Below are 46668 nucleotides of genomic sequence, written 5' to 3' on the forward strand. Positions count from 1 at the left end.
TATTGCCGCCGACTGGTGATAGCGTGCTGGAGTTTTTGCATTTGCAGCCCTCTCAAGCGGTGATGGTGGTGTTGAAGTACAAGGCGAAACTGATTGCATCTGGATTGCGGGAGGCGACAATCAATCGGCGGTTGGCGGCAATTAAGTCGTTGGCCAAGATGGGGCGGAAGTTGGGGGTGTGCAACTATTCCTTGGAGGATGTGTCGGGGGAGAAGGTTAAGGCTTATCGGGATACGCGGGGTGTTGATAGCAAAGCGATCGCTGTTGTGATTCAGCAGTTTGATAGAGAAACGTTAATTGGCAAGCGGAACTATGCAATTTTTTTTGTGCTGTGGGGTTTAGCGTTGCGTCGCCAGGAGATATGTCAGTTAGATGTGGGGGATTTTGATTTTTATGGACGCAAGTTGAGGGTTTTGGGTAAGGGTAAGGGAACGAATGAAGAATATTTGGATATGTCCAAGGATGTGGCGGCTGCTCTTGCTGATTGGTTAATTGCTAGGGGGGATTTGAATGGCAATTTACCGATTTTTACGGCGTTAGATTTCCACAATGAAGGGCATAGATTGACTACGGATGCCATCTATAAAATTGTATCTGCTAGTTTTAAGGCAGTGGGAGTCAAGAAACCAATGTCACCGCACAGGGTCAGGCATTCGGCAATTACAGCAGCGCTTGATGCCACTGATGGGAATATCAGAAAGGTGCAGAAATTGAGCCGTCATGCTGACCCGCGAACGCTGATGATTTATGACGATAACCGGAATAAAGACCTGTGGGAGATGTCAGAATTGTTAACGGGTATGACTATTTATCCAAAACCTTTGCAGAAATCGATTTCAGTATATGTAGCAACTAGCGATGATGACACGCTTAAGTTTAGTGCTGTCAAATCTCTTGGCTTAATGGGAGGAACACAGTTTTCTTTAAATACTCTCAAAAGCAATGTTACGAAATATCGTGCTATTAATTCCAGTGGTTCCGATCGATTGATGCTAGCACGGTTCTTTTTTGTTGCTCGTACAAATGAAGAAGCAGTGAGTGAAGCGTTGCCTTTTCTTCGCATTTTTAGCCAGAGAATGAAAGCTGTTAAAAACAAAGTTCAAAGTGACGATAATCACAGCCAACATCTGATGCCAATTAGTGGGCAAAAAGCGTCTTTTAATGAAGATGATTTACTGGAAAACTCAATTATTGGTGATGTAACTACCTGTCGTGACAAAATCAAACGATTTCAAGATGAACTGAATTTAGGCACTCTCGCACTCAATCCCTGCTCATTAGACCTGCAAAAAAAACTCGAAAGTTTGGCACTTTATAACCAAGAGGTGCGGAATTACGTCTGAAGAAGCTGCGATCACTTAATAGTTATCAGATATCTTACCCACTGGCTAAACCCAACTGAGCATTAAGGATTCGTTTACCATACACTATTGACAGATTTTTTTGAATACAATTAGTGGTTGGTAGAATTGTACTAACAATAGTCCATTATTTCCTGAACACTATCGCTTGGAGGAACAGTGCATTAAGTCAATCACTTCCAAATAATATCTGCATTTTGGAATAGTGGCAATTGAACCACTTGAGTCTGTTTGGCATTATCCAGATTAGACAACGAAATCCCCAGCAATCTAATACTGCGATTCTCCAAGTCAATCGACTCAAACAGTGCTTTGGCTAATTCAAAAATCGTATCGAGTTCACTGATTGGAAGCAACGTTGTCTTACTGCGGGTTATCTGATGATAGTCAGAAAACTTGACTTTCAGGGTTAATGTGCGCCCCCGTGTTTCATGCTGCTCTAACCGTTGCCCACAAGAAAGGGCAATTTGTTCAATTTCCTGCAACATCTCGCTACGATCGCTTAAATCGAGAGCAAAAGAAGTTTCTGCACCGATGGACTTACGAACCCGATTCGCCTCAACTGGACGGTCATCTTCTGCCCTGGCAATTTTGTAGTAATAATTACCTGCTTTCCCAAACTGGTGTGTTAGCTCCAAAAGAGATCGCTGCTTCAAATCTGCCCCAGTATGAATACCGAGTGAATGCATCTTCGCCGCCGTCACTTCTCCAATCCCGTGGAACTTCTCAATCGCTAGCTGCTCTACAAAGGCGATCGCTTGCTCTGGCAAAATCACCGTTAGTCCATTCGGCTTATTTTGGCCTGATGCCATTTTTGCAAGAAACTTGTTAATTGACACCCCCGCTGTTGCCGTCAACTGAGTTTCCTGGACAATTGCAGTTTTGATATGTCTTGCGATCGTAGAGGCATAGTTGATGTTTTGTTTATTCTCAGTGACATCCAGGTATGCTTCATCCAAAGCGACCCCTTCGACTAAATCAGTATAGCGTTTAAAGATAGCGTGGATTGAAGTGGAAATGTCTCGATAAACATCGAATCTCGGCCTGACAAAGATTAGTCCGGGGCATTTGGCAAAAGCAGTTACGGATGGCATCGCGGAGTGAATACCAAACTTTCTCGCTTCATAGCTGGCTGCTGCAACTACACCGCGCTGATTGGGACTGCCACCGACTACTAACGGTTTGCCTCGGTAGCCAGGATTATCTCGCTGCTCTACTGATGCGTAGAAGGCATCCATGTCTACGTGAATAATCTTTCTCACTTGGAAGCAGAGTGAAGCATTAGAAAGTTAGGCTAACTGGTGCTTAGTTAAAATACTATATTACCAGTTTTATAGTACACTAGCACTACTTTTTCTCTCCCCGTTCCCTTACTTCCACAGAGGAATTTTCTTAACTGAACCACATTGAGCCAATTGTGATCGCTGTTGCATTGGTTAATATACAGTCAAAACAATTCACGCATGATCAATTTCATGAAATGGTCAAGGGAATCCCGTTATCTTTGGGTTGTAACTTGAGAATAAATGGAACAGCTTTCAATACCCAATCGGACACTGGTGTATGATTAGCAGCTTCTTCTCCAAAACTAATAGAGAGCATATCAGTATGAATAATCCCCGGATTGAGGGGTATAGCTGCCATCCCACTCGGCAATTCTTGTGCCAAAGAACGAGTTAATCCTTCTATTGCCCACTTAGAAGCACAGTATGGTGCAACTTGGGCTGAAGTAGAACGTCCCCAGCCAGAACTAAAGTTAACAATAATACCCCGTTTCTTTTTCACCATTGCTGGTACGAAATGGCGAATTATATTCACGACTCCTTTGATATTGATATCTATTAGCTCAGAAAATTCTTCAGATGGTATTTCCCACAAAGGTGCTGGATAATTAGTAATTGCCGCATTATTAATCACTATATCTGGTGGTTCATACTTGTTCAGTACATGTTCTGCCCATTTTTCTACAAGCTTTTCATTTGCCACGTCTACAGATATGAAATCGTTGGGCGCACCATATTTATGCCGTATTTTATCGATAGCATCTGATGAACGAGCGCAACCAATAACAGTATGTCCCTCTTGAATAAAACCCTCTGCCATCGCATAACCTAGACCTTTACTTATGCCTGTAATTAAGATCAGCTTAGTCATATTTTTTTACTATTATTAGACTTCAGTTTTTTTCCGGTTGGTTTCGTGGGGGTACGGTTCGTCCATCATAAAACTGAATAACTAACTTACTTAGTCCCATCCATGCTAGTGCAAATATTAAGGGAACTACTGTTTCAATCACAACTACTACAACTGATGTTGTCTGAAAAAATAAAATTTGCATTGGAGTCCAAGCCAAAGTAAGTACTGTTGCAACTCCACTCCCAAATCTCAATCGCTCAATAATAGAAAGCGCCGAGCTACAACTGGCACATTTTTCTGTATGAGAATGATACCTCTCCAGCAGCACGGATTTCGCCAACGGGGGAGAAAAAGTCTCTTTGCCAAACGGTTCAGCGTTATATTGGTTTACCCACTGACGCAACTCAAATACAAAACTATCTGCTTTGGTTGGAAGGTAAAAGGCTTTAGTAAAGTTAGGGCTACCTCCTTTAGCTTCAAGATACCTTTCCTGATAGTGGAGAAAAGTTTGATCGTCTTCTAAAACACCATTTTGTCCAATGTGGTAATACCAACGCGGTCTGAGCTTAATAAACCAACCTGGAAGTTTATCAGGAAACTTAAAAGGAAAACGTGCAAATACACGACATTCTCCTTTACGTATGGGTGTAGCATAAACAACGGTTAGAATTCTGCCGCGCTGGGAGTTGATGTCATGCCACATTAAACTTGGAGCAACGAAGGTTGTAGATAACTCTCCTGATTGCCCTGGTTTCAAACCTTGTTTCCAAATCCCTTTGAATCCATGTTTCCCAGATTCAATGACTTCAAGTTCCAAAGGTGCTGCATTTGCCCTATTTCCTACCGTTTTATGGTGTGTAAAGGATATGTGGCTAGGATCAAGTATATTTTCTAACAGTGTTAATGCATCATAAGGCACATCCCTAAATGTATTAATTACAACCCATCCTTCGGGAGATTCTTCTAATGGTTCAATGATTGGCACTTCGGTTTTGGCAGCATTTTCATATTCACCAACGTATACAAACAACAGCCCTTGTTTTTCAATAGTTGCTAATGATGCCACACAAGCTCGTAAAGACGTCTCTGCTGTTCCACCTTTAACTTGCTGAGGAATCTTTTGACAATTTCCATCTCCAGAAAAAGCCCAACCGTGATAGGGACATTCCAACAGCCCTTCATCACTAATCCTGCCTTCAGACAACGGTGCTAAACGATGAGGACACTGGTCTTCAAAGCTTCTCCAAGATTGGGCAAGTTTATCCCACCAAATTACAATATCTCTTCCCAACACTGTAAAAGGGGTTGGTTTTGATTTGTCTAAGTCTTCTAGGTAATGGATGGGATACCATGTCTCTTTACAATCAAAACTATTCGGATCGCTGCCGCCTCCAGGCTGTTTTGAGTGAAAACTATCTTTGATATTAACTTCTTTCTCAAGCATTTTTGATGTTTATTAATTTTTATTGCCCACTCTGAGATTTATTTTAGCTAGTATGAACATTGGCTGTATGGCGATCGCAATTACATTATTTATTTGATGAATAGCCACTGATCCGGCAAATAATATATTATTAGTAAACACTGACAAGTTTCTCAATCCTCCCCTACGCTGAGAACTCTTACCCCATTATCAGACTGGAATGATGGCTAAAACAAAAACCGCCTTCAAATACTTGAAACTTGCCCACACCGGGGTAATCCACACCTGGGTAATGTTGAACTATATTTCAAACACGGCTACCATGATTTCAATTATCGCATTGGCAGTTTAACTAAATACTTCAAAATTTAATGCCTCGGATGCTAACATTGCGCTGCATGAGTTAGAGCGCAATGTTAGCGAAAGTACTTTCTTCGCCCGAAATAAACATTTTTCATCAGAATATTGGCTGATCTCAAGTTGCTCTTTAACAGGATTCAGTAGAGGGCGAATCTCAAAGCCTGCACAAAAGATGACCATTTGGCTTTCGCTGCCATTATCTGCCGATATCAATATGGAATTAGACACCATAACTATAGTTAATACGATTGTACTTTGCACAGTGCCATCATGCGATTGCCAAAGCTTCACTCTGCTACCTATTAGACTTTTTGTGAAGAGTAGGGTCAACTAGCCTATATGATTGGTCAGGTTCACTCGTTGGAGGAAACGGATGCCCACTAATTGATGTTACCTCTAACCCTGTACCTTCTCCATCAGAATTTATTAGTTCGTACTGTCCGCTTATGGGAGTGCGTTCGCCTGGCCTATGCAATGAAGATTGAGCCTCCAATGTTTCCTCATCTGACTGGCTTAACTGTGTAGTACCAGCATTGTAGATTAGTGTAAACTGCCTCGTAACCTCAAAACCTGGAAGATAGCCACCGTGGAACGGTATTTCTGACATCTGACTGAGCGCCCCTTTAATTTCTGAGATTGGTTTAAGCAATTTATCGTTGTCTTGGCTCCATCTAATAATTTGTGCATCTAGCAATTCTTGAAACTCAAGAGCGTGAAATATCGATCGTAAAATTATGCAAAAGCCGGCGCAAAAATATGTAAATTTTATTACTTGCTATACTGCACTTCTGGGGATACAGTCTGTTTTTGGTTGCAGAACGCCCTTATGTTTGCAGGTATGCTCTTCAGTAAGCGCATAAATTTACGCATCAAAATCAATCGGCTTACCGTTGAAATGGTTGTAAATGGACTCTGGGTTAAACCAGCTTGGCAGTGTGCGCTCTGCCTCTTTTAATTCCTCGCCGTTGTCATCAAGCAATCCGCGAACGATTTTGACCCTAGAAAGGGGTGTTTTACCGTTAGCTGAGAATTTTTGAATAAGGATTGTACCCGCCTCCCTCATGGCTTGCGTACCTTCTGGATAGCTCGAATTCGTGTCATTGTGGGTGATACCAGTAACATGAACTTTTGCTTTTCTAGTATCTGTCAGATGCAGTTTGTAAAACTTTTCTGCGGGTTCAGAAATTAATGATTTCAGGTTGGTGTACTCATCAATAAGCACTTGTTCGGGCGTTATAGTCGCGGGTTGCTCTAAGTCATTTTTACCTTTAATTCTTAATAGCCAATGCTCACAGAGACTATCAAGCGCAGTACCTATATCTAACTCTGACTCGGCAATATTTTGAGTATTAAGATATCGCCATGCTTTGGAGTTGTCCCCTGTCGCGTGACGGTCAATCAAGTAGTAGATGGGAATTCCTAAGCAATGCTTCCTAACAAGCGCTATAGCCGCGCTCGTGTAAGTTTTACCTGACCCCTGGCGACCGATTAACCACAGTGGGGTTAGGTTGTCGATAATCTTCCACAACCAGCCAGACTCATGAGTTTTGAGCGCTTCTATAAGCTCAGTTGCTCGTTGCTGGTCAATTGATTGCTGATTGTCATTTTCTGCTTGAGCGCTCTTGGTTTTACCCTCAATCTTGCCGCGTTCCTGATCCGCTTTCGCCCTGTCTCGAAGATTCTCAGAGATGGTTTTATCCATCACAGAATGATTAACGGCACGGGCTTTCATAAAGTCCTCTAGCTGAATTCGAGCCTTAGCACGTTCGTTTTCCTCATCTGTCAGTCCTAATGCTTTGCGTTCTTCTGTGTCCAGTCCTGACAGCCCATCTTTTAAGCGTTCAGTATAAAGCTGGGTTGAATGCTGCTTAATCTCACGTCTGTACTTATTATGCTGCCAAATTGCATAGTCGCCAGTCTTTTCCAGTTCCCCCAATTCATAATCTGTGCGCTTGAGGCGTTGCGAACGCACGAGCAAACAACCCACGACACCCCATAGCCCAATAACTGCAATCCCGTATCCTCGCAACTGATTAGGGTTATCTGTGGGCAAATCACGCACCCATTGAATGGCATCGCCCTTGTAGGGAATGATGCTGCCATACAATCCGTAGCGCTGCCATTCTTCAGTAAGGACAAAACGCGGCTGGTTACAAAAACGCTTATCTAGTGCTACTTGACTTTGTACACCATTTATTGACCTTGGGCAAAATTGAATCTGTGTCAAATCATAAGGCTGACGTGTTTGCGATGTTGCAAGCCCGATGACTGCGGCTACACCACACACACCAGCCAGTGCTAACTCGAAAACACCTTGTTTCATTCCCGCCCCTTAAAAATAATTGCAATAGAGCCAATGAATAAAGCCAACGCGACTGCAATACTTACCCAAGGGTCTGATTGTGGATTCTGTTTTTCAATGGTTTGGATGTCTTGGCTAATCTGCGTGACTGAATATTTAGTCAAATTCTCAAAATATTGATGGTCTTTGACTGCTAACCAAGTTGTGACACCTGCAAATACCAAGCCCCCAGCAGTTTTTAAAACATTTTGCATATTATCTACCTCTAATCCATCACTGTTGTAATTAACTCTCAAGCCCGTTAGCCCAGCGAGAGAACCAACGCTGCATATAGAAAATGAGAGCGAAATTGCCAGCCAGAGATTAACGCTACCGCCAGTTATTAATAGATATTTAGCTATCAAGAATCCTGTAGAATTTAGCGACCAGCCGACAAAGAAAAGCGTCAATTTTTCAGTTGTATGGATAACATCTTTGCGGTGCTGCTTGCGGGACTCCAGGTGTTCTATTAAGTCTTTTGGTAACGGCGTATCTGGGGCGATTTCGCTTACTACTACTTCTTGTGACTCTTCAATGTCGTATGTCATATCTGTATCAGAGGACTTCTCGAACCCGTGAGCGAACGGCTTAAGTTACTGACGGGTTTAGTTATTAGAAACCTAGTAGGGCATCCTTGATTTTTTGTACAATTGAGCTAAGAGCATATTGTTTTTTCGGCTTGAAATCATCACGAGCGTTATCACCCATTTCTAAGTAATACTTGCCCAGTTCTCTATCATGTTGTAGGTCAATTGTTTGTTGTCTAATGTCTGTCTGCAATTCTGTCTGCAACATCTTGTATTCGCCATCAACTTGCATCATGTGTTTATCCACCCATGCTTTCAGCAATAGATGGTCTGTTGCTTGTTGATGGCGTAGCGCTTCTTTCTCTTTGGATGAAGCGAAATCAAGCTTCATCTCTTCTAGGATGTTAGCTAGATGAGTATCAGCTAAAATCGCTGACTGTACTGCTCTTTCAATTTTTTCGCCGCTAACACCAGCTTGTTTGTAGATGTCGCTAAGGACTACATTTAAGTCCTCAGTCCCTTTGATAGCAGCTAGCATTTGCTCTCTAACCTGTGGGGCGAATTCGCTAATCTTTGCCCCGTCATTACCCATTTGCCCTATCAGCTTCAGGGCTGATTTATCACCTGTTAGCGCTCTGACTACTAAGTTGCTAGATGCATTGAACTTAGTTTTTAATTGGCGCTCTAGGTGGCGTGATTTGGAAGTTACCAGATTCTTTAGCTTGATTGAACTTTTCACAGCGATACTCCTTTGATGGGGTAAATATTTTGTTGCAGTGATACTCCATTCGCCTGACATACTGCTCAATAGTTGACTTTCGTTTGAGATATTGCTGATAGTTTGATTGCTCTAGCATTGGCAGATATACCCAATTGTGCAGGGGTAAAATCACAGCAATGAGCGCACACAAACTAATAGCAACTCTTGAGAAAGTTCAGGGTCAGGCTGTTCGGATTCTACTTGTGAGAGAAATTTTTCTTCAACGGGTTCATCAATTACAGATAATTGGCAAGTCGTTTTTCCTTTGAGATAGTCAACGGCTTGACTCAATTGGTCTTTGGTGGGATTGTCAAGGTCATCGCACTCAACAGCGATCGCCGCTGTTGTGTAATCGTCCTTGGTAAATCCTTGATAACCCTGTTTGTACAAACGAGCGCGGACATTGTTAGTAAACTTGTCAGACATGATGCTTACTCCTTAGAGGGCTAGTGTTAAAACTTCGATGGTTGCGGATTTCATCGGTTGCGATAGCGAAGCGCTGCCGCCTACGGCAGATCGTCTGTTGATTGCCCATTTAGCAGCAACAAACGCAACAAGGGCTAAATCTTTGCTGTGGTAAGTATTTTCAGCGCTGAAAGATAGTCCGGCTTTCTCAAACCAGTAGTAACGAGTGCTGCGTGGTACATCGTCAAGGTTGATTTTTAAATAGTCTGCCAGCGCAACTAAAAAGCTCTTGCCGTTGTAACTAGCGTCTAACTCATAGAAGTGCTTGAAAACTTGCCAGCGCTCATTAAATCCCTTGCTTGCAGGGGTTAGCGCACCGTAACGCCGCCTAATTCCTGCAAATGTCTCAACTATTTTTTGGGCGTTCGCTGACTCCACATCTAAGCTAAAACGCTGTTTGAGAAAAGCTACTACTCGATACCAAGTGATATCTGAAATTTCTTTACCCATCTCGCGCTGATAAATCTGTTTCAGGTGGCGATACTTAGCTGAATACACTTTTATTGTCACATTACCTCCGTATTATTACTTAAGTTTGTCAAAAATTAACTAGATATCCGGGTATGCCAAGGTATTTGATATAGCCCTGAGTCTGATTCGAGGTATTTGATATAGTCCTGAGTCTGACGACTATCAATAACCTTGGATCTTGGACTTTGGACGGGCTTTCCAAGCTAATATTTGTCGGCTATAACCACGTAATAACAAGGTTTCTCAGCTTTTAAGACATACTGACACTTTCTCGTTTACCCCCACGAATACGCCTCATAGGGCCTAGTTAGATCAGTCATGGCGCTTTGCTTTCTGGTCAAGATTTCTCGCTCGGACTTAGAACAAACTCAACTGTATTGAGTTCTTAGCTATCTCTGCTGTGTGCTGTTTATATAAGCCCGGCACTTCGTAGCAGCGTCTTAGCACCTTATCCCGATTCAGCTTTAAGTCAGCAGTCTTAGACTGACGCGGTAAAGGGCGGAAATAATACTGTGTGTGTCTGATACTGTCATTGCTATAGAGATAGCGATAGAGAGCGCCATCGATACTGTAGGTTTTGGACTTGCTTAGGAGGGTTACACATCCTACAAGCTCTTTATCAATCATCTTTCTTGTCGAGAGCAACACACGCGCCCGTCAAGCTTGCACCCAGGAAGACCGCAATTGATGCGAGCGCGCTTCCTTCAAAAATTTTGGCGTTGTAAATCCATGTGGGTTGATATTTCTCACCTCTGCTTTCTTCAATCCGGTCAAAGCCGTGACAAAAGATAGAACCAACTACCATAAAACTAGTAGTTACCAAGCTCACAATTGCTACTTCTGAGGCTGCATTAAGTATGAATGAGTTAATCTTTTCACGCCAAGTCTTCACACGACGAATGTGCATTACTGGCTTTTGTTCTAGATATGAATGCCACTCTGAATTAGTAAAATTTGTGGGCTTGTAATCATAGGGTTCGTGTTCGTCAAGTAGTTCGCCCACTGCTTGTATTGCGTCCCCTAGCATCACATCTGGAGAGTATTCTAGTTGTTTGAATTCCGAGGAATCTCGAATTTCTCTGAGCCAGCGATCTATTGCTTCTAACCTTCGTAATTGATTTTGATTAAGCATTGTTCTCTCAAGAGGTAGTTCGTTGATTGCTTATAAATTGCGTAAATTGATATACATCGTTTAAGCCTTTTTAGTCTGTGTCTGTACGGGTTCGCTCGTGGCGTTGTTTGACATAATTTGCAAGAGCAAATAGTTAACCACTTCACCAGCATCATCAACACCCAATTCTTTAGCCTTTGCATTAATAAATGGCTGCAATGGCTGTCTAATACTGACTCGCATTGATAAATAACTCCTGATGAATGCAGGCATCAAGTTTAGTGAGCGGAATGACTACCGCTTTATGTAGTTATTAAAGTTTTGAAAATATTTGCCGTGCAAGACTTTTGGATACTTGCGGTCATTAAGCCGTTGTGGGTGAAACCTTTGTCAGCCCTTGACTGTTTTGACTGCCCTTGTCTTTTAAGCCTTACAATGGCTATACTAATACAAGATAGCTATTAATAGCAAGCTAATTTTAATTAAATAAAGCTGTGTATAACAACATTCCTTATAAGATGCTTTAATAGGAGTCTGTTATTACCAGACGAGTTTCTATGCCAGTTCGCAACACGATAAGGAGGTTTATTGACGAAAAGCTCAAAATTACGCGCTATGAGTTCAGTGAGCGCACAGGGTTAAGCAAAACGACTGTTTACAACTTATATGACAATCCTGAGCAAATACCTAATGGATTAGCGCTTAACAAAATCTGTGACTGCTATAAAATCCAGCCCTGTGAGTTGTTGGAATGGAGGGAAGATTAAGCGATCGCGTAAAAAAAATTTTGTATTTAGGAAAACTGCAATGCAAAAGTCTTTCAAAACAAATCCTAGCCCCAATTCCAGAGGGAAGCGGCGATATAGAATCGGCAGCCCTGGAGAGGGCAAATGGGAAACGAGAGGGCGCAGACAATTTAGCACCTCTCCTCAAAACGGATATCCCCACTAGCAGAAACTAGAGGGGATGCGTACCAGCGGAGGCTGGATTTTTATTGATTTAAACACGCCGGGTAACTCCTAGTGCAATAAGAGGCTGGACACTTCTTGGTACTGGGTACACCGCGCTCGCTATAACCATAATAACTTAAATAACTTAGCGGCGCGAGTTTGCAAGATGAGGAGTTACCCGAAATCTAGAAGATTTCAAGGTAATACAAATGAATGCTACACAGGGAACTACAACACTGACCGCAGCAGGCCCGATTACAGCTTATCGACTTACTCACGGCTATGAACCTGCATATACTAAGCTCTATTGGAGCGTAGCAAATGTAGTAGGTGTTAACCAAGCTTTATTGATTCAAATCATTGAAAGCTGGTGTTTGAGCAATGCCAGACTCAACAAGCATGGCTACTTTCATGATGGGGAATGGTGGACTAGCGCTACTTACAAAGAGTGGGAAAACGCATATCCGGCGCTAGGGTCACAACGTAGTATTCAACGTTTGTTGCTGGGACTAGAGGAATCAGGCTACGTAATTTCTTGTCAACTAAAAAAGAACAAAGGCAATGCAGCTAAGTTTTATCGCGTTGACCCCGTAAAAGTTGGCGCATTACTGCTGAAAGACCTATCTGTAGTACAAAAAATTAACGATACAAATGCTGCTTCAGTATCCATGATGCCAAAAATGGATGATGCAAATGATACACAAAGACCGATAGTGCCAAAAATGGATGGCATAGTGCCAAAAATGGATGGCATAGTGCCAAAAATGGATGGCTCACAGTCTGGAATAGGCTCTCAGCATACCTTCCAGGCTCTTAATAAGATTAAGAAAATAATATTACCTCAATCGATCACTGGAGAGACTGAGGAAAAAGAGGAAGAAGAAAGGAAAGAAACTGACCAGGACAAAGCACTTCCAGATAATCACTACGCTGTTAACTTTGAGAAAATCTCTGCAACAAACTCGCAATCCACTCATGAGGATCATTCTCCCGGCGGGGCGCGTGAGAACCATTCTCAAATATTAGTTTTCAGCGATGAACCAGTTAAGGAAGTGGATTTCCTGCTTTACTATCAGACCTATCAACGATCGCAGGGCAAAGACATTAACAACGTTGCCCCATACGTAGCCACAGTGCTTTCTAAGAAAGATGAAGGTAGTGCAGAGATATTTTGCTTATTTAAGCAATGGAAAGCGGGTTGCAGGACATTAGAGCGCAAAATTAACAACTTCGCTGATGACCCCGCAGAAGTAGAGAAACAGCGTAAGCGCTACGATTTTCCTAGCTGGGAGGCGCGGATGCACGATCACTACTACAATAGGCTCTTCTCTGAGGGACTATCTAAGTTTTGTGAGCATAAAGTATCTGCCAAATGGTACGAATGGGCTTCTGCCAAGTTTCCTGAAAGATTTGTAGATATTCCCGATTGACCAAGCCCCTTCAAAGAAGGGTGTGCCGTGTAGGGTCAGAATTTAGCCCCGTAATGATCGCAGCGACCACAGAAAACGATACAAGCCCTTCAATTTTTGATGGCGTTTTCTACACCCACTCAGCCACCCCCTACACACGGATTGTGGATGGAACGACAATCACACCACGGCTCGTATTTGCCTAGCGTATGCCTGTAAAAATTTTGACTTAATGGTCATCAAAGATTAATATGTACACCAGTGACGACAACGTAATTCCTTTTGCCACCACAGCTTCGGAGCTTCCACCACAAAGCATTGAATCTGAAGAAGCGATACTTGGGGGCATCTTGCTTGACCCAGGAGCCATAGAACGTGTCCGCGACATTTTGAAGCCCCATCACTTCTATATCAGCGCTCATGGTAGAATCTACAACGCAGCCCAAAGACTGAATGCACTTGAATTGCCCACAGATTTGCTGATGGTCACGAACTATCTAGCTGATAATGGCTTATTAGAAATTATCGGCGGACGAAACAAGTTAGCATCCTTGGTTGACAGGACTGTATCAGCAGTTAACATTGATGCGCTAGCAGGTCTGGTTGTGGAAAAATGGAAGCGCCGGGAACTGGGTAGACTGGGAAGCATTGCCATTGAGTTGCAGCACAAGTCCAATGAAGAAACACCCTTAGAGAAAGCCTTTGAACAATTACAGGACTTGATCTATGAGTTGCAGCGTTCTTCTGACACTGCCGGGGCTAGCCATATTTCAGATGTAGTTATTAATCTATTTCAGGATATTGAAGACCGCAGCCAGGGTAAGGTTTTACCTGGCATTCCCACGGGCTTTTACGATCTTGATGCAATAATAGCTGGATTTAATCGTAATGATTTAGTCATCGTTGCGGGTCGTCCGGCGATGGGGAAATCAGCGTTTGCGGCTCAGATAGCTTTTTATCTCGCCCAAGCTTATCAGTTTCCAGTTGTTGTATTCAGCTTGGAAATGTCAAAGCTACAGATTGCCATGCGAGCGCTTTCAGGTGAAGCGGGCATAGAAAGCGGCTATTTGAAAACAGGGCGCATCTCTAACAAACAATGGGAGCCACTATCACAGGGCATTAGTGCATTATCAGAGCTATCTGTTTATTTAGATGACCGTCCAGACTCATCACTGAGCTATATAGAATCTGAGTGCCGTAAAGTGATGGCAAAAGAGCGCCGTGACTTAGGTTTGATTGTCGTCGATTATCTGCAACTGATGGATGGTAACGGCGGGGGCAACAGAAACAATGAGATAGAAAAGCTCACACGCTCCCTTAAGCGTTTAGCGATGAAGTTACAAACTCCTGTACTGTGTCTATCGCAACTATCAAGAGCAGTAGAAAACCGTAATAACAAACGCCCCATGCTCTCAGATTTACGTGACAGCGGCGGGATTGAGCAGGATGCGGACAAAGTAATCATGTTGTATCGTGATGAATATTACGACCCCAATACGCAAGAGAAAGGAATTGCAGAGATTATCCTTGCTAAAAACCGCGATGGGGCTACAGGCACAATTCAACTACTGTTTGATGCACACTTAACAAAATTTAAGAACATGGTGCGATCGCAGTCAACACAAATTGACTGGGATTAAAAAGCATGGTCAGAGTAACGTTTCTCTGACCATGCTTTTTAAGCAACACTGATGTTGCCATTTCTTACTTGAGATATAAAAACTGGATTCTCAAAGCATGAGTAAGAGCCAATGAGTCGCATCGCTGTTGCGCGGCCGCAGTTTTTAAGAACTTTTCGCCACCAATTACACGTAATGGCTCCAAAGTGGAATTGCTGCTATAACTAGCTTATTTATAATTTTTAACTAGACTGGCGTTAATGGCAAAAACTCCGGCACCATAGCTATTTCGTCCGCATTATCCAAAATCAACAGCCAACCGTTATGTGTTGCTAACCATTGCTTAACTGCGGCAATTACTAAGCTTTTATCTTTTTCCTGATTAACTGGTAAATTGAGTAACTCTGCAAGTTTCACAAAACCCGATACCAATTCTGGCTGGCAAGCTGCCCTCACCCATAGTATGGGCTGGTACTCATGGCGATAGCGATAGGGATACTCGATCACTGTCTGGGTTTTACCGATACCACCCAACCCGATAAGTGCTGCTGACTTGTGTGCTAACAGAATATTAGACTTGTCCGTAAATAGCCCAGTCTGTACACATCAGTGAGAGTTTAAGATAATCTTACTTTTGTCAATTAGAAATTATGCTGAAAATTTGGAAGAAACGCAAGTATTAAATTAACTATTATACTTAATTTTGAGCGCAACAATGAATGATACGGATCAAGATTATGCGATCGCCTGCCTAAAAATTCTGTTTTCGACTTTAATTTTGGCAATATTTTAAGTACGATTGCTTATTGACAAATGGTATATGACCGGAAGCAGAAACTAAAAGCATTTGTAGATTCTGCCTTTCTAAAAAACGACTAAATAAAAGCCCCAGGCTTCACAAACTGGGGCATCGAAGAAAAAGAAGTAACTATATGATACGCCACTTTAAAAATTTTAATGATCTTGCATTATACGCCGGAGTTAGCTGTGCATTTGCCTTCTTTGTGCGTCTTAATCCTGCCTTCTTCTACCCCGTTCTACTGCTGAGATTGTCAATACTTCTATATTGCTTCTACATTATTGCCCTAACCGAGAATGAGAAAACTATTGCAGTGATTATTGGTGCTGCAATCTTTATTGGCTGGATAGGTGGTTATTGGGATTTAGTAGAGATTTATTTAAATTTTGATATGCAGAATATTTTGACCAAAGGGATAACATTAATCGCTATACCTCTGATTGCTGCTTCCTTATATTTGAGCGTGAGAAATGGCAAAGTTAAGTGAGTCTAACGAATCAAATTACCTTCATATAAGAATTAAGACTTAGAATGTTGAAAATGGTCTTTATAAAAGTTATAGGATAAATACCCTAATACAGCTAGATTAATTATAAATATTGCTAATTTTAATAGCGTAAATTCTTTAATTAATTCAAGTATTTCCGGCGGTATACTAATTGCGACTAAGACAATAACTAAAATATGTGCCCAAGCTTTTTGATGCCACAAACCAATTGTTTCAACTACTGTTACAGCCGCATAAAATCCAGCAGCTATCCCAGCAAACTTTAATGTTGAGGTCTTGACATTAACAACTTTTTCTAGCAATGATTCGATAAATTGACGTTTACCTTCTAATTCATAATTCTCTGCAAAAACTATGAGGTCGTCATGTCTTTTTAGCGCTAGTAGTAAAATTATCGATGCAGCAGTAAGAAGTAATGCCTCAAATCCTTTATAAATGATAATTGCTAATAAAGCTGGAGGTTTCTTTGCCATCGTTTTTTGATTTGTGTAGGTAATATAACAATTGAGCGCATTCAGTACCCTAATAACTTTTACGTAGGTCGCGGATTTTGTTTCTCACACTAACGTCTGTAAAAAGTATCCTAATTAGCAAATGCTCAAATTCATTCGTTAATGGCACCAACAATATAACCCCAGCTTACCTGATTTTACCTTATGTCAATCTGGCATCACTGTGCCAAACCAGAAAAATTGTACGCTAAGGCTGAAATTAATATGGGGTAAGCTTTTCAAGAACTGCTTTCTGCCATAAAATTGGTGAGAAAACTATGGTTCTGCTGCTAGTTTTGATCTAGTTGGAACGAAAAATCGTCGTTTCAGGCACTTGAAATAATCGAATGTACAAAAAACCTTTTCGGGCACGGTGATGCCTATCAAGCCTATAAATTATCAAAGCCTGTCTGGATAAGGGTTTAGCGGTTTGATGGGTAAAATTAGTCTAAACTCCAGATATAAGTATTTTGGGAGATTTCTGGAATAAGCATTATGCCTTGTGTAGTCAAATTCAAATGAAAACATCACTTGATGCTTTTATCAGTTCAAGAGGGACTCATGATTAATCGGGCTATAGACTTCGTCTTCATAGATTCTTTTGCCTTTGTAATTAATATCACATTTGGAACACTACTTCATACCAAAATATGTAATTACTCCTGGGATGGAAAAACACCCTTTAATTCACAATCACAAGAGATTAGCTCTAATGGCTCCATTTCAACATCCTCTTCGGAAAACATAGATTAAGCACTCCTGCCTGGGAGCAAATATTCCAAAGTGAATGCAAAGATAAAAACAGAAGCTTTGAGTAAAAATACTTCGACGAGTGCTCCCGATAGCAATCACTTTTACTTTCTTGGCATTATTCACTCAAAAGCGAAGGGTAAATAAGAGGCACAGGAGATAGGGAGCAGAGTCGAAAAGTCTCATGCCCGAATGGCACGCTTGACTCATGGGAAGCCTTTGTACTTTGTGGGTGTAGGAGGGGTGGAAGGAAAAAGAATCTATATTCCCCACACTCTCCACCCCAAAACCCTTATAAATGAATGGATTTGCCGAAATCTTGCGTGCCATTCGGATTAGCGCTCGCTAAGGACATTTCCTTGCTTTTGTTTTTACTCGCTACCAGTAATATTGAGTACAGTTTCTTTTTCCAGCGAGGGCTGGCAAACCTCTTTTTTAGTCGCAGTGGTGGTTTCTTTATTGACCGCTTTATTGGTCAGCAACTTCGAGGGCTGCTTCTAATCCACGGTTACGGTAATGTTTTTGAAAAATACCTCGCTCCTGGAGAAGTGCTTGATGTAGAACCAGGAGCATGGCTATGGAAAGATTCATCAGTCAAGATGGAGACGGTGACGGTCCTGCAATCGAGTGGCGGCATCTTCGGAGCAATTGGAGTAATGCTTGGCGGTATTTCATTCACTCTCAACCGTTTTATTGGCCCTGGTCGTTTAGGGTTACATTACAGTCTATGACTTATCACCCACCGGCATCTGAGGGCGCTACTCAAGTCGGTGGCGGCGCTAATCTTGGGTGAGCTTGGCAGTATAGCTGCTATTTTCCACTCGCAAATTCCCCTTAGCCAGAAAAAATAAAACTCGTCCCAGTTTATATTTTGGACGAGTCTTATTCTAAATCAACTCCCAAATAGAGAGCGTCAAATTGCTTAGTTCAATGTTTATGTCTTGTTTTTAAATGATTGACTGAAGAATAGTAGATTGAGCCTACTATTTACTATTTTTTGTGAAATAAATCCTTAGTTATGCTCATCGTGACGAATCGAACGGGAAATGGCGTTTTCTCGGCGGTTGAGTTGTTGTCGTTCCCGACGACTTAAAGGTCCATCTCTCAAGTCACGCCTCCGAGCCGCATTTAAAGATGCCTCTCTGCGCTCCAATGAATGATATTCACGTTTGTTAATACTACCATTTTCAACACCTTGAATAATCCGATGTTGCTGATTAACTTCCCGATGATAGACTTCTTGAGCCGAAGCTACTGTCGGCAAAAAAATTGCCGCCGCGCACATCGCAGCATATGCTAAACGTTTCATACTAATTTCCTCAAATAATTTTAGCAAGCAAGCCAAGCGAGAATTCTAGATTTTTTCAACATCTCTAAATACTCGTGCAAGATGTCTTAATTATATTAACCTCTTTGCTCTCATCACCTCGGACTTTAGTCATGAATCTGACCATGACTAAAGTCACTCTATCTGGAATAAGCTAGAGAAATGTTTTGAGCAATCGCTCAGAGAACAAAATACCTTCAGGACACCTCCGGAATTCTGTTTCGATAAATTTGACTCATATTAAATTAGGAGAGTATTGCTACTCTCCTTTTTTGTTTACTTAAATCTGCTCAAATTAATTAATGCCCAACTAATAGCTTGTTTGAAACTAAAAATTTCGATTCAGGTCGCTATTTAACGTTAAAGTCAAGTCGGTATTAGGATTTATCACCACCACTTGATTTGTGGAACTCTGATCAACAATACCCCCAATTATTGCACCCGCCGCCGCACCTGGGATAACTTTTCCCGCAGTAATAGAGCGATTCCCAGTTAGCCCAGAAATTCCAGCCGCTGCCGCTGCCCCAATTGCTGTATCTCTTAAAGTTGAGAGAACATTGCGATTCTGATTTGCTCCTACAGCTGTACCAACAGCTGTACCAGTCAATACTTTACCAAGGGTAATATGTTTATTACCCGTTAGCCCAGAAATTCCAGCCGCTGCGGCCGAGCCGACTGCCGCATCTTTAAGAATCGCTGTGAAGTTAGGACTACGCACATCTTGTGTTGTTGTAATTGAATGGGAAGAGGCGTTAATCCCAAGCTGTTGACCATTAATAATCAACTGACTAGCTACAAATTGAGAGCCACCTGTTACAGGCTGCAATTGTCCAACTATTTGACTTCCAGCAGGAATTACCACGTTTCCCTGATTATTAGTAACATCAGTTGCAACCGTTAAATACATCTTGAACTTGAAAGCAGGGGAGCAAGTAATAATTTTAGTAACCTTTCAGGACAGTTGAATTCAACAATACTCCTACTTTCCTCTTCACTAAATAGCTAATTTTGAATTGTTGAATAGTAATGACAGTTCTATAAAATAAAAAACAATGTATTTTTATGGGATATTTAGTATCATCTTTTCTTCTCTCATTCTCATCTAATATTGATAACTTTGCTGTGGGAATTGCCTATGGAGCCAAAAAGATAAAAATCGGTATACTTAGCAACTTAACTATTGCGATATTTTCGGCTATTGGAGCATTTTTCTCTATGTCAATAGGAGAAAAGTTGGGGAGATTCTTATCTGGTGAAATAGCTAATTTACTAGGTTTTATTGCTCTATTAAGTGTAGGATTATGGGGATTATGGGATACATTTAGGTTACACAAAAAAGAAATACTAAATCAGAAAAAACCTTCGGAAAATCAACTGGATTACACTATCTTTATAGAAAAACCCGAAACAGCAGATTTAGATAACTCTCATTCCATCGACGTTAGAGAATCTTTAACTTTAGCGTTGGCTTTAACAATCAACAATGTAGCTGGTGGTTTTGGAGCCGGACTTTCTGGTTTAAATATTCCTGTTACCACTTTTTTAACACTTTTATTTAGTCTGTTAGCAATTGAATTTGGATATTTTATGGGTAAGAAGTTCACTTCTAGAATTTCTGCTAAATGGTCGGGAATTATCTCAGCATCTCTGATAATTTGTTTAGCAGTATATGAATACTTTATTTAAAAAGAAAGTCAGAATATGCCCCAGTAGCTGTCGGGTTTTGGGGACAGGGAAAAAATTTTACCCAAAACCCGAACCCAGTTCCGAGCAGTATTGCGAGCGCAGCTACTCGCCCATAGAGTTCAAGGTGATTATTGGTTGTGCAAGTACGAAAGTCGATTGATAGTTACAATTATTTAATTATCAAAAATGAGCCAGATATTAGAGTGCATATCAAAGCAAATATTATCGCATGTTCCGCTTTTTCGCTAATAATATTAATTGCTATTGCTATCAAGAAGATAAACACTACTTTCAATATGCTAATTTAGCCATCCTTTCGTCATATTTTTGTCATATTATTGTCATCATGCTGTCAAATTGACATTTTCATGAATATGAGGGGGTATACAGAGTTAAAACGATCTGACGCGATCACTACTGAGCAAAGATATGAGCGTTCGCTTGAATAAAGGGAATGTGAGTGACAAAATGAGGGATTTCGGATTTGAGATTGAGCCACGTCTCACGCCATCTGCATAAAAGTTTCTCCTAATTCTAGTAAAATTTATCACATAACTGCTTCTAAATCAGGCAGAGGGCACGAGGCACAAGATTGACATATTAACTACATCACATTGACGTAAATCTAATTAAACCTTTTGTGTAACCAGGAAGTCTAAATAATGTAAACAACCTTTGAATTCATCATTCACTATGAACCAGCATAAAGTTCGTTCGATTAGTATCTTCACAGGACTAGTAGCAGTCGTTCTAGGTAACAGTCTCTTGATGACATCGGGATCTGCGTATGCCGACTTGCCAGGGAAGCATCCTTATTACCTGCACGCACTCACTGATTTACGCACTGCACGGTGGTTGCTAGAACATCGCCCAGGCGATGCTGCCGTTAGTGGACAAGAAGATGTTGCTATTCAACAGATAAATTACACTATTACCGACATTAAGAAGGCATCTATTGATGATGGCAAAGACATCAACGATCATCCAAATGTCGATGTTCCCAATAATCATCCTGGACGCTTACATAAGGCAGAAGAAATATTGAAGAAAGTGCATTCCGATGTCAGGCGTGAGGAAGACGATCCAACAGCCCGGGGCTTGCAACATCGTTCTCTTTTGCATATCGATGCTGCACTCAACGCGACTAAACGTGCCCTAAACGATCTTCAACATCATTTTTAGAGACTGGATGGGCAAGCTGATCTCGCCCCAATTAAATTGAATAATTTTTGGGCTAGGGTAAGCGATCGCCCTTGGTAGTTGGCAAGGATTTAAGCTCATTGGTGCGAATCCTTGGCTTTCAGGATGGCGCTAAGTGTGATTGCACCCCATCACCCCAACCAACAAAACTTTCATCCCCGCACTCTTAGCGGGGACTAGTGAGTTATGTGGGTCGGCTTGGTTCACGAGACAATCGGGAGTGTGTTTATCAATTCGTGCCTGTCGATGATCAGCGTGATTCGATTTTCGGGCAGTGGTTAAATCGGGATGAGAGTAGTTCCTCTGGTTGCAGTTTTAAGTGGGCTATACCGCTAAAGCAACAAGAGGAATTATTTCAACTTGAGTTGATTTAGATAAAGGTTCAATCATTCTCAACATTTATGCGATCGCAAACGCTCCCGGTTCCGAATTAGTGGGGCGATCGCACCCGCATGTTCGATATTTATTCAGAATTCCACATTACGGCTAATACGTGTAATGCAAGAGTAAAACCATTACTTTGACGTTGCTACTAGGGTGTTATAGCGAAGCTGAAAAAGTTACTATTTCTAAGACTTGGGAAGTCTCTTAGTGATTGGTAGTAGGGATCGCTTTAGCCATTGAGCCTATATGCAGGAATTGAAAGTCGCGCATATAGGCTCAATGGCTATTGAATTTTAGTGTTTGTAGAGGTGAGACAATAAACTTTCTAACTCTTGGCGACTGAGATTACGCAAACCATCATTCGCTTCCTTGAGCAGGGGTAGCATCGCTTGAAAGCGAGAACAATCATGGCATTTGGCAAGTTTTCCTGGAAACCAACATCTACACCCATCAACTAACTCCAATGAGAAGTCCTGTTGACATTGGCGACAAACATGGGTATTACCATCTTTACGGCGCATCCTCTGGTAAACTTGCTGGGATTGACAAAAGGGACAGTCAAGCCGACCAATTACCTCTGGTTCCGGGAAATTCTCTTTTTTCAGCACAATAGCATAAGCAATCTGTGTCCTAAGTTTATTTAGTTGAAATTGTTCAAGAGAATTTATCATCTTTAATACGCTCCTAATCCGGAAATTAAGCTTTTTGTTCATCTGGGGGGTTGAGAGAAAGGTTAAAAATATGAAATTCTCCCCCAAACAGAGCAGTCCATGTGCTTTTACAAGAGAATCTATAAGTTGCACTCACAAGGGAAAGATGATTTTCTCTCAAGCAATGTCCAATGCCCTATCTTCAAAGCAGAGTACATGGGTTGCTGCTCTCACAATCCTGGGTGAAAATAGACTTTAAAAACAGGTCTACTCATCGATGAGAACAACCGATTTCACTTCTCCATCGTGGATAAAGATTTGATTAACCAATCGGGGAAAAATTCCCACTTTCTCGTCGTTAGACAGCGTATGCCAGAAAGCTAAATTGTTCCCAGCCCGCAGAATTTCACTAGCTGTACAATTACTCAGGTAATCTTCACTAGATGAATTAACCGCCGATGCAATCTGCTGACGTAGCTTCTGCTTAAATTTCTCCAAATCTGGATCGGAGTCTTCAATTTCTGACACCGCTTTGAGCTTGGCTTGTAATGTGCTTACTCGGTCTGAGTCGGATGAAATATAGTCATCATCAAAGGACGAGCCTCTAGCAAACATCTGAGACTGACGAACTAAAAATTTAATTAAATTATCTTCAATTTTTTTTCGGACAACTGAGCGAGAATTACTACAACCTAGTTGGGAATATCTACAGGCATAGTAAGAATACTGTTTGTGCTTGCTAGAAGCGTATTTAATAGTACATTTGGAGCCGCATTCTCCACAAAAAATCATTCCCGCTTGATAAGCATACTCTCGGTAATGATTGTTAGCATCAGCTTTTTGTCCCAAGGCTCCGCTACCTATTTTTTTATTGAGTGAAAGCAGATATTGAATTTCTGCTGCCTCTTCATCAGTCATCAGTCTTTGGTCTGGATGAGTATCTTTAATAGTTGTCCATTCGCTAGGGTGTTTTAAGTGATTTCTTTTATCCTCTTTCAGGTAAGATGTGTGTCCACAAAGTACAGGATTAATTAACCAAAGGGAAAAACCTCTTTGTGTCCAATAAAATACTCGGTCATGAGAGTTGATTTTGGCACTAGTTTTGCCTACTCCATATTTTTTAAATACACATCTCAAAGCTCCTCTGATGCTTTTTTCTTGGATGTAGCTTTGAATAAATTCCTTTCCTAGTTGAGCTACAGTTCTTCCTGGAACTTGTTCAAGGGGGATATCAGACTTTTTCAACTGAAGGTAATTCTTTGGTCTATCTTCAGTAATTAGGCAAAGATAGGGACTGTTATCTAAAACATACTTGCTATCTTGAACAACATAACCCCAAGGAGCTTGCTCACAAGCTTTTACTTGATTTCTTCGGTGTTGTTTTCCATGTTTGACTCTTTCAGATAGCATATCCACTTCTAACTCAGCAAAGGAACCGAGTATATTCACCATTAATTTCCCCTGAGATGTACTTAAATCAATACTTTGATCTAAGATGATCAGGTTGACATCAGAATTTACAAAAACATCGAGAAACTGTCGCAACTTGGGTAAAGACCTAGCAATTCTATCTATTCTGGTGACAATTACTCCATCAACTTGCTTTAGTTGCACTAAAGTCATAAGTTGATTTAATTTGGCTCTATCATCTCGCCGCCCTGATTTAACTTCCACAAAGATTTCAGTCGCTTCAGCTCTTTTGAGACGGGCAATTTGTTGTTCTAAAGCTTGATGGTCTTCGGCTTGCTCACGAGAAGATACTCTGGCGTAACCAATTATTCTTTTCATCTTTACTTCCTGATTTAAATTCAACAAAGATTTCAATCGCTCCAATAGATGATGAGTTTTCGGATTAAAGCTTAGAATTAGTCTATCATTTTGTGCATACTCCGTGCAGGCTGCCTATGCACAAAAAACGAGACTAATTTCTCAATCAAACTGCTACTATTTCCCCAAATAATCTGATTTTTGGATAATTTAAAAACCAAATTATTGGGCAGAATTTTGAGAGCAATAGAAGTGGAATAACCAAACAATGGTCAATCGTAATTATCAGGAAAGTTGGAAAAACATTTCCCGATAAAAACTCAAACAGCCACCGAAATTAAATTCTCGGTGGCTTCCTTTCAGAATTACCTATTAGTTTGGCAGGACTGTTATCTACAGTAATACTATCTATTATATAGAATTTTACTCAGTTGACACTCAAGTTAATGCAAAAAGCCTCTCATTAGGCTGAAAGCCGTACTACGGCATCCAACAGATTTGCATCCAACGGACTCACGTCGATCGCTTTGACATTGGCACTTCTTTGTGCAGAGGGATAGCCCGCCTCAAGCATGACTGAACCAACGAGGACGGGGTCGAGATCGAGGCGAACGCTCAGGTATGGCTTCTGTTTGGACGCTTCCAGAATTTGACTCACAATCGGCAGTTCCACCGTCGCCAGTAGATAATGCATCGGGTCGTACTGATAGCGATGGTCGCCTAGCAGGACTTCTTTGCTGCCCTGAGCAATCACACAAAAGGCAGGAATAGAGACCCCATGACAGAATTCCATAGGTGAAGAGGAACGTTTGAGGTGTAATCCTTTCAGCAGCTCGATCGTCCCATCCTGACGAATCGCCTGGGCAATTCGCTCAGTTAGTTCGTCTCGATTGGCTTGCGCTCGGTCTGCCTCGCGCTTTGCCTGCGGGTCGTTCAGTAAATTCCTGTCGGACGTTTCACTTGTTTGTGCAGCGTTCATTTCTAATACTAGTTAAAACAGATTTTTGGACACATCAAGCTCCAGAAAAGGATTGGCAGTGCCAAGCCTATATAGAATCTATCGCGACTTAAATTGAAACAGGTGTAAGTTTGCAGGATTGTACAACGATCTTAGATGATCGTTCTATTGCTTGCTCTCTAGAATTCCTACAATGAAACTAAAGCAATGAAAAACGATTCCGGCTTCTTATAAGCATCTGGATTTTTATCCAAGAGACAATTCAGGTTTTATGGGGCAAGAGATTCGCCGACTGACGACCCAAAAGATATCAAGGCTAACCTTGCTTCCTAAAAAATTTCCATCCCTACTACATAGAGCAGGTGATAAGTGCTCAATTTCTACGATTGGACTGGCAACTGACATGACATTAAGTAAAGAAATTCAGAAAATGGACATCAAACAAAGTGGCTCACAGCCTTCCACCAAAGGATCGGCTGAGTATTTTACCGGCACGGTTCGCATTGACCCCCTGTTCTCAGCACCCGATCCAGCCCGCACATCTGGAGCCAGTGTCACGTTTGAGCCGGGCGCTCGAACCGCATGGCATACCCACCCGTTGGGACAAACCCTGATCGTAACGGCAGGCTGCGGTCTTGTACAGCGCTGGGGCGGTGCGATCGAGCAAATTCGACCGGGGGACACGATCTGGTTTGCACCGTGTGAGAAGCATTGGCACGGTGCTACACCAACCACGGCGATGACGCACATCGCCATTCAGGAACATCTTGATGGCAAGTTCGTGGACTGGATGGAACAGGTTAGCGATGAACAATACCAGAGCTAACCGTGAAGTAAGACAGTTCCGACCTTTAATTTAAAGAGAGGAGTTCAAAAAATGCAAAAGCGCAAACTTGGAAACAGCAATCTGGAAGTCTCGGCGATCGGGCTGGGCTGCATGGGCATGAGCTGGTCCTACGGGCCGCCCAAAGACAAGCAGGAGATGATCTCCCTTCTCCGTGCTGCCGTCGAACGAGGTGTCACCTTCTTTGACACCGCTGAGGTTTACGGTCCGTTCTTGAACGAAGAGCTTGTGGGTGAAGCCCTCGCTCCGTTCTGCGGGCAAGTGGCGATCGCCACTAAGTTCGGTTGGGCACCTGGACCTAACGACGGGAACAGATGGACTGTCTTAAACAGTCGGCCCGATCGCATCAAGCAGGTCGCTGAGGCATCGCTCAAGCGACTCAAGGTCGAGGCTATCGATCTGTTCTACCAACATCGTGTCGATCCGAACGTGCCGATCGAAGACGTAGCGGGAGCGGTGAGGGACCTCATTCAAGAAGGCAAGGTGAAGCACTTCGGTCTTTCTGAAGCAGGAGCGCAAACCGTTCGTCGCGCCCATGCAGTTCAGACGGTGACTGCACTTCAGAGCGAATACTCGCTCTGGTGGAGAAACCCTGAAACCGAAGTGCTGCCGACCCTGGAGGAATTGGGCATCGGCTTTGTTCCCTTTAGCCCGTTGGGGAAGGGCTTTCTCACAGGCAAGATCGACGCAGATACGAAGTTCGATAATACGGATTTCCGCAACACCGTCCCCCGCTTTAATCCAGAGAATCGTAAAGCGAACCAGGCGTTGGTTGATCTGCTCACTGAATTTGCCCAACAAAAGAGAACGACCCCTGCTCAGATCGCGATCGCGTGGCTGCTGGCAAAGAAGCCGTGGATCGTTCCGATTCCCGGCACAACGAAGCTGCATCGCCTTGAAGAAAACCTCGGCGCGGTGGACATTGAACTTACGCCGGACGATCTTTGCGCCATTGAAAGTGCCTCCTCAAACATCAAGGTAGAAGGCGCTCGGTATCCGGAATTTCATGAACAGCTAACTGGCCGGTGAACGGTAGTCAGCTCGCGCAAAACATTTTGAAGATACGTCTAAGAACGAAGCGTGCTTGGGAGTCGGGATTATGCCATTTCAGTTGTGACAAAAGGAATCATGTATGAAAGCACTATTTTGTGGGACGTTGGCAGTTGTTGTGGCGCTCAGTGGACCTTCGTGGGCGCAATCCACAGAAAGGAAAAACGCAAGCCCTGGTCTTGCCAGGGAAACGTTAGTCGGAGCGTGGCATTTGCTCTGGCTGGACGAACCAGGAGCGGACGGGAAACTAAAGCGCATTACGGATGCGAAGGGTTCGCTGATCTACACGCCTGATGGACATATGTCAGTGCAGGTCATGTATTCAAAACCGGAGTCCGCTTCATCCAACAATCCTGTAGCGTATGCTCAGGGCGGGTATGAGGGTTCCTTCGGTCGCTACGACGTGAATGAAGCGGCGCATACGGTTACGCATCACGTGGAGGGAGCGAACGTGCGGGCACTGGTGGGGAAAGACCTTCCGCGCATGTATCAGTTTTCTGACGGGCACCTGATCATAAGATCGTCTCGGACAGACGAACGCTGGTCGGTTACGTGGGAACATTACTGACCGATCTGCATTTTGGTCACCGTAGCAAACTACCCACACGAGACAAACGACTGCTGCAAGCCCGTGAACTGGATGGAACAGGTCAATATGAGGGGAAATCCAAATAACTCATCACTCATGTCAAAGGATAGAGTTGAAAGTTTCAGCGATGGGGTTTTTGCGATCGTAATGACCCTGCTTGTTCTCGAATTGCACGTTCCAGAGATTGCCGATCATTCCAGCTTTGGTCAGTATGCCGCTGCAATGGCACCGCTGATTCCGAAATTTGTCAGTTTCGTGCTGTCTTTTGTGATGGTTTCTATTTATTGGGTGAATCATCATTATTTTTTCCGCCATTTACGCAGTGTGCCACTCGGACTGGTCTGGTTGAACAACCTTTTCTTGTTATCGATTTGTTTTCTTCCATTTCCAACCGCTTTTGTTGGCGATCATCCAACTGATCAATTTCCGATTCTTTTGTATGGTGTAAATTCGCTTATCAGTACATTGGCGATATATGGATTAAGAAGCTACGCAAGCTATAAAAGGCTTTTCACCGTTGATTATGAATCCGCAAAAGTTCTGGGACCAAGAAACAGCATTCCTGCGATCGTCATCTACGTGCTATCAATTTTCTTAGTATTTGTGAATGTCTATCTGTCCTTAGGCTGTTTTCTTCTCGTTCCAGTGCTTTATTTTGTGCCAAATCTAATTCGGTTTCAATGAAAAGACGGACTGCAAAAACCAATAATTCGTTATGAAAATAAGCATAAAAGTCAAAGACAAAACCGTTACAGCCACCTTGATCGATAACAAAACCACTCAGGATTTTATTTCCCTGCTGCCGTTAACTCTAGCCTTAGAAGATTACGCGAGAACCGAAAAAATCAGTGATCTGCCAGAAAGGTTATCTACAGAAGATGCCCCCTCAGGTAGCGATCCTGCTATTGGAGATATTGCTTATTATGCTCCCTGGGGAAATTTGGCGATATTTTATAGAGACTTTGGGTATGCAAACGGACTCGTTATCCTTGGAAAAATAGATTCTGGCGTAGAGGCATTAATGTACCTGGCTCTTTGGAAGGATGGGACAGCCCGAAGAAATCGCCAATGCCGTCGTCTGGCTGTGTTCGGATGCGTCCTCCTTCGTCGTCGGGCACGCCCTGGTCGTCGATGGCGGTCAAACGGTGTAGTGATGTTTGTTGCCAAGCGTGACACCGTTGCAGTGAACGCGACAAATAGTGGAGATCACGCCAGACGGCGCTGACGATCCTTGTCACCTTATGCGCCCGTTCCATCCTCTCAAAGGCGTGAGACCAAAAAGAACCGTTCGCCACGACTCGGTGGCAGTGGCAAATAAGGAGGCAGTTTTGATGAAAAAGCTCATCGTGTTATTGGCACTGGTGTCTGTAATGATATTTAGCCTTTCATGCATGTCGGATGCACAAACAATGAACAACGATCAAACTTTAAACGCACCACAACAAAGCATCGTCACCATCGCCGCCTTTACCGCCAACGGCGATATGGAACATCTGTCTGCTGCCCTAAATGAAGGGCTTGATGCTGGCTTGACGGTAAATGAGATCAAGGAGGTTTTGGTTCAACTGTATGCTTATGCGGGATTCCCGCGCAGTCTAAACGCCCTCAACGCCTTCATGAGCGTTCTGAAAGCAAGGGAGGCAAAGGGAATCAAGGACGCAGCGGGTAGGGAAGCAAGCCCACTTCCGACCGATAAAAGTCGGATCGAGCTCGGAACAGAAATTCAGACGCGCCTAGCAGGAGGTCCGGTTTCTGGAGAAGTTTATACGTTTGCTCCCGCCATTGATCAGTTTTTGAAAAGTCACCTGTTCGCAGACATCTTCGGGCGCGACAACCTGGACTTTCAAAGTAGGGAGATTGCGACCATTGCAGCTCTTGCAAGCATGAAAGGTGTTAACTCTCAACTGCAAGCGCATTTCAAAATCGGCATGAATACTGGACTGACCAAGGCACAGATGAACAGTCTCGTATCAGTTCTCAAGTCCAAAGTCGGCAAGCCTGAAGCCGATAATGCTGCTGAAGTATTGAATAAGGTTTTAAGCAATAAATAGGTCTCAATAAAAGCTCCAAGCTATACCTCAGCCCTTAACGTGCCCAGTTCTATGTTCAATAAAGTTTCTCGGACATCTACGACTCCTCCCACCGTGGCAGTACTGCTGCCGATTATCGGAGTGGTCTTCATTGCATACCTCGTCATTGGTCTGGCGCTGCCGGTACTCCCACTTCACGTCCACCAAGGACTAGGACTCGGCACCTTCGTAGTCGGTCTTGTCGCCGGTAGCCAATTTACGGCATCGCTGCTTTCGCGGATGTGGGCAGGCTACTACGCCGACAGCCGGGGAGCCAAACGCGCCGTTGTTGCTGGACTGCTGATTGCAGCCGCATCCGGGCTGTTCTACCTGCTATCGCTTCGCTTTGTTGGCAAGCCTGAAACTTCGGTCACAATTCTACTGATGGGTCGGGCGCTGCTCGGTGTGGGGGAGAGCTTCATTATCACAGGAGCGCTGAGTTGGGGACTTGTGCTCTTGGGTTCACAGAACACAGGCAAAGTCATGGCATGGGTTGGAACGGCCCTCTATGCAGCGTTTGCGGTCGGCGCTCCGGTTGGCACTATCCTATATGCCCGCAACGGTTTTGTGGCGATCGCGATTACCACCACCCTAATCCCGCTCGTCACCCTGCTACTCGTCGCGCCGTGCCAAGCTGTTCCGTCGATGCCCCAGACCCGCCCTGCATTCACTAGAATAATGAGTGCTGTTTGGGTGCCGGGTCTCGGTTTGGCGCTCAGTGGCGTTGGCTTCGGCGCGATCACAACGTTTATTGTGCTGCTGTTTGCACAACATGGGTGGGGACAAGCCTGGCTCGCCTTTACCCTTCTAAGCATCGCCTTCATCGTCGGGCGCGTTGCCTTCGGTCACTTGCCGGACAAGATTGGTGGTGCTAAGGTCGCGTTGGTCTGCATCCTAATCGAAGCGATCGGTCAAGCGCTGATCTGGCTCGCGCCTGGGGCTACATTAGCGTTGTTTGGGGCGACCCTCACTGGTCTTGGCTACTCGCTCGTTTACCCTAGTTTAGGCGTAGAAGCACTGCGTCGTGCCCCGGCGGAAAGTCGTGGACTTGCGATGGGAGCCTACACCGCTTTTCTCGACCTGTCGCTGGGACTTGCCAGCCCTGCATTAGGATTGATCGCGAGCGGGGGCAGCTTGAGCGCGGTGTTCCTCGTCAGCACGCTGGTTGTATTGAGCGCTGGAGTTATCGTCGTGCGGATGCTAAAGCCACCAACGATTACCCGACGACATCATCGGACAACGGGACTTCCAGGACGGAGGACATCAAGCAATCGCTTTAAATCAGGTCTCTAGAATAATTTAGGAAGAAAAGCAAATGCAGAAAAGAAAACTTGGAAATAGCAATTTAGAAGTTTCAGTGATCGGGCTGGGCTGCATGGGAATGAGCTTTTCCTATGGTCCGCCTGCCGATAAAGAGGAGATGATTTCATTGATTCGGTCAGCCGTTGATCGCGGCATTACGTTTTTCGATACCGCAGAAGTTTACGGTCCATTCACCAATGAAGAACTTGTGGGCGAAGCTCTCGCTCCCTTCCGCAACCAAGTAGCGATCGCCACTAAGTGTAGCGACCTGCAATGCTAATCGCTCAAACCTGCAATCAAGACATTTACAAACCAGGATTATTTGCAACTATAATTGTGCTTCAGCCAGGATTATGGGTCTTGTCCACTTTTGGTGATCCTGTTTGGGGATACTCTCAACTGAGCGATCGCAAAAGATGAATTTTTTTAGTCAATAGCGATAGAACGAACGCCTCAGTAGTTGAGAATGATGTCAACAAATTCAATAAAAGCTAGAATGGAGATGAAAAGCCTAAACTTCTTGTGTACTCTAGCTTTTAGGTAATAAAACGAGAAATAGTTGAGAATCACACACTCAGAGTCGAATATGGGTCAAAAGGCTATAGAAGTACTCTATCGCCTATTACCCGATACAAAAAATCAACAAAATTGAAAATTGGCTGATTAACGAAGCACAAGCTACCATTACGTTAATTATCGCTTCAGTACAAGCTGTTACTCAGTGCCCAATCTGCACTTCCCAAACTCACCGAATTCATAGTCACTATGAGCGGACGTTAGCTGATTTATCGTGGGCTGATTACAGAATTACTTTATAGATGCGTGTGCGGAAGTTTTTTTGTCTCAATGCTAATTGTAAACGGCGCATTTTTACTAAAAGATTGACTAACGTGACCGCTCCTTGGGCGCGTCGGACTCTGCGGTTGGCTCAACAATTTACCACAATTGGTTTAGCGTTAGGCGGTGCAGCTGGGGTGAGACTATCGCGGCGCGATGGTTTCACTGTGAGTCGCAATACACTGCTGCGACTGGTGCGTAAAATGCCTCTACCATTAATTGATTTCCTAGAAACTCTTGGGGTAGACGATTTCGCTTTTCGCAAGTGCCAAACTTATGGGACGATACTCGTTGATTTAGAGCAAAGCCAACCATTGGCTTTACTAAAAGACCGCTCTGCGGAAACTTTAGCCCAATGGTTAAAAGCACATCTAGGTATTAAAGTTGTCTCACGAGACCGAGCAAAAGCTTATGCTAGTGGCATTAGTCAAGGAGCGCCCGAAGCTATCCAGGTTGCGGATCGTTTTCATGTACTACAGAATCTAGGAGAAACACTCGAACGAGTGTTTCATGTACATAGCAAAGACTTTAAAGAAGTTGATGAAGCTTACAGTCAAATCGAGGTGATCCAAAGAGACGGCACAGTAATTGCACCAGTCCCACCACCTCCAACGACGACTAAACAGGAGCGCCTTGCCGAACAGCGTCGTACACGAAGACTGGCGATTTATCAGCAAATTTGGGAATTACATCGCCAGGGGTGGTCGGGACAAGCTATTGCTCGGCAACTTGGCATTGGTCATGGGACTGTATTTCGTTACCTGAGTACCTCCACTTTTGTTGAACGTCAAGGACGTAACGACCGTGGTCGAAGCCTCCTAAACCCTTACAAAGATTACCTTCTCAAACGCTGGAACGAAGGTTGTCTCGATACCAAAGGGCTGTTTGGGGAAATTCAACGGCGTGGTTACTCCGGCAGCTATGATACTGTGGCCCGCTACACCCGTCGGTTGCGCGGCTCACAAGGATTGAAACTGAGACAACGGCTAGTAAATAAGTCTCTGCCAATAGTTGCCGAACCGGAGAAAAAGTCTTTGACTCCCAGTCGTGCAACCTGGCTGGTGCAGCGACGACAAGAATTGTGGAAGCGAGTTGATGAACAACTAATTGCCCTGCTAACAGGACAACACCCCGAATTAGCTGAAGCAATTGGATTAGCGCAAGATTTTGCTCAACTGGTGCGTACTCGACAACCTGAACAACTTGATCTATGGCTTGCACAGGCTGACAATAGCATTGTTTCTCCTTTTCGTCGCTTTGCTAAAAGTTTGCGTGAAGACTACGATGCTGTCAAAGCGGGGGTAACGCTCTGGGTAAGCAATGGCCCTGTTGAAGGGCATATCAACCGATTAAAGATGTTGAAACGACAAATGTATGGTCGCGCTGGGATAGATTTACTTGAGCGACGGTTCTTGCTGGCGATATAAAGCGCAGGTGACTGTGAAAAGTCAAGTGTCTTTCTGCGATCGCGCTTGGCGGGTGCTTGCACCATCGCATGAAGGCGGGCACTTCGTGCCATCGCTCATTCCGATAATGGGTTTCACTGTATCTTTTTTGATTGCGATCGCGCTTGGCGGACGTTCCGCGTCATCGCCTAAACTAATATCCCCGAACAGGATCACCAAAAGTGGACAAGACCCTTAATCCTGGCTGAACGCTATAATTAGGGATTTAGCTTTGAATGCAAGGAGAGGATGATGAAAAACAGAACAATTGGAAGCAGCAAATTAGAAGTCTCCGCTGTTGGTTTAGGTTGCATGGGGTTCAGTCACGGCTACGGCGCTACACCCGAACGCCAAGAGTCAATCAACCTGATTCGCTACGCATTTGAACTCGGTTGTACCCACTTCGATACAGCCGAAGGTTACGGAGCGGGCAATAACGAAGAGTTAGTTGGCGAAGCACTGCGCGATGTCCGCGATCAGGTGGTTATCGCGACCAAGTTCCTCATTCGCGAAAGCTCAACCACCGATCCCGCCGACAAGCAAATTCGCTCCCATCTGGAAGCCTCTCTCAAACGTCTGGGAACCGATCATGTCGATTTGTATTACCAGCATCGCGTGAGCCCTGACATTCCAGTTGAAGAGATCGCGGAGTGCATGGGCCAGTTAATCCGCGAAGGAAAGATTGGTGGCTGGGGGCAGTCGCAGGCAACCGCAGAGCAGATTCGCCGAGCGCACGCGGTGACTCCGCTCACCGCCGTGCAAAGCGAATACTCGATGATGGAACGGATGTTTGAACGTGAAGTCATTCCTGCTTGCAAAGAACTCGGCATTGGCTTCGTGCCATTTTCTCCACTCGCGAGCGGCTTTCTTTCCGGTAAAGTGCGCGTCGATGACCAATACCAGGGCGATGATGTAAGGCGCGCCATAACCCGATTCGATAGCGCGAACATCGCTGCGAATCAGCCGCTTGTGGATTTGCTGCACCGCTTTGCGGACGAAAAGCACGCCACTCCCGCTCAAATCTCGCTTGCCTGGATGCTGGACAAGGAAGACTTTATCGCCCCGATTCCCGGCTCCCGGAAGCGCGAGCGCATCGCCGAGAATCTTGGCGCGGCGGAGGTAGAAATCAGTGCCAGTGAATTGGAACAAATCGAAACGGAACTGGCGAAGATAGACATCCACGGGAATCGGACGGATGAGGACATCGCGAAGATGCGTCCGTGAGCCGGATTCGCACGTATCTGTGAACTAACTTAGGAGACAATCCCCATGAACAACTTGCGCTCCCAGAGGGATGCCAGCCTACGACCTGCCATACCGATTATGGCGGTTGTCTTCCTCTCGTTCATGATTATAGGCGTTGACTCCGGCGGGGTAAGTTCGGCAGATGCCATGATTATTGTTTTTATTTGAAATGGCGGTCTAATTTAATTTTAATTGTCTATCGAGTGTCTACACTTACGTTCGGCATCACCAGAGTGCAAAATTCACGTTTCGCGTTTTAGTCAATGACAACTCCATTAAGGGTTAACGCCAATCGGGAGAGTTAGCTGTTGTGACCTGGAATTATAAATTTAGAATTTGCCTTGCATTGACTTCAGGGTTTACGATCGCACAACGTGCTTTCACAACACTAACTTAATAAATCACTTTTTCTTGTGGATCGGTTTCGGTTCCATTAATTCGCTCCTCGCCCACCGCTCGATAAATTCAGATAAAGAAAAGTTCTGTGCTTTAGCAGCTGCTTCTATGCTTTATTAATATAAACTAATTGGTATTAATAGACGACGCTGCCTTCAAGTATCAACTAAATATACGTTTAGCTTACTACCCTCCATATCATAGTAAATATAATCCGATAGAAAGGACATGGGCAATACTAGAGAATCATTGGAATGGCAGCATTTTAGATGAAGTCGAGACGGCTTTAAAGTTTGCTAGTACTATGAAATGGAAAGGTTCTCATCCAGTGGTTAAGCTAATACACGAAACTTATGAGAATGGGGTAAAGCTTACAAAAAAAGCTATGGCTCAAATTGAAAAACAGATTGAGCGGCTAACCGATTCTACTCATGAAGTTTTCCCAAATTTAGGTAATTGGTTTATTGATATTTTTTGTAGTAAAACAAAAGTTATTTGATTTTAATAGCAGCATTTATTTAGCTACAAAATATAGTAATTTTACACTGTTAACTTCAAAGCAGACGACAAGTGTATAGATTCTTCATGCATAGATGAGGGGGAGAAAAGGGGTTGCCCTCGGCAACCCCTTTTCTCCCCCTTAAAATGATTATCATTCTTGAAAAAACCTGTCTCTTGTTTTTCTTGGAATAATTTATTCTTTGGAAGTCCCCTAACTCATTCAATTTCTGATAAATTTCTTGAAAGGGTTTTTGTGCGCGGTGAGAACTGGCTTTGGAAAAGGTAGAAATATCTACTTCAAATCCGGTGTTATTTAATCTTGGAAATAAATCTCGCATACTTGTTAAACTGTTATCCAGAGCAGACGATAGCCAGCACTCAAAGAATAGACAACTATTCAATACTGGATAATCGTTTTTTGGCAGGCTTTTCAGGATATCTTTGACAATTTTGGGAAATGAATTTATAATCGACAATCAAACTAATATAGTTTAAGCCTTCGCCCAAAATACCATATTTTGGGCTATTTTTATCGAATTTTTCTTAGCATTCAACACTTCTGGGCTAGTCCTAATTAGCAGTTCTGATCATTGATAGCAATTGTTCATAATCTTTTGGTGTATCAATATCAATATCTCCTAGAGGAAATGGAATGGAAAACACTTCATTCCGGTTATTATTAATAACTATTTTTGCTCCGGATGTTTCTTTCAAAGAAGCAAGTTCTGAAAAAAAACTCTGACTAAATAGAGCTGGTACACCTAATATACCTGCATATTCACAAGCAACAATCGGCTTTTTTGTCGAATAATATGTATTAACAAGTTGATCAATAAGTTGCGGATAAACAAATGGCTGGTCGCAAAGTGTAATAACTGCTGCTTCTATTTTTTGCGGAAGATTATTTAACAATTCGATACCGCTTTTGATTGAAGCACTCATTCCACAAGCCCAATCCCGGCTCTTAACGACTCTAACAGGAAGTTGCTTAACTTCGGGACAAACCTGTTCTGCATTTGCTCCAAGTACTATTACCACAGGTTTACAAACTGAAGCGATCGCAGTTTCTGCAATATGATGCAAAAAACTACGTCCTTGATAAAGCAACAGTTGTTTTGGTGTACCCATACGAGTAGAGGCACCCGCCGCGAGAATAATAATAGCTATGCTTGATGTTTCAGTTTCTATTTGCTCGGTGCTAGATACCATAACAGATAAATACTATGTTGTTAGTAACAAATTAAAATTCTCTTGATAACTTTGATGAATTGGTTGATTCCGATTTTTTAAAAAATTACTATTGCGGTTTGTCAGCACAGCTTGAATTTCCGCAATGATTGCAAGCGCGATTTCTTCGGGTGTATCTGCGCCGATATCAATACCAATAGGGGAATACAATCTCTTTAATTCTTCCCTAGTAGAAACTATCCCTTTTGTACCTAAATCTTGAAGCAATCTTTCTGTGCGATGCTTTGTCCCTAGAAGTCCAATATAACGTGCAGGAGATGGTAGTATTCTCTTTAAAATTTCTAGGTCGTCAAGATAATTATGCGTCATCACTACAGCCACTGTGTGAGCATATATAAAAACCTGTTTATGTATAATCTCTCGATGGCTAAGAATCACATCACAAGGCAGAGGAAATCGCGCTCTAGTTGTCTCATTAGCTCGACAATCGACTACAGTAACTTCCCAACCTAATGCTTGAGCAAACTGTGCTACAGGTACAGCGTCATCACCGGCACCAAATATTACTAAAGGTGTGGGTGGTTGGATGACTTCGATGAAAACTTCTGCACTACCTAAAGGTAACTGATACTTGTTTACCCTTGACTTTTGATTAGCAAAGGCTGCTTGAGTATCTGCACTCAGAGATTGAATTAAATTGGCATCTTTAATGTCAGTGATAATTTTACCGTTTGGATACAGCAGTAAGCGCGACCCAAGTTCCACATCTACCCCGCCTTCAAAAGCAAAGACTGTAGCAATAATACCCAAATGTTTTTTCTGAAAGCACTCTTGTGTAAAAGCGATCGCATTGGGTGTGCTTTTTGTCTCAAGCCGTTCGATGAGAACTTGCATTATCCCATTGCACCCCAGACCAAAGCCCCAAAGAATATCTTCCGAGGCGGTATGATCGTAAGTAACAACAATTGGTTTGCCGTCCGACATTCGTTGTTGAGTATACTCAAATACATCATTCTCCAAGCAGCCAGCGCTGATACTGCCAATCATCCGACCTGTATTTGTCATCAACATTTTAGCACCTGGTCGGCGATAGGTTGAACCTTGAGTTTTAACTACAGTGGCAAGAAAACTGATTTCACCACTTTTTTGACTGGACTCGAAGCCTTCTAAGATTGCTTGTAATTCGTTCATTTCATTGCTTATTTTTTGTTTTCAGTAGTTTGTCAGCTTGAGCCAAAAGTGCCAATTAAAACAATGTGAGTACCGAACAAGGCAAAAGTAAAAAGAAAGATAAATTCCAATACAGTTCAGTTAAGCATTTCTTCCTTCTCTTTGAGTCCTACCCTGCGGTCAGCCGCTCCGCGTCTATGCGTCCTTCTCTACGAGACGCTGCGCGTTGGCGTCAGCCTCTCGTAGAGAAGGCGGTACCCTGCGGGTACTCCGTTGGAGAACTTGTAGAGTAGCCGCTTCGCGTCTACGTTAAAAAAATTCACTTTAACAAAGAGTTTTAGCCTTAACCCAAGCGTATTGAGATAAATTCAATATTTCTTTTTACTTTTTACTTGGTTCTTTTTACTTTTTAATGCGCCATTGTGCATGGTAGCTAGTATCAAACACAAGTCGATTCGTCGCGCGTTAACGATTACACTTGCATTAGACTGACTAACTTGATTGATTTTAAAAACGAATGATCGCTATATCTACAGCAGCTTGTCTAATGTAATTGGCAAATCGCGGATACGTTTGCCTGTGGCATGATATACAGCGTTGGCGATCGCCGCAGCAGTGCCGGTAATGCCAATTTCACCAATCCCCTTGACACCAAGCGGGTTGATATGTGGATCGTGTTCATCAACAAACAACACCTCAATATCAGGAACATCTGCATTCACTGGTACGTGATACTCAGCTAAATCATGGTTAACAACCCGTCCGAAGTTCGGGTCTATTACCGTATGTTCCATCAACGCCATACCGATACCGTAGACAATCCCACCGATGAGTTGACTGTTGGCTGTTTTAGCATTGAGTATGCGTCCAACACCAAAAGCTCCCACCCAGCGCGTGACTCGCACTTCCCCAGAATCAGGGTTAACGCGGACTTCGGCAAATTGCGAGCCAAATGAGTGCATGGAAAACTTCTTTTGTTCTTCTCCAGGCTTGGCATCTGCACGCGCTTCGATCATTTTCATTCCATGCCGTGCCAAGATTGCCTGATAAGTTTCGGTTGCGGAGGATTTATTTTTTAAGAAAAAGCTGCCATTTTCGGCAATCACATCCTCTGCATTTGAACTATAAAGCGGAGATTTTTGATCGGCAAGTGCTAGTTGCAAAAGCTGACTACGAGCTTGATTTCCTGCTAAATGTACAGCCGAACTGACACTAGCTGCGGTTTGTGAACCACCGGAAACGGGGGTTTGTGGCATCTTCGTATCGCCTAGTTCAAAGCGAACTTTTTCAACTGGTAAACCAAGCGCATCAGCTGCAACTTGAGTCATCACGGTATAAGTTCCCGTACCAATATCTTGAGAACCGCTTTGCACAACTGCTGTACCGTCTGCCATAATTTGAGCGATCGCTGATGCCGGAGAACGATTGGTAGGATAAGTTGCTGTTGCCATACCCCAACCAATCAAATAATTGCCGTCTCGCATCGAACGGGGTTGAGGATTGCGCTTTTGCCAGCCAAACTTTTCTGCTCCTATTTTGTAGCACTGGATCAGTGACTTGCTCGACCAAGGCAATCCTTTACTAGCATCGACATCAGCATGGTTACGCAGACGCAGTTCTACTGGATCGATATTCAGCGCATAAGCTAGTTCATCCATTGCTGATTCTAAGGCGAACGATCCAGAAGCTTCACCTGGCGCACGCATAAAAGTTGGTGTTCCTTGATCGAGTTGAACCAGACGATGGCTAGTTTCGATATGCGGACAAGCGTAAATCATGCGTGCAGTCTTAGCCACAGGTTCAATGAATTCATCAAAGGTTGAAGTTTGGGAAGTACCTGTGTGTCGGAGTGCAGTTAATTTTCCTTCGCGGGTGGCACCTAAAGAAACCTGTTGAATTGTCTCTGGTCGAAAGCCTACAGGCCCATACATCTGTATCCGTCCCAGAACTAATTTTACTGGACGATTAACCTGCCGGGCGGCGATCGCTGCTAGTGGCACATGCGACCAAGCTGAACCTTTGCAACCAAAGCCACCGCCAACGAAGTAAGACATAATGCGGACTTTTTCCGGCTCAATTCCTAATACCCCAGCAACTTTTTGTTGAGCCGAAAAGATTCCCTGAGTTGCGTCATACAACAGCAGTTGATCGCCTTGCCAAACTGCTGTTGTGGCGTGAGGCTCCATCGGATTATGATTTTCTACTGGAGTAGTATAAGTTTGCTCGACGCGCACAGCCGCATTCGCTAGTCCCTGATTGACATCGCCGTGAGATGAATCGGGCGATTCCTCTCTAGGGATTTTACCTTTAGGGAAGTATGCCTTAGCAAGATTCTCCCGCATATTGATGGTGGGTTTCTCTTCGTCATAGCGGACTTGCACCAGCGAGGCAGCATACATAGCGCGTTCAAAGGTATCGGCAACGACGACACCAATGTGCTGACCACTATAAAGCACAACGTTATCTTGCAGCACTTGCAACTTCCGACCACCGCCCTTTTCTCCAGAAGCTTTGGGTGCGTTGAGGTGGGTAATCACTGCTAATACACCCGGTACTTGCTCTGCCGCCTTTGTATCGATTTGGGCAATCTTCCCTTTGGCGATCGTGCTTTGAATCGTGACTCCATAAGTCATTTTTGCTATGGGAAACTCTGCCGCATAGCGTGCTACTCCAGTCACCTTCAGATGGCCATCAACTCGATTGAGCGGTTTGCCGACAACTGTATTTGTATCCCCTTTCATACCATCCCTCCTACCGTCGTCAGCGCCTTAACAATGGTGCGTTTAGCCAGTTCGACTTTAAACCCATTGTATTTTTGAGGTTTAGCTCCAGCGACAGCAGCATTTGCTGCTGCTTGAAATGTCCCCTGGTTTGCTGGCTGGTTCACAAGCGTTTTTTCCGCCTCGTAAGCACGCCAGGGCTTTGTGCCTACCCCACCAAGGGCAATGCGTGCCGAGCGAATAATGCCATTTTGAATGTCCAGCGCTGCCGCCACCGATGCCATTGCAAAGGCATAGGAAGCGCGATCGCGGACTTTCAAATAGTGCGATCGCGCTGCAAATGGTGAAGCAGGCAAGTCAACGGCAACAATTAACTCTCCATGTTGGAGAACTGTCTCATGTTCGGGTGTCTTGCCAGGTAGGAGATGAAAATCCGCGAGCGGAATACTGCGCTCACCATTGGGAGAGCGTGTTTGCACAACCGCATCAAGTGCCACCATTGCCACCGCCATATCGGAAGGATGGGTGGCAATGCAGTGATCGCTACCGCCGAGAATCGCATGGATGCGGTTGTAACCCTCAATGGCCGCACAACCGGAACCGGGAACGCGCTTATTGCAGGGCATTGAAGTGTCGCGAAAGTAATAGCACCGGGTACGTTGTAGCAAATTTCCGCCCACTGTTGCCATGTTTCGCAGTTGCGGTGATGCCCCAGACAACAATGCTTCTGACAGCACAGGGTAATGCTTTTGAATCATGGCATCATAAGCAACATCGCTATTGCGCGCCATTGCTCCAATCCGTAGATTGTTACTTTGCATTTCTATCTTGCTTACTGGCAGTGGGTTAATGTTAACCAACTCTCTTGGCGTTTCCACATTCAACTTCATCAAATCGATTAAGCTAGTACCACCAGCAATATACGAGGCTTCGGCATCTTGAGCCACCAACGCCACGGCATTTTCCGCTTGTCCCGCTTTTTTATAGTTAAACGGCTGCATCTTTTTTTCCTTCTAAGACATCGCGGACAGCATGGATGATATTTGGATAAGCACCGCAACGGCAGATATTGCCGCTCATCAATTCCCGAATGTCGGTATCTGACTTAGCGTGTCCTTCCTTGACTAAACCCACCGCCGAACAAATTTGTCCCGGTGTGCAATAACCGCACTGAAATGCATCGCGGGCAACAAACGCGGCTTGCATCGGGTGCAGATTGTCTCCTTGCGCCAGACCTTCAATGGTTGTAATGGTAGCATCTGTGTGCATAATCGCAAAAGTCAGGCAGGAGTTAATTCTCTGTCCATCAACCAGCACCGTACAAGCACCGCACTGACCGTGATCACAACCTTTTTTACTACCAGTTAGCCCTATGTATTCCCGAAGTGCATCAAGCAAGGTAACACGTGGTTCAATCTGCAAACTATGTGCTGTTCCGTTCACTTGTAGCGTCACCTGCATAGTTTCAGATATCGAACTTTTCAGCATTGGAGTAGTTTTTTTAACCGGAGCTTGTGCCACAGTTTTCTCCACAAAATTACTGATTGTAGCCGCTAGTGTACTGACGAGCATCAATTGACCCAACCTACGGCGTCTTAGCCGAAACTTCATCTTTTTACTCCATTCTGTTTTTGTTTAGTAATAATATTAATTATTGAGTAATTTTTCTGGCTTACATTCTTTATAAAAACCACTTTTGCTTACAAGTATTTTCCTCAAAATAACATTGTTAACAGAATACAATTTCATCTGCTTTTCGTCTCTCTATCAGAAGATTTATGCCATAAGTATCATCCCCCGTCAAAGCCCCTAGATCCTTGACTGAGTAAAGCAGATACTGCCAAAGCCGATTTGGATGCAGTAAGACTGATTGCACTCAAGGCTATTGTCGCTATATTTAGTTTCCACTTAAGTAAGCTCATACTACTTTTTCATAATTTTCTCTTAGCTTACCAAATGATTACTAATAAATATCTGACTTTTCCCGTTAAGTCTCTTTTGCAAGCTGCCAACCCTCACTCTTGTCGTGCAATTTTAACCAGCCTCGCCACAGTACCTGGATACCAATAGGGGTTTTATGCCGATGTTCTAAGTAACCCCCTAAACCAGCGAAGTTAAGTCCGGCTGCGATCGCTGCTTTCTCATCTTCATCTCTGTCGCCTATCATCGAGCTTTTAGTTAAATCAATTTCAAAATCATTCTTTGCTTTTTGAATCATTCCTGGGCTAGATTTCCGAAATGATTGATAAAAAGGTCTGTCTGTAGGAGCTAAAAAACTGTATCTATCCCACACATCATAATTCTTAGAGGAAACTTTATAACTCCCGGTTCGCCTATTTTTTCATGAGTTAGAGAAAATAAGCAGTTAAAAGTATACCCAGCGACATATTTTAAAAAGTACAGAGTAGGTATATGTTCTGGTTTATGCATACAGAACCTATAATTACAAACGAACGAGTGGATGATATCCCTGTACTGCTAGCACAATTAGAGCGTATAGGTGCAAGGCAACTACTTGATAAGCATTTCCCGACACATGGAAATTGGGAAGGTGAAAGCTTAGGAAGTGTAGCAGTAATTTGGCTAACGCATATACTTTCACAAGCTGACCACCGTTTAAATTATGTCCAAGGGTGGGTAGCAAAAAAGTTGGAAACGTTAAAAACATTTGTTGGAGAAAAGTTAGAAGACTTAGACCTTACAGATGACCGTTTACAATCACTATTACGTTATCTCAATAGAGATCATAATTGGAAACTATTTGAGGCAGAACTTTCTGGAAACATTATACAAGTTTACGATTTAAATACAGATAAAGTGCGTTTAGATAGTACAACAGCTAGTAGTAATTGTGGAGTAAACTCAATAGACTCGTTAAAATTAATCTTCAAGTTACAAAACATCAAAAAACGACTAGGCGATATCTTGATAGACTACCTCAAACAATAGAAGAAACATCCATAAATCTAGACTTTGAGATTCTGGAATCATCTGTCACACAACAAATTAAGTTGTTTGGTTGGCGTGTTTACGTTACCAACCAAACAACTTATTTACTGTTTGCTCCCCTTTTATCGAACTCCTAAAAAAATGGGCGAACCGGGAGTTGTGAGTATATTGATTTAAAAGGGTGCGATCGCAGCAATTAACATGGTTAGATGTCGCCTTAAGTGCGATCGCTTCGGTGGCGGCGATCGCACACTCCTCTTTCAAAGTTTGTCCCTGCTTTTCTGCCTTGACATCAATACCTCTATCAAAGTCACACGATCAGAGTTAAACGACTCTAAAAGTTGTACTAAAGCTTCTTCTACAATCACTTCTTTATAAGGAGCATTGGCTTTTCCTAGCTCTAACTGGAGTGTAAGGTGCAGTTTGTCTAGCTGATGCAGTACCTCTTCACTGATTTGAAATGTAGATTTACGCAATGAAACTTTTTCTAGGTTGACTTGTTGACTTGTTAGCAAGTTAGTTTTCTGGCTTGTTGAGTTGCTGTTTAGTTGAATGATTGGCGTGTTATTTTGCTGACTTGTTGAAGCTTCAAATGTATGTTCACTTTTGGATTGCTGACTGGTTAACTTGTCAGCTTCCTTACTGGTTGACACTTCATCTTGCTGACTTGCTGACTTGTCAGATTTTTGACTGGTTAGTAATTTATCTGGTTGACTGGTTAACTTGTCAGCTTCCTTGCTGGTTGACACTTCATCTTGCTGACTTGCTGACTTGCTAATTTGCTCAAACCCAGCTAAAACTTTATCAGTCGAGGACAACGGATCATTATCGTCATTTAATCTGGCGCGTCGTTTTGTCATCTGTCTTTTCACCTTAATTAGATTGCAGCAATTAAATTAGCGATTATCTGGTAAGGCTGCACTAGTTTGGGGTCTTTAGCATAGATGTGAATTGGCTCGCCTGCCAGATTTGACTCAGAAAACTTGATTGACTTTGGAACGGGTTCAAATATCCGAATGTTTTGTAGTCTCTTATTTAAGGAGGCTAAGACATCTTGAGTCATGACGGTATTTTCAGCCATTGTTGGCAGCACTCCCAGTATTTGTAATTGGGGATTAAGACGTTTTTGAACACTTGCAACTGTTTCTAAAAGTGCAGCCAGCCCTTTTAAAGCGAAAAATTGACATTGTACTGGAATAAGAACTGCATCCGCAGCTGCCAAGGCATTAACCGTTAACAATCCCAAAGAAGGTGGACAGTCAATTAAGATGTGATGGAATTGCTTGAGTACGGGAGTGAGTCGCTCTTTGAGAATGGAGAAGTTACCTACCTTCATAAGCATTTCGGTTTCTCCCTTAGCTAAGTTGATGTCAGCAGGCAGTAAGCTAAGTCCAAATCTAGTAGAAACTACTCCATCAATGACTTCCGCTTTTTCTGTAATAACGTCGTAGCAACTAATCTGGTCATCAGCCACTTCTACCCCCAGCCCTGTGGTGAGATTACCTTGAGGGTCAAGGTCAACAGCGAGGACAGTATCCTTAAGAGCCAGTAGTCCTCCTAGAGAAATAGTAGAGGTAGTTTTGGCTACCCCTCCTTTTTGATTTGCTAATGCAATAATCATTGAATTTTAGGCCAAACATTTTGCCTATGAGCTTACTGGCAAGTCATTAATATAGCAAGTTAGGTTGACAACCAGCCGACTTGTTAACAAGTTAACTTGACAACTTTCTAACTTGTTGGAAAGTTATCAAGTTATACTCCTGTCCTGTATGCTAAATGTAGAAGAGTACATTCTTGTTCAAGGCTTGTTAATAATTAAATATATGGTTATCAATTTCTCCTCTGTAACGCTACCTCAGTCTGAAAACTTGAAGTTACATATCCTACTGTCACGTAATAACGAAGGAAATGTAATAGCTTCTGTCCTAGAATTCCCCAACACTCAGGTTGAGGCACCTACTACTGAACAAGCATTACTTGAATTGAAAACACTTTTATCAACTCGTCTTGAAAAGATAGAAATTATTGCAATAGAAATCCAATTGCCTCAAAGCGAAGCAGAAAATCCTTGGATAAAATTTGCGGGTGTGTTTCAAGACGATGCAGATTTTGCTGAAATTGCTAATAATCTCAGAGCAGAACGTAACGCAGTAGATGAAGATTAAAAGGGTGAGGGTTCGATCTAGATTGAGAAATGCAGGATGAATCTTTATATACTCGACACAGACCATGTTTCGTTTTTACTTCAAGGAAACCAAGCTGTTATATCTAAAGTTGCTCAAGTTTATCCCAATCTGGCTATCACCATTGTCACAGTTCAAGAAATTTTTAACGGGTGGGTAGTCAAAATTAATGATCGGACAGAATCTGCCAACTTAGTAAACCTTTACACTAAACTGTGGACTACTCAAGAGTATTTCAAAGGAGTGAGAATACTCAACTTTGAAAATGCTGCTTACACTTGCTATCAAGATTTACTTAGAGAAAACCAGCAACTAAACAAAAAAAGACTACAGAAAGATTTGCGAATAGCTGCGATCGCTCTAAGGGCGAATGCGGTAATGGTTACTCGTAACCAAAAGGATTTCTCTCAAATTCCCAATTTAGTGCTGGAGGATTGGACACAGTAAAACAACTGCTATCAATTTTGATATCAAAACAGGAAATTACAGAGATACCATTACCAATTGACACCATTAAACTTCCGCAAGAAGTATTTTGCTCTCTACGGAATGTTTTGATTGATGCTCCCTCCCAGTGCCGTATGATATTCGTTATTGGAAAGAGGCATTATCAATAACGCAGTAGTGAGCATTTATGCCTAACGAGCCGGTTTGGGGAGAGTTAGTAAAAGTAGAATTAGAGGCGTGCTTAGATGCTCCGATCTCCAGATATTTTGACGCGCAGTTA

General features: G+C 43.2%; 50 protein-coding genes and 9 pseudogenes. 28 read left to right on the forward strand and 31 right to left on the reverse strand.

Going from position 1 to position 46668, the window contains the following annotated elements:
• Positions 1-158: 158 nt before the first annotated feature.
• Together V7K31_RS09700 and V7K31_RS09705 are read left to right on the forward strand one after the other, a co-directional pair.
• Positions 159-701 (forward strand): annotated as a pseudogene (locus V7K31_RS09700) (tyrosine-type recombinase/integrase); the annotation flags it as partial.
• 99 nt (positions 702-800) lie between these two features.
• Positions 801-1343 (forward strand): annotated as a pseudogene (locus V7K31_RS09705) (LLM class flavin-dependent oxidoreductase); the annotation flags it as partial.
• Positions 1344-1534: 191 nt separating this feature from the next.
• Here the strand turns inward: V7K31_RS09705 and dinB are convergent.
• From dinB to V7K31_RS09770, 13 genes are all read right to left on the reverse strand, one after another.
• Entirely contained in the window at positions 1535-2623 is a 1089-nt protein-coding gene (dinB, locus tag V7K31_RS09710) for a DNA polymerase IV (RefSeq protein ID WP_335094037.1), read from the reverse strand.
• A 211-nt stretch (positions 2624-2834) separates the two neighbouring features.
• The gene (locus V7K31_RS09715) at positions 2835-3515 is read right to left on the reverse strand and encodes an SDR family oxidoreductase (protein WP_335094038.1); all 681 of its coding nucleotides are present in this window, start codon (positions 3513-3515) and stop codon (positions 2835-2837) included.
• A 22-nt stretch (positions 3516-3537) separates the two neighbouring features.
• The gene (locus V7K31_RS09720) at positions 3538-4941 is read right to left on the reverse strand and encodes an aromatic ring-hydroxylating dioxygenase subunit alpha (protein WP_335094039.1); all 1404 of its coding nucleotides are present in this window, start codon (positions 4939-4941) and stop codon (positions 3538-3540) included.
• Positions 4942-5268: 327 nt separating this feature from the next.
• A complete protein-coding gene (locus V7K31_RS09725; RefSeq protein ID WP_335094040.1) occupies positions 5269-5571 on the reverse strand; it encodes a hypothetical protein in 303 nt (100 codons plus the stop codon).
• 4 nt (positions 5572-5575) lie between these two features.
• Complete coding sequence (locus V7K31_RS09730; protein WP_335094041.1) at positions 5576-5974, reverse strand: hypothetical protein; 399 nt, start codon at positions 5972-5974, stop codon at positions 5576-5578.
• A 168-nt stretch (positions 5975-6142) separates the two neighbouring features.
• Positions 6143-7603 carry a hypothetical protein gene (locus tag V7K31_RS09735; protein WP_335094042.1) on the reverse strand — a complete coding sequence of 487 codons (1461 nt, stop codon included), beginning with the start codon at positions 7601-7603 and terminating at the stop codon, positions 6143-6145.
• Positions 7600-8169, reverse strand: coding sequence for a hypothetical protein (locus V7K31_RS09740; RefSeq protein WP_335094043.1), 570 nt, complete (start codon positions 8167-8169; stop codon positions 7600-7602). Before V7K31_RS09740 ends, V7K31_RS09735 begins: the two co-directional genes overlap by 4 nt.
• A 64-nt stretch (positions 8170-8233) precedes the next feature.
• Positions 8234-8887 (reverse strand): hypothetical protein, encoded by a 654-nt coding sequence (locus tag V7K31_RS09745; protein ID WP_335094044.1) that lies wholly within the window; start codon positions 8885-8887, stop codon positions 8234-8236.
• Between the two features lie 150 nt (positions 8888-9037).
• Positions 9038-9334 carry a hypothetical protein gene (locus V7K31_RS09750; RefSeq protein ID WP_335094045.1) on the reverse strand — a complete coding sequence of 99 codons (297 nt, stop codon included), beginning with the start codon at positions 9332-9334 and terminating at the stop codon, positions 9038-9040.
• A 12-nt stretch (positions 9335-9346) separates the two neighbouring features.
• Positions 9347-9883 carry a hypothetical protein gene (locus tag V7K31_RS09755; RefSeq protein ID WP_335094046.1) on the reverse strand — a complete coding sequence of 179 codons (537 nt, stop codon included), beginning with the start codon at positions 9881-9883 and terminating at the stop codon, positions 9347-9349.
• Between the two features lie 318 nt (positions 9884-10201).
• Positions 10202-10471: a hypothetical protein gene (locus V7K31_RS09760; RefSeq protein WP_335094047.1), complete on the reverse strand. Its 270-nt coding sequence runs from the start codon at positions 10469-10471 to the stop codon at positions 10202-10204.
• Positions 10464-10976, reverse strand: coding sequence for a hypothetical protein (locus V7K31_RS09765; protein ID WP_335094048.1), 513 nt, complete (start codon positions 10974-10976; stop codon positions 10464-10466). The genes V7K31_RS09760 and V7K31_RS09765 overlap by 8 nt, the downstream gene beginning before the upstream one ends.
• A gap of 60 nt (positions 10977-11036) precedes the next feature.
• On the reverse strand, positions 11037-11198 hold the full coding sequence (locus V7K31_RS09770; protein ID WP_193898938.1) for a hypothetical protein: 162 nt from the start codon (positions 11196-11198) through the stop codon (positions 11037-11039).
• 314 nt (positions 11199-11512) lie between these two features.
• Between V7K31_RS09770 and V7K31_RS09775 the strand changes: the two genes are divergently transcribed.
• From V7K31_RS09775 to dnaB, 5 genes are all read left to right on the forward strand, one after another.
• Positions 11513-11722 carry a helix-turn-helix domain-containing protein gene (locus tag V7K31_RS09775; protein WP_118171711.1) on the forward strand — a complete coding sequence of 70 codons (210 nt, stop codon included), beginning with the start codon at positions 11513-11515 and terminating at the stop codon, positions 11720-11722.
• A complete protein-coding gene (locus V7K31_RS09780) occupies positions 11707-11916 on the forward strand; it encodes a hypothetical protein (protein ID WP_335094096.1) in 210 nt (69 codons plus the stop codon). Before V7K31_RS09775 ends, V7K31_RS09780 begins: the two co-directional genes overlap by 16 nt.
• 198 nt (positions 11917-12114) lie before the next feature.
• The gene (locus tag V7K31_RS09785; protein ID WP_335094049.1) at positions 12115-13335 is read left to right on the forward strand and encodes a hypothetical protein; all 1221 of its coding nucleotides are present in this window, start codon (positions 12115-12117) and stop codon (positions 13333-13335) included.
• On the forward strand, positions 13332-13520 hold the full coding sequence (locus V7K31_RS09790) for a hypothetical protein (RefSeq protein ID WP_335094050.1): 189 nt from the start codon (positions 13332-13334) through the stop codon (positions 13518-13520). Before V7K31_RS09785 ends, V7K31_RS09790 begins: the two co-directional genes overlap by 4 nt.
• Before the next feature lie 45 nt (positions 13521-13565).
• Complete coding sequence (gene dnaB, locus V7K31_RS09795; protein ID WP_335094051.1) at positions 13566-14954, forward strand: replicative DNA helicase; 1389 nt, start codon at positions 13566-13568, stop codon at positions 14952-14954.
• Positions 14955-15179: 225 nt separating this feature from the next.
• On the opposite strand, the gene V7K31_RS09800 is transcribed toward dnaB, so the two are convergent.
• A complete protein-coding gene (locus V7K31_RS09800; protein WP_335094052.1) occupies positions 15180-15440 on the reverse strand; it encodes a hypothetical protein in 261 nt (86 codons plus the stop codon).
• A gap of 425 nt (positions 15441-15865) precedes the next feature.
• On the opposite strand from V7K31_RS09800, the gene V7K31_RS09805 reads away from it, so the two are divergent.
• Positions 15866-16219 (forward strand): hypothetical protein, encoded by a 354-nt coding sequence (locus V7K31_RS09805; RefSeq protein ID WP_335094053.1) that lies wholly within the window; start codon positions 15866-15868, stop codon positions 16217-16219.
• Positions 16220-16251: 32 nt separating this feature from the next.
• Here the strand turns inward: V7K31_RS09805 and V7K31_RS09810 are convergent, their stop codons facing one another.
• Positions 16252-16713: a DUF2127 domain-containing protein gene (locus tag V7K31_RS09810; RefSeq protein ID WP_335094054.1), complete on the reverse strand. Its 462-nt coding sequence runs from the start codon at positions 16711-16713 to the stop codon at positions 16252-16254.
• 1091 nt (positions 16714-17804) lie between these two features.
• Here V7K31_RS09810 and V7K31_RS09815 point away from each other — a divergent pair.
• Positions 17805-18212, forward strand: a complete 408-nt coding sequence (locus V7K31_RS09815; protein WP_335094055.1) for an AIM24 family protein — start codon at positions 17805-17807, stop codon at positions 18210-18212.
• A gap of 281 nt (positions 18213-18493) precedes the next feature.
• Here V7K31_RS09815 and V7K31_RS09820 read toward each other — a convergent pair whose 3' ends face one another.
• Positions 18494-18790 (reverse strand): hypothetical protein, encoded by a 297-nt coding sequence (locus V7K31_RS09820; protein ID WP_335094057.1) that lies wholly within the window; start codon positions 18788-18790, stop codon positions 18494-18496.
• Between the two features lie 346 nt (positions 18791-19136).
• Positions 19137-19715 (reverse strand): hypothetical protein, encoded by a 579-nt coding sequence (locus tag V7K31_RS09825; RefSeq protein ID WP_335094058.1) that lies wholly within the window; start codon positions 19713-19715, stop codon positions 19137-19139.
• A 155-nt stretch (positions 19716-19870) separates the two neighbouring features.
• Between V7K31_RS09825 and ytaF the strand changes: the two genes are divergently transcribed.
• The 3 genes from ytaF (at position 19871) to V7K31_RS09840 (ending at position 22068) form a co-directional block, all read left to right on the forward strand.
• Positions 19871-20494, forward strand: coding sequence for a sporulation membrane protein YtaF (gene ytaF, locus V7K31_RS09830; RefSeq protein WP_335094059.1), 624 nt, complete (start codon positions 19871-19873; stop codon positions 20492-20494).
• A 693-nt stretch (positions 20495-21187) separates the two neighbouring features.
• Positions 21188-21676, forward strand: a complete 489-nt coding sequence (locus V7K31_RS09835) for a hypothetical protein (protein ID WP_335094060.1) — start codon at positions 21188-21190, stop codon at positions 21674-21676.
• A 197-nt stretch (positions 21677-21873) separates the two neighbouring features.
• Entirely contained in the window at positions 21874-22068 is a 195-nt protein-coding gene (locus tag V7K31_RS09840; RefSeq protein WP_335094061.1) for a hypothetical protein, read from the forward strand.
• Between the two features lie 303 nt (positions 22069-22371).
• On the opposite strand, the gene V7K31_RS09845 is transcribed toward V7K31_RS09840, so the two are convergent.
• From V7K31_RS09845 to V7K31_RS09855, 3 genes are all read right to left on the reverse strand, one after another.
• Positions 22372-22749, reverse strand: a complete 378-nt coding sequence (locus V7K31_RS09845) for a hypothetical protein (protein ID WP_335094062.1) — start codon at positions 22747-22749, stop codon at positions 22372-22374.
• Positions 22750-22995: 246 nt separating this feature from the next.
• Positions 22996-24516 (reverse strand): fdxN element excision recombinase XisF, encoded by a 1521-nt coding sequence (xisF, locus tag V7K31_RS09850; RefSeq protein WP_335094064.1) that lies wholly within the window; start codon positions 24514-24516, stop codon positions 22996-22998.
• Between the two features lie 442 nt (positions 24517-24958).
• Positions 24959-25474, reverse strand: coding sequence for an AraC family transcriptional regulator (locus tag V7K31_RS09855; RefSeq protein WP_335094066.1), 516 nt, complete (start codon positions 25472-25474; stop codon positions 24959-24961).
• Positions 25475-25856: 382 nt separating this feature from the next.
• Between V7K31_RS09855 and V7K31_RS09860 the strand changes: the two genes are divergently transcribed.
• The 11 genes and pseudogenes from V7K31_RS09860 to V7K31_RS09910 all read left to right on the forward strand — a co-directional run bounded on the left by V7K31_RS09860 (position 25857) and on the right by V7K31_RS09910 (position 33571).
• Positions 25857-26279, forward strand: coding sequence for a (R)-mandelonitrile lyase (locus V7K31_RS09860; RefSeq protein ID WP_335094068.1), 423 nt, complete (start codon positions 25857-25859; stop codon positions 26277-26279).
• 51 nt (positions 26280-26330) lie between these two features.
• The gene (locus V7K31_RS09865) at positions 26331-27326 is read left to right on the forward strand and encodes an aldo/keto reductase (RefSeq protein ID WP_335094070.1); all 996 of its coding nucleotides are present in this window, start codon (positions 26331-26333) and stop codon (positions 27324-27326) included.
• A gap of 103 nt (positions 27327-27429) precedes the next feature.
• The gene (locus tag V7K31_RS09870; RefSeq protein ID WP_335094071.1) at positions 27430-27915 is read left to right on the forward strand and encodes a lipocalin-like domain-containing protein; all 486 of its coding nucleotides are present in this window, start codon (positions 27430-27432) and stop codon (positions 27913-27915) included.
• A gap of 72 nt (positions 27916-27987) precedes the next feature.
• Positions 27988-28620: a TMEM175 family protein gene (locus V7K31_RS09875; RefSeq protein ID WP_335094072.1), complete on the forward strand. Its 633-nt coding sequence runs from the start codon at positions 27988-27990 to the stop codon at positions 28618-28620.
• Positions 28621-28651: 31 nt separating this feature from the next.
• Positions 28652-28900: pseudogene (locus V7K31_RS09880) on the forward strand (cyclophilin-like fold protein); the annotation flags it as partial.
• A gap of 73 nt (positions 28901-28973) precedes the next feature.
• Positions 28974-29087: pseudogene (locus V7K31_RS09885) on the forward strand (SDR family oxidoreductase); the annotation flags it as partial.
• A 180-nt stretch (positions 29088-29267) separates the two neighbouring features.
• Positions 29268-29987, forward strand: coding sequence for a carboxymuconolactone decarboxylase family protein (locus tag V7K31_RS09890; RefSeq protein WP_335094073.1), 720 nt, complete (start codon positions 29268-29270; stop codon positions 29985-29987).
• Between the two features lie 51 nt (positions 29988-30038).
• Positions 30039-31298 carry an arabinose transporter gene (locus V7K31_RS09895; RefSeq protein ID WP_335094074.1) on the forward strand — a complete coding sequence of 420 codons (1260 nt, stop codon included), beginning with the start codon at positions 30039-30041 and terminating at the stop codon, positions 31296-31298.
• A 22-nt stretch (positions 31299-31320) separates the two neighbouring features.
• Positions 31321-31587 carry an aldo/keto reductase gene (locus V7K31_RS09900; protein ID WP_335094075.1) on the forward strand — a complete coding sequence of 89 codons (267 nt, stop codon included), beginning with the start codon at positions 31321-31323 and terminating at the stop codon, positions 31585-31587.
• Positions 31581-31727 (forward strand): hypothetical protein, encoded by a 147-nt coding sequence (locus V7K31_RS09905; protein WP_335094076.1) that lies wholly within the window; start codon positions 31581-31583, stop codon positions 31725-31727. The genes V7K31_RS09900 and V7K31_RS09905 overlap by 7 nt, the downstream gene beginning before the upstream one ends.
• 181 nt (positions 31728-31908) lie before the next feature.
• Positions 31909-33571, forward strand: a pseudogene (locus tag V7K31_RS09910) (ISL3 family transposase).
• A 21-nt stretch (positions 33572-33592) separates the two neighbouring features.
• Here V7K31_RS09910 and V7K31_RS09915 read toward each other — a convergent pair.
• Complete coding sequence (locus V7K31_RS09915; RefSeq protein WP_335094079.1) at positions 33593-33769, reverse strand: hypothetical protein; 177 nt, start codon at positions 33767-33769, stop codon at positions 33593-33595.
• 69 nt (positions 33770-33838) lie between these two features.
• Between V7K31_RS09915 and V7K31_RS09920 the strand changes: the two genes are divergently transcribed.
• Together V7K31_RS09920 and V7K31_RS09925 are read left to right on the forward strand one after the other, a co-directional pair.
• The gene (locus tag V7K31_RS09920) at positions 33839-34813 is read left to right on the forward strand and encodes an aldo/keto reductase (RefSeq protein WP_335094081.1); all 975 of its coding nucleotides are present in this window, start codon (positions 33839-33841) and stop codon (positions 34811-34813) included.
• Between the two features lie 574 nt (positions 34814-35387).
• A pseudogene (locus V7K31_RS09925) lies at positions 35388-35729 on the forward strand (ISAzo13-like element transposase-related protein); the annotation flags it as partial.
• 214 nt (positions 35730-35943) lie between these two features.
• Here V7K31_RS09925 and V7K31_RS09930 read toward each other — a convergent pair.
• The 7 genes and pseudogenes from V7K31_RS09930 to V7K31_RS09960 all read right to left on the reverse strand — a co-directional run.
• Positions 35944-36201, reverse strand: a pseudogene (locus V7K31_RS09930) (IS4 family transposase); the annotation flags it as partial.
• A 100-nt stretch (positions 36202-36301) separates the two neighbouring features.
• Positions 36302-36940, reverse strand: a complete 639-nt coding sequence (locus V7K31_RS09935) for a nucleotidyltransferase family protein (protein ID WP_335094082.1) — start codon at positions 36938-36940, stop codon at positions 36302-36304.
• 12 nt (positions 36941-36952) lie between these two features.
• The gene (locus V7K31_RS09940; protein ID WP_335094083.1) at positions 36953-38110 is read right to left on the reverse strand and encodes an XdhC family protein; all 1158 of its coding nucleotides are present in this window, start codon (positions 38108-38110) and stop codon (positions 36953-36955) included.
• Between the two features lie 509 nt (positions 38111-38619).
• On the reverse strand, positions 38620-40830 hold the full coding sequence (locus V7K31_RS09945; protein ID WP_335094084.1) for a xanthine dehydrogenase family protein molybdopterin-binding subunit: 2211 nt from the start codon (positions 40828-40830) through the stop codon (positions 38620-38622).
• The gene (locus V7K31_RS09950; RefSeq protein ID WP_335094085.1) at positions 40827-41810 is read right to left on the reverse strand and encodes an FAD binding domain-containing protein; all 984 of its coding nucleotides are present in this window, start codon (positions 41808-41810) and stop codon (positions 40827-40829) included. The genes V7K31_RS09945 and V7K31_RS09950 overlap by 4 nt, the downstream gene beginning before the upstream one ends.
• A complete protein-coding gene (locus V7K31_RS09955; RefSeq protein WP_335094086.1) occupies positions 41797-42420 on the reverse strand; it encodes a (2Fe-2S)-binding protein in 624 nt (207 codons plus the stop codon). The genes V7K31_RS09950 and V7K31_RS09955 overlap by 14 nt, the downstream gene beginning before the upstream one ends.
• Before the next feature lie 511 nt (positions 42421-42931).
• A pseudogene (locus tag V7K31_RS09960) lies at positions 42932-43102 on the reverse strand (HAD hydrolase-like protein); the annotation flags it as partial.
• A gap of 131 nt (positions 43103-43233) precedes the next feature.
• On the opposite strand from V7K31_RS09960, the pseudogene V7K31_RS09965 reads away from it, so the two are divergent.
• Positions 43234-43671, forward strand: a pseudogene (locus V7K31_RS09965) (IS1634 family transposase); the annotation flags it as partial.
• 171 nt (positions 43672-43842) lie between these two features.
• Here V7K31_RS09965 and V7K31_RS09970 read toward each other — a convergent pair.
• Genes V7K31_RS09970 through V7K31_RS09980 form a run of 3 tightly spaced genes read right to left on the reverse strand, consistent with a single transcriptional unit; the run spans position 43843 to position 45379 of the window.
• Entirely contained in the window at positions 43843-44022 is a 180-nt protein-coding gene (locus V7K31_RS09970; protein WP_335094089.1) for a hypothetical protein, read from the reverse strand.
• Positions 44019-44618, reverse strand: a complete 600-nt coding sequence (locus V7K31_RS09975) for a hypothetical protein (protein WP_335094091.1) — start codon at positions 44616-44618, stop codon at positions 44019-44021. Before V7K31_RS09975 ends, V7K31_RS09970 begins: the two co-directional genes overlap by 4 nt.
• Before the next feature lie 17 nt (positions 44619-44635).
• On the reverse strand, positions 44636-45379 hold the full coding sequence (locus tag V7K31_RS09980) for a ParA family protein (protein ID WP_335094092.1): 744 nt from the start codon (positions 45377-45379) through the stop codon (positions 44636-44638).
• A 148-nt stretch (positions 45380-45527) separates the two neighbouring features.
• On the opposite strand from V7K31_RS09980, the gene V7K31_RS09985 reads away from it, so the two are divergent.
• Together V7K31_RS09985 and V7K31_RS09990 are read left to right on the forward strand one after the other, a co-directional pair.
• On the forward strand, positions 45528-45923 hold the full coding sequence (locus V7K31_RS09985; protein WP_335094093.1) for a hypothetical protein: 396 nt from the start codon (positions 45528-45530) through the stop codon (positions 45921-45923).
• A 36-nt stretch (positions 45924-45959) separates the two neighbouring features.
• Positions 45960-46388 carry a type II toxin-antitoxin system VapC family toxin gene (locus tag V7K31_RS09990; RefSeq protein WP_335094094.1) on the forward strand — a complete coding sequence of 143 codons (429 nt, stop codon included), beginning with the start codon at positions 45960-45962 and terminating at the stop codon, positions 46386-46388.
• Positions 46389-46668 lie beyond the last annotated feature (280 nt).

The sequence above is a fragment of the Nostoc sp. genome (assembly GCF_036917675.1).
In the GTDB taxonomy this organism is placed as follows: Bacteria; Cyanobacteriota; Cyanobacteriia; order Cyanobacteriales; family Nostocaceae; genus Nostoc.

Excerpts from the sequence above, each read along its gene's own strand:
- V7K31_RS09715 (WP_335094038.1), bottom strand. The coding sequence starts at position 3,515 with ATGACTAAGCTGATCTTAATTACAGGCATAAGTAAAGGTCTAGGTTAT.
- V7K31_RS09720 (WP_335094039.1), bottom strand. The coding sequence starts at position 4,941 with ATGCTTGAGAAAGAAGTTAATATCAAAGATAGTTTTCACTCAAAACAG.
- V7K31_RS09735 (WP_335094042.1), bottom strand. The coding sequence starts at position 7,603 with ATGAAACAAGGTGTTTTCGAGTTAGCACTGGCTGGTGTGTGTGGTGTA.
- V7K31_RS09740 (WP_335094043.1), bottom strand. The coding sequence starts at position 8,169 with ATGACATACGACATTGAAGAGTCACAAGAAGTAGTAGTAAGCGAAATC.
- V7K31_RS09750 (WP_335094045.1), bottom strand. The coding sequence starts at position 9,334 with ATGTCTGACAAGTTTACTAACAATGTCCGCGCTCGTTTGTACAAACAG.
- V7K31_RS09760 (WP_335094047.1), bottom strand. The coding sequence starts at position 10,471 with ATGATTGATAAAGAGCTTGTAGGATGTGTAACCCTCCTAAGCAAGTCC.
- V7K31_RS09765 (WP_335094048.1), bottom strand. The coding sequence starts at position 10,976 with ATGCTTAATCAAAATCAATTACGAAGGTTAGAAGCAATAGATCGCTGG.
- V7K31_RS09770 (WP_193898938.1), bottom strand. The coding sequence starts at position 11,198 with ATGCGAGTCAGTATTAGACAGCCATTGCAGCCATTTATTAATGCAAAG.
- V7K31_RS09775 (WP_118171711.1), top strand. The coding sequence starts at position 11,513 with ATGCCAGTTCGCAACACGATAAGGAGGTTTATTGACGAAAAGCTCAAA.
- V7K31_RS09780 (WP_335094096.1), top strand. The coding sequence starts at position 11,707 with ATGGAGGGAAGATTAAGCGATCGCGTAAAAAAAATTTTGTATTTAGGA.
- V7K31_RS09785 (WP_335094049.1), top strand. The coding sequence starts at position 12,115 with ATGAATGCTACACAGGGAACTACAACACTGACCGCAGCAGGCCCGATT.
- dnaB (WP_335094051.1), top strand. The coding sequence starts at position 13,566 with ATGTACACCAGTGACGACAACGTAATTCCTTTTGCCACCACAGCTTCG.
- V7K31_RS09805 (WP_335094053.1), top strand. The coding sequence starts at position 15,866 with ATGATACGCCACTTTAAAAATTTTAATGATCTTGCATTATACGCCGGA.
- V7K31_RS09810 (WP_335094054.1), bottom strand. The coding sequence starts at position 16,713 with ATGGCAAAGAAACCTCCAGCTTTATTAGCAATTATCATTTATAAAGGA.
- V7K31_RS09820 (WP_335094057.1), bottom strand. The coding sequence starts at position 18,790 with ATGAAACGTTTAGCATATGCTGCGATGTGCGCGGCGGCAATTTTTTTG.
- V7K31_RS09825 (WP_335094058.1), bottom strand. The coding sequence starts at position 19,715 with ATGTATTTAACGGTTGCAACTGATGTTACTAATAATCAGGGAAACGTG.
- ytaF (WP_335094059.1), top strand. The coding sequence starts at position 19,871 with ATGGGATATTTAGTATCATCTTTTCTTCTCTCATTCTCATCTAATATT.
- V7K31_RS09835 (WP_335094060.1), top strand. The coding sequence starts at position 21,188 with ATGAACCAGCATAAAGTTCGTTCGATTAGTATCTTCACAGGACTAGTA.
- V7K31_RS09845 (WP_335094062.1), bottom strand. The coding sequence starts at position 22,749 with ATGATAAATTCTCTTGAACAATTTCAACTAAATAAACTTAGGACACAG.
- xisF (WP_335094064.1), bottom strand. The coding sequence starts at position 24,516 with ATGAAAAGAATAATTGGTTACGCCAGAGTATCTTCTCGTGAGCAAGCC.
- V7K31_RS09855 (WP_335094066.1), bottom strand. The coding sequence starts at position 25,474 with ATGAACGCTGCACAAACAAGTGAAACGTCCGACAGGAATTTACTGAAC.
- V7K31_RS09860 (WP_335094068.1), top strand. The coding sequence starts at position 25,857 with ATGACATTAAGTAAAGAAATTCAGAAAATGGACATCAAACAAAGTGGC.
- V7K31_RS09865 (WP_335094070.1), top strand. The coding sequence starts at position 26,331 with ATGCAAAAGCGCAAACTTGGAAACAGCAATCTGGAAGTCTCGGCGATC.
- V7K31_RS09870 (WP_335094071.1), top strand. The coding sequence starts at position 27,430 with ATGAAAGCACTATTTTGTGGGACGTTGGCAGTTGTTGTGGCGCTCAGT.
- V7K31_RS09875 (WP_335094072.1), top strand. The coding sequence starts at position 27,988 with ATGGAACAGGTCAATATGAGGGGAAATCCAAATAACTCATCACTCATG.
- V7K31_RS09890 (WP_335094073.1), top strand. The coding sequence starts at position 29,268 with ATGAAAAAGCTCATCGTGTTATTGGCACTGGTGTCTGTAATGATATTT.
- V7K31_RS09895 (WP_335094074.1), top strand. The coding sequence starts at position 30,039 with ATGTTCAATAAAGTTTCTCGGACATCTACGACTCCTCCCACCGTGGCA.
- V7K31_RS09900 (WP_335094075.1), top strand. The coding sequence starts at position 31,321 with ATGCAGAAAAGAAAACTTGGAAATAGCAATTTAGAAGTTTCAGTGATC.
- V7K31_RS09905 (WP_335094076.1), top strand. The coding sequence starts at position 31,581 with ATGCTAATCGCTCAAACCTGCAATCAAGACATTTACAAACCAGGATTA.
- V7K31_RS09920 (WP_335094081.1), top strand. The coding sequence starts at position 33,839 with ATGATGAAAAACAGAACAATTGGAAGCAGCAAATTAGAAGTCTCCGCT.
- V7K31_RS09935 (WP_335094082.1), bottom strand. The coding sequence starts at position 36,940 with ATGGTATCTAGCACCGAGCAAATAGAAACTGAAACATCAAGCATAGCT.
- V7K31_RS09940 (WP_335094083.1), bottom strand. The coding sequence starts at position 38,110 with ATGAACGAATTACAAGCAATCTTAGAAGGCTTCGAGTCCAGTCAAAAA.
- V7K31_RS09945 (WP_335094084.1), bottom strand. The coding sequence starts at position 40,830 with ATGAAAGGGGATACAAATACAGTTGTCGGCAAACCGCTCAATCGAGTT.
- V7K31_RS09950 (WP_335094085.1), bottom strand. The coding sequence starts at position 41,810 with ATGCAGCCGTTTAACTATAAAAAAGCGGGACAAGCGGAAAATGCCGTG.
- V7K31_RS09955 (WP_335094086.1), bottom strand. The coding sequence starts at position 42,420 with ATGAAGTTTCGGCTAAGACGCCGTAGGTTGGGTCAATTGATGCTCGTC.
- V7K31_RS09975 (WP_335094091.1), bottom strand. The coding sequence starts at position 44,618 with ATGACAAAACGACGCGCCAGATTAAATGACGATAATGATCCGTTGTCC.
- V7K31_RS09980 (WP_335094092.1), bottom strand. The coding sequence starts at position 45,379 with ATGATTATTGCATTAGCAAATCAAAAAGGAGGGGTAGCCAAAACTACC.
- V7K31_RS09985 (WP_335094093.1), top strand. The coding sequence starts at position 45,528 with ATGCTAAATGTAGAAGAGTACATTCTTGTTCAAGGCTTGTTAATAATT.
- V7K31_RS09990 (WP_335094094.1), top strand. The coding sequence starts at position 45,960 with ATGAATCTTTATATACTCGACACAGACCATGTTTCGTTTTTACTTCAA.